The 56,217-nt window shown below is 69.8% G+C and carries 55 protein-coding genes and 2 tRNA genes (2 of these 57 only partly in view); 40 read left to right on the top strand and 17 right to left on the bottom strand.

Annotation, left to right across the window (positions count from 1 at the left end):
- On the top strand, positions 1–498 hold the 3' portion of the coding sequence (locus J2X55_RS09725) for a cation-transporting ATPase (protein ID WP_115918031.1). 330 nt of this gene lie to the left of the window's left edge; only the last 498 of its 828 coding nucleotides appear in the window; its start codon lies beyond the left edge, outside the window; its stop codon occupies positions 496–498.
- On the opposite strand, the gene J2X55_RS09720 is transcribed toward J2X55_RS09725, so the two are convergent.
- The 5 genes from J2X55_RS09720 to pepN all read right to left on the bottom strand — a co-directional run bounded on the left by J2X55_RS09720 (position 499) and on the right by pepN (position 6,644).
- Positions 499–948: a globin gene (locus J2X55_RS09720; protein WP_309823131.1), complete on the bottom strand. Its 450-nt coding sequence runs from the start codon at positions 946–948 to the stop codon at positions 499–501. It abuts the gene before it with no gap.
- Complete coding sequence (locus J2X55_RS09715) at positions 945–2,189, bottom strand: mechanosensitive ion channel domain-containing protein (protein WP_309823130.1); 1,245 nt, start codon at positions 2,187–2,189, stop codon at positions 945–947. The genes J2X55_RS09720 and J2X55_RS09715 overlap by 4 nt, the downstream gene beginning before the upstream one ends.
- 66 nt (positions 2,190–2,255) lie before the next feature.
- The gene (locus J2X55_RS09710) at positions 2,256–3,056 is read right to left on the bottom strand and encodes an ABC transporter permease subunit (RefSeq protein WP_309823129.1); all 801 of its coding nucleotides are present in this window, start codon (positions 3,054–3,056) and stop codon (positions 2,256–2,258) included.
- On the bottom strand, positions 3,053–3,964 hold the full coding sequence (locus J2X55_RS09705; RefSeq protein ID WP_309823128.1) for an ATP-binding cassette domain-containing protein: 912 nt from the start codon (positions 3,962–3,964) through the stop codon (positions 3,053–3,055). The genes J2X55_RS09710 and J2X55_RS09705 overlap by 4 nt, the downstream gene beginning before the upstream one ends.
- A gap of 130 nt (positions 3,965–4,094) precedes the next feature.
- On the bottom strand, positions 4,095–6,644 hold the full coding sequence (gene pepN / locus J2X55_RS09700) for an aminopeptidase N (RefSeq protein WP_115918041.1): 2,550 nt from the start codon (positions 6,642–6,644) through the stop codon (positions 4,095–4,097).
- Positions 6,645–6,771: 127 nt separating this feature from the next.
- Here pepN and J2X55_RS09695 point away from each other — a divergent pair, with 127 nt between their 5' ends.
- From J2X55_RS09695 to J2X55_RS09675, 5 genes are all read left to right on the top strand, one after another.
- Positions 6,772–7,959, top strand: a complete 1,188-nt coding sequence (locus J2X55_RS09695) for a ferrochelatase (RefSeq protein ID WP_115918909.1) — start codon at positions 6,772–6,774, stop codon at positions 7,957–7,959.
- A gap of 88 nt (positions 7,960–8,047) precedes the next feature.
- Positions 8,048–8,590, top strand: a complete 543-nt coding sequence (locus J2X55_RS09690; RefSeq protein WP_115918042.1) for a ribose-5-phosphate isomerase — start codon at positions 8,048–8,050, stop codon at positions 8,588–8,590.
- A complete protein-coding gene (locus tag J2X55_RS09685; protein WP_115918044.1) occupies positions 8,590–9,582 on the top strand; it encodes an Fpg/Nei family DNA glycosylase in 993 nt (330 codons plus the stop codon). The genes J2X55_RS09690 and J2X55_RS09685 overlap by 1 nt, the downstream gene beginning before the upstream one ends.
- Positions 9,583–9,632: 50 nt before the next feature.
- Positions 9,633–10,259: an FMN-binding negative transcriptional regulator gene (locus tag J2X55_RS09680; RefSeq protein WP_181906454.1), complete on the top strand. Its 627-nt coding sequence runs from the start codon at positions 9,633–9,635 to the stop codon at positions 10,257–10,259.
- Positions 10,256–11,749: an amidohydrolase gene (locus tag J2X55_RS09675; RefSeq protein WP_396653259.1), complete on the top strand. Its 1,494-nt coding sequence runs from the start codon at positions 10,256–10,258 to the stop codon at positions 11,747–11,749. The genes J2X55_RS09680 and J2X55_RS09675 overlap by 4 nt, the downstream gene beginning before the upstream one ends.
- 139 nt (positions 11,750–11,888) lie before the next feature.
- Here J2X55_RS09675 and J2X55_RS09670 read toward each other — a convergent pair whose 3' ends face one another.
- The 5 genes from J2X55_RS09670 to J2X55_RS09650 form a co-directional block, all read right to left on the bottom strand.
- Positions 11,889–12,374: a Dps family protein gene (locus tag J2X55_RS09670; RefSeq protein WP_076675873.1), complete on the bottom strand. Its 486-nt coding sequence runs from the start codon at positions 12,372–12,374 to the stop codon at positions 11,889–11,891.
- Between the two features lie 111 nt (positions 12,375–12,485).
- Positions 12,486–13,673, bottom strand: coding sequence for a signal peptidase I (locus J2X55_RS09665; RefSeq protein ID WP_309823125.1), 1,188 nt, complete (start codon positions 13,671–13,673; stop codon positions 12,486–12,488).
- Positions 13,674–13,729: 56 nt separating this feature from the next.
- Complete coding sequence (locus tag J2X55_RS09660) at positions 13,730–14,212, bottom strand: hypothetical protein (protein ID WP_115918050.1); 483 nt, start codon at positions 14,210–14,212, stop codon at positions 13,730–13,732.
- Positions 14,209–14,751 (bottom strand): hypothetical protein, encoded by a 543-nt coding sequence (locus J2X55_RS09655; RefSeq protein WP_309823122.1) that lies wholly within the window; start codon positions 14,749–14,751, stop codon positions 14,209–14,211. Before J2X55_RS09655 ends, J2X55_RS09660 begins: the two co-directional genes overlap by 4 nt.
- A 12-nt stretch (positions 14,752–14,763) precedes the next feature.
- Complete coding sequence (locus tag J2X55_RS09650) at positions 14,764–15,360, bottom strand: alternate-type signal peptide domain-containing protein (protein ID WP_309823120.1); 597 nt, start codon at positions 15,358–15,360, stop codon at positions 14,764–14,766.
- Positions 15,361–15,529: 169 nt separating this feature from the next.
- Here J2X55_RS09650 and J2X55_RS09645 point away from each other — a divergent pair, with 169 nt between their 5' ends.
- The 3 genes from J2X55_RS09645 to J2X55_RS09635 are packed head-to-tail and all read left to right on the top strand — an operon-like array spanning position 15,530 to position 16,978.
- Positions 15,530–16,099 (top strand): gamma carbonic anhydrase family protein, encoded by a 570-nt coding sequence (locus J2X55_RS09645; RefSeq protein WP_309823119.1) that lies wholly within the window; start codon positions 15,530–15,532, stop codon positions 16,097–16,099.
- Positions 16,100–16,136: 37 nt separating this feature from the next.
- Positions 16,137–16,496: a hypothetical protein gene (locus tag J2X55_RS09640; RefSeq protein WP_309823117.1), complete on the top strand. Its 360-nt coding sequence runs from the start codon at positions 16,137–16,139 to the stop codon at positions 16,494–16,496.
- Positions 16,493–16,978: a GNAT family N-acetyltransferase gene (locus J2X55_RS09635; RefSeq protein ID WP_309823115.1), complete on the top strand. Its 486-nt coding sequence runs from the start codon at positions 16,493–16,495 to the stop codon at positions 16,976–16,978. The genes J2X55_RS09640 and J2X55_RS09635 overlap by 4 nt, the downstream gene beginning before the upstream one ends.
- A gap of 40 nt (positions 16,979–17,018) precedes the next feature.
- On the opposite strand, the gene J2X55_RS09630 is transcribed toward J2X55_RS09635, so the two are convergent.
- Positions 17,019–17,092, bottom strand: a tRNA-Gly gene (locus J2X55_RS09630).
- A gap of 194 nt (positions 17,093–17,286) precedes the next feature.
- On the opposite strand from J2X55_RS09630, the gene J2X55_RS09625 reads away from it, so the two are divergent.
- From J2X55_RS09625 to J2X55_RS09585, 9 genes are all read left to right on the top strand, one after another.
- Positions 17,287–17,360 (top strand) — tRNA-Pro (locus J2X55_RS09625).
- Positions 17,361–17,433: 73 nt separating this feature from the next.
- Positions 17,434–18,963, top strand: coding sequence for a trigger factor (tig, locus tag J2X55_RS09620; protein ID WP_309823113.1), 1,530 nt, complete (start codon positions 17,434–17,436; stop codon positions 18,961–18,963).
- Between the two features lie 156 nt (positions 18,964–19,119).
- The gene (locus J2X55_RS09615) at positions 19,120–19,608 is read left to right on the top strand and encodes a tetratricopeptide repeat protein (protein ID WP_115918064.1); all 489 of its coding nucleotides are present in this window, start codon (positions 19,120–19,122) and stop codon (positions 19,606–19,608) included.
- 77 nt (positions 19,609–19,685) lie between these two features.
- Complete coding sequence (locus J2X55_RS09610; protein ID WP_058231493.1) at positions 19,686–20,270, top strand: ATP-dependent Clp protease proteolytic subunit; 585 nt, start codon at positions 19,686–19,688, stop codon at positions 20,268–20,270.
- 23 nt (positions 20,271–20,293) lie between these two features.
- Positions 20,294–20,956, top strand: coding sequence for an ATP-dependent Clp protease proteolytic subunit (locus J2X55_RS09605; protein WP_115918066.1), 663 nt, complete (start codon positions 20,294–20,296; stop codon positions 20,954–20,956).
- A gap of 271 nt (positions 20,957–21,227) precedes the next feature.
- Positions 21,228–22,496: an ATP-dependent Clp protease ATP-binding subunit ClpX gene (clpX, locus tag J2X55_RS09600; protein WP_115918068.1), complete on the top strand. Its 1,269-nt coding sequence runs from the start codon at positions 21,228–21,230 to the stop codon at positions 22,494–22,496.
- A gap of 40 nt (positions 22,497–22,536) precedes the next feature.
- Positions 22,537–22,707 (top strand): hypothetical protein, encoded by a 171-nt coding sequence (locus J2X55_RS09595; RefSeq protein WP_181906456.1) that lies wholly within the window; start codon positions 22,537–22,539, stop codon positions 22,705–22,707.
- Entirely contained in the window at positions 22,695–23,273 is a 579-nt protein-coding gene (locus J2X55_RS09590; protein ID WP_115918070.1) for a hypothetical protein, read from the top strand. The genes J2X55_RS09595 and J2X55_RS09590 overlap by 13 nt, the downstream gene beginning before the upstream one ends.
- Before the next feature lie 22 nt (positions 23,274–23,295).
- Complete coding sequence (locus J2X55_RS09585; RefSeq protein ID WP_309823560.1) at positions 23,296–23,811, top strand: GNAT family N-acetyltransferase; 516 nt, start codon at positions 23,296–23,298, stop codon at positions 23,809–23,811.
- A 6-nt stretch (positions 23,812–23,817) separates the two neighbouring features.
- On the opposite strand, the gene J2X55_RS09580 is transcribed toward J2X55_RS09585, so the two are convergent.
- Complete coding sequence (locus tag J2X55_RS09580) at positions 23,818–25,869, bottom strand: M3 family metallopeptidase (RefSeq protein ID WP_309823108.1); 2,052 nt, start codon at positions 25,867–25,869, stop codon at positions 23,818–23,820.
- 80 nt (positions 25,870–25,949) lie between these two features.
- Between J2X55_RS09580 and J2X55_RS09575 the strand changes: the two genes are divergently transcribed.
- Positions 25,950–26,546, top strand: coding sequence for a helix-turn-helix domain-containing protein (locus J2X55_RS09575; protein WP_115918074.1), 597 nt, complete (start codon positions 25,950–25,952; stop codon positions 26,544–26,546).
- Positions 26,543–26,755: a hypothetical protein gene (locus tag J2X55_RS09570; protein ID WP_115918076.1), complete on the top strand. Its 213-nt coding sequence runs from the start codon at positions 26,543–26,545 to the stop codon at positions 26,753–26,755. Before J2X55_RS09575 ends, J2X55_RS09570 begins: the two co-directional genes overlap by 4 nt.
- A gap of 215 nt (positions 26,756–26,970) precedes the next feature.
- On the opposite strand, the gene J2X55_RS09565 is transcribed toward J2X55_RS09570, so the two are convergent.
- Both J2X55_RS09565 and valS read right to left on the bottom strand, forming a co-directional pair.
- Positions 26,971–27,219, bottom strand: a complete 249-nt coding sequence (locus J2X55_RS09565; protein ID WP_115918078.1) for a hypothetical protein — start codon at positions 27,217–27,219, stop codon at positions 26,971–26,973.
- Positions 27,219–29,786, bottom strand: a complete 2,568-nt coding sequence (gene valS / locus J2X55_RS09560; RefSeq protein WP_309823106.1) for a valine--tRNA ligase — start codon at positions 29,784–29,786, stop codon at positions 27,219–27,221. The genes J2X55_RS09565 and valS overlap by 1 nt, the downstream gene beginning before the upstream one ends.
- A gap of 876 nt (positions 29,787–30,662) precedes the next feature.
- Here valS and J2X55_RS09555 point away from each other — a divergent pair.
- The 9 genes from J2X55_RS09555 to ndk all read left to right on the top strand — a co-directional run bounded on the left by J2X55_RS09555 (position 30,663) and on the right by ndk (position 43,152).
- Complete coding sequence (locus J2X55_RS09555) at positions 30,663–31,319, top strand: endonuclease domain-containing protein (protein ID WP_307460749.1); 657 nt, start codon at positions 30,663–30,665, stop codon at positions 31,317–31,319.
- 825 nt (positions 31,320–32,144) lie between these two features.
- Positions 32,145–33,758 (top strand): ABC transporter substrate-binding protein, encoded by a 1,614-nt coding sequence (locus J2X55_RS09550; RefSeq protein WP_309823104.1) that lies wholly within the window; start codon positions 32,145–32,147, stop codon positions 33,756–33,758.
- Between the two features lie 28 nt (positions 33,759–33,786).
- Complete coding sequence (locus tag J2X55_RS09545; RefSeq protein ID WP_309823102.1) at positions 33,787–34,764, top strand: ABC transporter permease; 978 nt, start codon at positions 33,787–33,789, stop codon at positions 34,762–34,764.
- Positions 34,761–35,597 (top strand): ABC transporter permease, encoded by an 837-nt coding sequence (locus J2X55_RS09540; RefSeq protein WP_309823101.1) that lies wholly within the window; start codon positions 34,761–34,763, stop codon positions 35,595–35,597. The genes J2X55_RS09545 and J2X55_RS09540 overlap by 4 nt, the downstream gene beginning before the upstream one ends.
- Positions 35,594–37,141, top strand: a complete 1,548-nt coding sequence (locus J2X55_RS09535) for an ABC transporter ATP-binding protein (RefSeq protein WP_309823099.1) — start codon at positions 35,594–35,596, stop codon at positions 37,139–37,141. The genes J2X55_RS09540 and J2X55_RS09535 overlap by 4 nt, the downstream gene beginning before the upstream one ends.
- A 397-nt stretch (positions 37,142–37,538) precedes the next feature.
- Complete coding sequence (gene ileS / locus J2X55_RS09530) at positions 37,539–40,973, top strand: isoleucine--tRNA ligase (RefSeq protein WP_309823097.1); 3,435 nt, start codon at positions 37,539–37,541, stop codon at positions 40,971–40,973.
- Positions 40,970–42,322 (top strand): folylpolyglutamate synthase/dihydrofolate synthase family protein, encoded by a 1,353-nt coding sequence (locus J2X55_RS09525; RefSeq protein ID WP_115918092.1) that lies wholly within the window; start codon positions 40,970–40,972, stop codon positions 42,320–42,322. The genes ileS and J2X55_RS09525 overlap by 4 nt, the downstream gene beginning before the upstream one ends.
- Positions 42,310–42,732, top strand: a complete 423-nt coding sequence (locus J2X55_RS09520; protein ID WP_115918094.1) for a DUF4233 domain-containing protein — start codon at positions 42,310–42,312, stop codon at positions 42,730–42,732. The genes J2X55_RS09525 and J2X55_RS09520 overlap by 13 nt, the downstream gene beginning before the upstream one ends.
- A gap of 3 nt (positions 42,733–42,735) precedes the next feature.
- On the top strand, positions 42,736–43,152 hold the full coding sequence (ndk, locus tag J2X55_RS09515; RefSeq protein WP_055954335.1) for a nucleoside-diphosphate kinase: 417 nt from the start codon (positions 42,736–42,738) through the stop codon (positions 43,150–43,152).
- A gap of 159 nt (positions 43,153–43,311) precedes the next feature.
- Here the strand turns inward: ndk and J2X55_RS09510 are convergent, their stop codons facing one another.
- Entirely contained in the window at positions 43,312–43,908 is a 597-nt protein-coding gene (locus J2X55_RS09510; RefSeq protein ID WP_309823094.1) for a vitamin K epoxide reductase family protein, read from the bottom strand.
- A gap of 330 nt (positions 43,909–44,238) precedes the next feature.
- On the opposite strand from J2X55_RS09510, the gene J2X55_RS09505 reads away from it, so the two are divergent.
- On the top strand, positions 44,239–46,866 hold the full coding sequence (locus tag J2X55_RS09505) for an Rne/Rng family ribonuclease (RefSeq protein ID WP_309823093.1): 2,628 nt from the start codon (positions 44,239–44,241) through the stop codon (positions 46,864–46,866).
- Positions 46,867–46,936: 70 nt separating this feature from the next.
- Here the strand turns inward: J2X55_RS09505 and J2X55_RS09500 are convergent, their stop codons facing one another.
- Complete coding sequence (locus J2X55_RS09500) at positions 46,937–47,212, bottom strand: DUF4031 domain-containing protein (RefSeq protein WP_309823090.1); 276 nt, start codon at positions 47,210–47,212, stop codon at positions 46,937–46,939.
- A gap of 214 nt (positions 47,213–47,426) precedes the next feature.
- Here J2X55_RS09500 and rplU point away from each other — a divergent pair, with 214 nt between their 5' ends.
- The 10 genes from rplU (at position 47,427) to J2X55_RS09450 (ending at position 55,405) form a co-directional block, all read left to right on the top strand.
- Positions 47,427–47,735 (top strand): 50S ribosomal protein L21, encoded by a 309-nt coding sequence (gene rplU / locus J2X55_RS09495; protein WP_055836929.1) that lies wholly within the window; start codon positions 47,427–47,429, stop codon positions 47,733–47,735.
- Between the two features lie 18 nt (positions 47,736–47,753).
- The gene (gene rpmA, locus J2X55_RS09490) at positions 47,754–48,014 is read left to right on the top strand and encodes a 50S ribosomal protein L27 (RefSeq protein ID WP_055836932.1); all 261 of its coding nucleotides are present in this window, start codon (positions 47,754–47,756) and stop codon (positions 48,012–48,014) included.
- A 93-nt stretch (positions 48,015–48,107) separates the two neighbouring features.
- Positions 48,108–49,652, top strand: a complete 1,545-nt coding sequence (gene obgE / locus J2X55_RS09485) for a GTPase ObgE (protein WP_309823088.1) — start codon at positions 48,108–48,110, stop codon at positions 49,650–49,652.
- Positions 49,649–50,494: a glutamate 5-kinase gene (gene proB, locus J2X55_RS09480; protein ID WP_309823086.1), complete on the top strand. Its 846-nt coding sequence runs from the start codon at positions 49,649–49,651 to the stop codon at positions 50,492–50,494. The genes obgE and proB overlap by 4 nt, the downstream gene beginning before the upstream one ends.
- Positions 50,491–51,750 (top strand): glutamate-5-semialdehyde dehydrogenase, encoded by a 1,260-nt coding sequence (locus J2X55_RS09475; protein WP_309823084.1) that lies wholly within the window; start codon positions 50,491–50,493, stop codon positions 51,748–51,750. The genes proB and J2X55_RS09475 overlap by 4 nt, the downstream gene beginning before the upstream one ends.
- A gap of 50 nt (positions 51,751–51,800) precedes the next feature.
- Complete coding sequence (locus tag J2X55_RS09470) at positions 51,801–52,025, top strand: hypothetical protein (protein ID WP_115918108.1); 225 nt, start codon at positions 51,801–51,803, stop codon at positions 52,023–52,025.
- A 10-nt stretch (positions 52,026–52,035) separates the two neighbouring features.
- Complete coding sequence (nadD, locus tag J2X55_RS09465; RefSeq protein ID WP_056231161.1) at positions 52,036–52,632, top strand: nicotinate-nucleotide adenylyltransferase; 597 nt, start codon at positions 52,036–52,038, stop codon at positions 52,630–52,632.
- Positions 52,629–53,690, top strand: a complete 1,062-nt coding sequence (locus J2X55_RS09460; protein WP_309823080.1) for a hypothetical protein — start codon at positions 52,629–52,631, stop codon at positions 53,688–53,690. Before nadD ends, J2X55_RS09460 begins: the two co-directional genes overlap by 4 nt.
- Entirely contained in the window at positions 53,687–54,067 is a 381-nt protein-coding gene (gene rsfS, locus J2X55_RS09455) for a ribosome silencing factor (RefSeq protein ID WP_056231168.1), read from the top strand. Before J2X55_RS09460 ends, rsfS begins: the two co-directional genes overlap by 4 nt.
- Positions 54,068–54,157: 90 nt before the next feature.
- Positions 54,158–55,405: an LCP family protein gene (locus tag J2X55_RS09450; RefSeq protein ID WP_309823079.1), complete on the top strand. Its 1,248-nt coding sequence runs from the start codon at positions 54,158–54,160 to the stop codon at positions 55,403–55,405.
- A gap of 6 nt (positions 55,406–55,411) precedes the next feature.
- Here the strand turns inward: J2X55_RS09450 and J2X55_RS09445 are convergent, their stop codons facing one another.
- Positions 55,412–56,217, bottom strand: the 3' portion of a protein-coding gene (locus J2X55_RS09445; protein ID WP_309823077.1) for a TAXI family TRAP transporter solute-binding subunit. 127 nt of this gene lie beyond the right edge of the window; the window shows 806 of its 933 coding nt (coding positions 128–933); its start codon lies beyond the right edge, outside the window; its stop codon occupies positions 55,412–55,414.

Genomic DNA, 56,217 nt, shown 5'->3' with positions numbered 1-56,217 from the left:
GCCCGACTCACGCCCGCGCAGCGCGCGCAGGTGAAGCAGCGGATGGAAGCCGACCTCGCCCCTCATGAGCGTCCGCGCACCGACACCGCGCACGACCTCGCGCGCACGGCTGCTCGCGCAGAGGCGGCACGCCCCGGACGCATGTCCGGGCTGTTGGCCAAGGCCGGACGCGGGGGCCTGGTCGGCGCCGGCGTCGTGGGCGCCGGGGGACTGCTGGCCGCGGTCGCGGGCGGTGCCGTCGTCAGCGCGGTCGCCGCTCCTCTGCTCGCGCAGGCCGGGCAGATGGGCGTCGACTTCGCGGGTCTCGCAGAGGGCGTCGACCTGGAGGCCATGGCATCCGGAGTCGATCTCGCGTCGCTCGCCGAGGGCACCGGCGTCGGCGAGTGGGCGGGTGGCGCTCAGGATGCCGTGACCGGGGCGGGCGAGCAGATCAGCGGATTCGGCGAGGGACTGTCGAACCTCGACATCCCCGGGTTCGGGGACTTCCTCGGTCGGTGATCAGTCGCCGGCGCGGACAGGGAGTCCGGTGTCGGGGCGCCCGCCCTGCTGCGGGCCGACTCCGCGCGCCTCGAACGTGTTGACCATCGCGTAGGCCGCCCGTTCGAGGTAGTCCCAGAGGGGTGCCTCGAACGCGGGCGGCAACGCGATCTCATCGACGGCGGCGCGCATGTGCCGAAGCCACCGGTCACGGGCGTCGGGATCGACATGGAACGGCATGTGGCGCATGCGAAGGCGCGGGTGACCTCGCGTCTCGCCGTAGGTGGTCGGGCCGCCCCAGTACTGCGCGAGGAACAGCGTCAGGCGCTCAGCGGCCGGGCCGAGATCGTCTTCGGGGTACATCGGCTTCAGCACCTCGTCGGAGGCGACCCCGCGGTAGAACGCATCGACCAGCCGGCGGAAGGTCTCCATGCCGCCGACCTGGTCGTAGAAGCTCACGGGCTCGGTCATGACTCGTCCTTGTCGTCGGCTCGCACGGCCGGGGGCGTCGGCTTCGGCTGATCGGCGCCGGGGGCCGTGGGCAGCTCGACGAGGGCGGTCGGTGTGTCGTCGCGCCGCGGCTTCTTCTTGATTTTGGGCGTCGGCGTATCGCCCGTGCGGTCGTCGCCCGTCTCGGAGGCGTCGAGCTTGCTGCGGCGGGGCCGCCAGACCGGGCGGCTGGCGCCGACGGCGATCTGCGTCTCTTTCGTCTTCGGCGGGTGCGCTCCGCGCACGCTCTGGGCGCCCTCGGCGCCGGTCAGCACGATCGAATTGAGCTGCGGCAGCGCGATGCCCATCGCGTCGATCGCCTTCTTGAGGCGGGCGCGCAGCTCGCGGGCCACGTCGTCCTTCGCGCTCGAACGCGTCTTCATGACGAGCCGGATGACGAGGGCGTCTCCGCTGATCGACTCGAGTCCCCAGATCTCGGGCTGCTCGATGATGCGCGAGCGCCACTTGGTCTCTTTCGCCATCGTCTTCGCCGCGGTGAGCATGGCCTTCTCGACGTCGTCGATGTCGGCATCCACGGGCACGGCGAGGTCGATGATGACGCGCGACCAGCCCTGCGACATGTTGCCGATGCGAGTGATCTCGCCGTTACGGACGTACCAGAGGGTGCCGTTGACGTCGCGGACGTGGGTGATGCGGACACTGACGAACTCGACGATGCCCGTGGCGAGGCCCAGGTCGACGACATCGCCGATGCCGATCTGGTCTTCGGCCACGATGAAGATCCCGTTGAGGACGTCCTTGACGATGTTCTGCGCGCCGAAGCCGAGACCGGCGCCGATCGCCGCGGTCAGCAGCGTGAGGGACGCCAGCGCATTCGGAGCGACGATGCCCGCGATCCAGACCAGCGCGACGATGACAAGCACCACGTTGACGATGTTCTGGAGGATCGTGCCGAGCGTTCGGGTGCGTTGGACGAGTCGAACGGCGCTCAGAGGGGAGCGGTCGAGGGCCTGGGTGTCATCAACGCGCGCCTTGACCTTGGCGCCGTTGACGATCCGGTCGACCACGCGACGGATGACGACGCGCAGAATCCAGGCGGCGACGGCGACCCCGACGATGATCCCGAGGATCTGCAGCAAGGTGCCGCCGAAGCTCAACAGCTGACCGCCGATCCAGCCCCATGTGTCGGGGTTGGCGAGATCGCTCGGAGACGTGATCGAGGGCGACGGGGAGGGCGAAGGATTTTCGGCGAGAACGAACATCGGATTCAGCCTAACGACGGATGCCTCGGCGCCGGCTGAGCGTCGAGGCATCCGTTCGAACGGAGGTCAGGCGTCGCGTGAGCGAAGGGCCACCCAGCCCAGCAGGAGCGGACCGACGACCCAGCCGGCCATCGTGAGGGCGGGCTCGAGAAGGTCGTCGGCGCCGGGGCGCGTGAGGGAGCCCGCTGCGCTCACCGGAAGGTACTTGCTCGACTCCGCGACCCACATCCAGTCCGGACCGGCGATCGTGAAGAGGCTGAGCATGATGGGCAGCACGAAGAGCACGCCCACCGTCACGGCGATCGCGCCGGCCCCGCTGCGCAGCAGGAAGCCGAACCCGACGCCCATGAGGGTGAAGCAGGCCATCGACATCACGCCCAGCGCCAGCGGCACGATCGAGTCGGCCGGCGTCGCCCAGTCGATGCTCGTGCCCAACAGGGGCGCGGTGGCGGCGATCGCGACGGCGTAGATGACGACCGTGGTCACCATCATGGTGAGCGCCACGACGATCGCCTTCGCCAGCAGGACGGCCCCGCGGCGCGGTTCGGCCGTGAGCGTCGAGCGGATCATTCCCGTCGAGTACTCACCGGTCACGACGATCGCCCCGAGGATGCCGGCCACGAGCATCGTGAACTGGGTCGGAGCCAGGATGACGGTCGTCGGCTCCATACCGACGCTCTGCTCGCCGGTTGCCAGAGCGATGAGCAGCGAGATCCCCACCGACAGTCCGGCCGTGATCCCGAGCGACCACCAGGTCGAGCGGAGGGTGAGGATCTTGATCGACTCGCTCTTCAGCAGGTGGGCAAAGCTCAGGCGGTGGGGGGTGGTGTGCGTCGCCCGACGGGGCGCGGCGGCGAGGGCGGTCATGCGATCTCCTTGGTCTTGTACTCGACGGAGTCGTCGGTCAGGGCGAGGTAGGCGTCTTCGAGCGAGCCGGCCCGCGGGCTGAGTTCGTAGAGCGGGATGCCGTGGGCCGCGGCAATGTCGCCGACGGTCTCGGGTGTGATCCCGGTGATCTGCGCCGCACCCGGCTCGACGGCCGAGATCGTGGCATCCGGGATCTCGAGGGCGGTGACGAGATCGCTCAGGCGCGGGGAGCGCACGAGCAGGGTCGTGGTCGTCCAGGTGCGCACGAGCTCCGCGAGAGGGGCGTCGGCGAGAACCCGGCCGCGGCCGAGGACGATCACGTGGTCGGCGGTCTGCGACATCTCGCTCATGAGGTGGCTCGACAGCAGGACGGTGCGGCCTTCGGCGGCCAGGTGCCGCACGAACTGGCGCACCCACCGCACCCCCTCGGGGTCGAGGCCGTTGACCGGCTCGTCGAGGATCAGCGTGTGCGGATCGCCGAGCAGGGCGGCCGCGATGCCGAGTCGCTGCCCCATGCCGAGCGAGAAGCCGCCGGCGCGCTTTCCCGCGACGGCGCCGATGCCCGTGAGCTCGATGACCTCGTCGACGCGTGCGCTGCCGATCCCGTGGGTGGCGGCCATCGCGCGGAGGTGATTGCGCGCCGACCGTCCGGTGTGGATGGCCTTGGCGTCCAGCAGCACGCCGACCTCGGTGAGGGGCGAGCGGAGCTGGCGATAATCCTGACCGCCCACGGTCACGCGTCCCGCAGTGGGGCGGTCGAGCCCCACGATCATGCGCATCGTCGTGGACTTGCCCGCGCCGTTCGGGCCGAGGAAGCCGGTCACCCGGCCCGGGGCCACCGTGAACGAGACGCCGTCGACGGCGGTCTTGTCGCCGTAACGCTTGGTGAGGTTCTCTGCAACGATCATGTCTTCACGCTACGGATCGCGCCCCGGGCGCCGCGTCCCTCGAAAGGATGACCGGGCCAGCCGCGAGGATGATCCCGAAACGACGCGTGCCCCCTCCCCGGAGGGAGAGGGCACGCGATCGAGCTGGGGCTCAGGCGGCGTCGCGCTCCTGCACGGCGAGCGCGCGCTCCACTCCGGCGAGGTTCTCGCCGACCAGGCGGCGGAGCGCGGGAGCGGCGTCGGCGTTCTGCGACAGCCACGCGCGCGTCGCGTCGCGCAGAGCCGTGTTCGCGAGCGCGGCCGGGTACAGGCCCACGATCAGGTAGTTCGCGATCTGATAGCTGCGCGATTCCCAGATGGGCAGCAGCATCGCGAAGTACGGCTCGACGAAGTCGGCGAGCACGTCGACCGTCGCCGGGTTCGTGAAGCCGGCGGCCGTGGACCGCACGATCGTGTTGGGGGCGTCGGCGCGCTCGATGAGCGAGTCCCACGCCTCCTGCTTCGCCTCGTGCGAGGGCAGTGACGCCTTGGCCATCGCCGCGAACTCGCCGCCCTTGGCGGTGTTGTCGGCGGCGCGGGCCTCGTCGATGTCGGCGGCGGTGACCGCTCCCGCGGAGGCGAGCGAGACCAGCAGCTGCCACGACAGGTCGGTGTCGATCTCGAGGCCGTCGAGCGCCTTCTCGCCGTCGCGCAGGGCCCGCACCGTCTCGGCGTGAGCCGGGGTCGTGGCGGCCGAGGCGAAGGCGGTGACGAACTGCAGCTGGCTGTCGCTGCCGGCCTCCGCCGCCTGGGCGAGCTCCCAGAGTCCGTCGGCGACCCGCTCGCGCGCGGACTGGCGCGTCGACGCAGCGACGTAGGAGTTCGCCGCGAGCTGCAGCTGACCAAGGGTGGTGCGCACCGTGGTCGACTCGGTCTCCGAGCCGATGTTGTGCAGGACGAGGTCGAGGTAGTCGGTCGCGGAGGACTCGGCATCCCGTGTCTGATCCCACGCCGCGCCCCAGACGAGCGAGCGCGCGAGCGGGTCGGAGATGTCCTTCAGGTGCGCGATGGCGGTGGCGAGCGACCGCTCGTCGAGGCGGATCTTCGCGTAGGCGAGATCGTCGTCGTTGAGCAGGACGAGGTCGGGACGACGGATGCCGCGGAGCTCGGCGACCTCGGTACGGTCACCGTCGACGTCGATCTCGACGCGGTGCACGCGCTCGAGGGCTCCCGCATCGGTGAGCGAGTAGAAGCCGACGCCGAGGCGGTGCGGGCGGATCGTCGGGTAGTCCGCCGGAGCGGTCTGCACGATGGCGAATCGCGTGATCGTGCCGTCGGCCCCCTCTTCGATGAGCGGGGTCAGGGTGTTCACGCCCGCCGTCTCGAGCCACTTCTTGGCCCAGTCGCCCAGGTCGCGCCCGCTGGTGGCCTCGAGCTCGACCAGCAGGTCGCCGACCTCGGTGTTCGACCACTGGTGCTTCTGGAAGTAGGCGGCGACGCCGGCGAAGAACTGCTCGATGCCCACCCACGCGGCGAGCTGCTTGAGCACCGAACCGCCCTTGGCGTAGGTGATGCCGTCGAAGTTGACCTGCACGTCTTCGAGGTCGTTGATCTCGGCGACGACCGGGTGGGTCGAGGGCAGCTGGTCCTGACGGTAGGCCCAGGTCTTCTCCATCGCGTTGAAGGTCGTCCAGGCGGCTTCCCACTCGGTGGCCTCGGCGGTCGCGATGGTCGACGCCCACTCGGCGAACGACTCGTTGAGCCAGAGATCGTTCCACCACTTCATGGTGACGAGGTCGCCGAACCACATGTGCGCGAGCTCGTGCAGGATCGTGACGACGCGGCGCTCCTTGACGGCGTCGGTCACCTTGCTGCGGAAGACGTAGGTCTCGGTGAAGGTCACCGCACCGGCGTTCTCCATGGCGCCCGCGTTGAACTCGGGGACGAAGAGCTGGTCGTACTTGGCGAAGGGGTACGGGAAGCCGAACTTCTCCTCGAAGTACGCGAAGCCCTGACGGGTCTTGTCGAAGACGTAGTCGGCATCCAGGTACTGCCAGAGGCTCTTGCGGGCGAACACGCCGAGCGGGATGACGCGTCCGTCGGCGCTGGTCAGCTCGCTGTAGGTGGCCTCGTAGGGTCCGGCGACGAGTGCGGTGATGTACGAGGAGATGCGCGGGGTCGTGGGGAACTCCCACCGCGCCGTGTCGTCGGACACGGGAACCGGCTCGGGGGTGGGGGAGTTCGAGACGACCTTCCAGCGCGAGGGCGCGGTGACCGAGAAGGTGAATTCGGCCTTGAGGTCGGGCTGCTCGAACACCGTGTACATGCGGCGCGAATCGGGCACCTCGAACTGCGAGTAGAGGTAGACCTCGCCGTCGACGGGGTCGACGAAGCGGTGCAGACCCTCACCGGTGTTGGTGTACTCGCAGTCCGCCTCGACGACGAGCTCGTTCTCGGCCTGCAGGCCGTCGAGCGCGATACGCGAATTGGCGAAGACCTCGGCGGGGTCGAGCGAGCGACCGTTGAGCGTTACCGTGTGCACCGTGCGCGCGATCAGGTCGATGAAGGTCGACGACCCCTCGGTGGCGGCGAACGACGCGACGGTGCGCGAGGAGAAGACCTCGTCTCCGCGCGTGAGGTCGAGCTGCACGTCGTAGGAGTGCGTGTCGACGATCGCGCGGCGCTCCTGCGCTTCGATGCGGGTGAGGTTCTCTCCTGGCACTGGCGTACTCCCGGGGATCTGGGTGGAATTGTCGCGGGTGACGCGGTTGACGTCGCTGACAACCGTATAAGCCTAGTAGCGAGATAACTCGCGTCCGGGCTCGCCACCCAGGTGCGAAGATGTGATCGTGAGCACGACCGACACGGACACCAGCCCTGAGACCGTCCTCTACGCGTCGCCCGCCGCGGCGTCCGGACCCAAGTGGGTCGAGACGCCGGTGGCGTACGACGGCATCCTCCTCGCCGGTTTCGGCGGACCGGAGGGTCAGGACGACGTCATCCCGTTCCTGCGCAACGTGACGCGCGGGCGCGGCATCCCCGACGAGCGCCTCGAAGAGGTCGCCCATCACTACCGCCACTTCGGCGGGGTCAGTCCCATCAACCAGCACAACCGCGAGTTGAAGGCGGCGTTGGAGGCGGAGATCGCCAAGCGCGGCCTGGGCCTGCCGGTGTACTGGGGCAACCGCAACTGGGAGCCGTATCTCGAAGAAGCGGTGACCGAGGCCGCCGAGGCGGGGGACACGACCCTGCTCGCCATCGCGACCAGCGCCTACAGCTCGTTCTCGAGCTGCCGTCAGTATCGAGAGGACTACGCCCGCGTCCTCGAGGCGACCGGCCTCGGCGAGACGGTCACGATCGACAAGGTCCGCCAGTTCTTCGACCACCCCGGTTTCGTGACGACGTTCGTACGCGGAGTGACGGATGCCGTGTCGGCGTACGTGGCCGAGGGGATCGCACCCGAGGCGATTCGCGTGCTGTTCTCGACGCACTCGATCCCTACCGCCGACGCGCAGCGTTCCGGCCCCCGCGACGTCGACTTCGGCGAGGGTGGCGCGTACGAGGCGCAGCACAAGGCCGTCGCGGCCTTCGTCATGGCCGAGGTCGCCGCTGCGGTCGCGGACGTCGAGTGGGAGCTCGTCTACCAGTCGCGCTCGGGCCCGCCCACGCAGCCCTGGCTCGAGCCCGACGTGAACGACGTCATCGCGGAACTGCCGGGGCGCGGCGCCGAGGCCGTCGTGATCGTTCCGCTCGGCTTCGTCAGCGACCACATGGAGGTGCTCTGGGACCTCGACACCGAGGCCATGGAGGCCGCGGAAGAGGCCGGCATCCGCGCCGTGCGCACGCCCACCCCGGGTATCGACCCCGCGTACGTCTCGGGCCTGATCGACCTGGTCGAGGAGCGCCTGAACGGCACGCCGAAGTCGGAGCGACCGCACCTGACCGACCTCGGCCCCTGGTACGACGTCTGCCGCCCCGGATGCTGCGAGAATATCCGCGCCGGCTTCAAGCCGGTCGCCGCGGGTCTGCGCCCCTGACGGTTCCCGACGCCGCCCGATCCCTGGTGGAACGGGCGGCGTCGTCATGTCCGCCCGGGATGTCGGACGGTCTCAATAGACTTGCCGCATGCGCATCCACATCGGCACCGATCACGCCGGTCTCGAGTTCTCCACCCAGATCCAGCACCACCTCGCCGAGCAGGGCCACGAGGTCGTCGACCACGGTCCGATCGAGTACGACGCCCTCGACGACTACCCCTCCTTCTGCATCCGCGCCGCTCAGGCGGTCGTCCGCGACCAGGCGGCGGGCGTCGAGGCGCTGGGCGTGGTGTTCGGCGGCTCGGGCAACGGTGAGCAGATCGCCGCGAACAAGGTCCTCGGGGTGCGCGCCGCTCTCGTGTGGAACATCTCGACGGCCGAGCTCGCCCGCGAGCACAACGACGCCAACGTCATCTCGATCGGTGCGCGTCAGCACACCTTCGACGAGGCCGCATCGTTCATCGACCGCTTCATCGCCACGCCGTTCTCGGGCGAAGAGCGCCACGCGCGCCGCATCGGCCAGCTCGCGGCATACGAGCAGGACGGCGTGCTGCTGCCCGACCCGCGCGCGGGGCACGCGCGCGACACCATGACCGACGCCAGCGACTCGTTCGACCCCGAGGCAGGCTGATGCCCGAAGGGCATTCCGTCCACCGCATCGCGCGTCAGTTCGAGCGCAACATCGTGGGCCGGACGGTGTCGGCATCCAGCCCTCAGGGGCGTTTCGTCGAGGGCGCTGCGGTGATCGACGGCCGCGAGGCCCTCGAGGTACGCGCCGTGGCGAAGCAGATGTTCCTGCGCTTCGACGGCGACGTGTGGCTGCGCGTACACCTGGGCATGTACGGCGCGTGGGACTTCTCGGGCGAGGTGGTCGTCGACGCCACGATCGCCTCGGCCAACGGACGGATGGGTCAGACCAACCAGCGCGGCACCGTGCTCGACGACGAGCCGATCCTCGATGCCGCGGGCGAGAACTCGCTGACCTCGATCGGTGCGCCGCGGCGCGCGCGGGTGCGCATGTCGGAGCAGACGACCGGGCTCGAGGAACAGACCGAGTGGCCCCCGCCCGTCGTCGGTGCGGTGCGACTGCGCCTGCTGACCGAGACGACGTGCGCCGATCTGCGTGGACCCACGGCCTGTGCGCTGCAGACACCCGACGAGGTGGCGGCGACGATCGCCAAACTCGGACCCGACCCGTTGGTCGACGATCTCGCCGAGGGCGAGGAGCAGTTCACGGCGACCGTGCGCAAGAAGCCCACAGCGATCGGCCTGCTGCTCATGGACCAGTCGGTCGTGAGCGGGATCGGCAACGTCTATCGCGCCGAACTGCTGTTCCGGGCGCGGCAGAACCCGCACACACCCGGGCGCGAGGTGCCGGAAGAGGTCGTGCGCGGCCTGTGGCGCGACTGGGCGCGACTGCTCCCGATCGGCGTCGAGACCGGCCAGATGATGACCATGGACGACCTCGATCCCGAGGCGTACCGTCGGGCGATGGCCCATCGAGACGACCGGCACTGGGTGTACCACCGCGCGGGCTTGCCCTGCCGGGTGTGCGGGACGACGGTGCTGATGGAAGAGGCCGCGGGGCGCAAGCTCTACTGGTGCCCGAACTGCCAGGCCTGACTCGGTTGGAGCTGTCGAAGCGCCGGCGCCTCGCGTTCTAGGCTGATCCGGTGCGTCAGAACCCGAGCTTCGCGATGACCGACGTCGGCGAGATCCGCCGTCTCATCGACCTCAACCCGTGGGTCACCCTCGTCAGTCAGGGCGAGGACGGCCTCGTCGCCTCGCATTACGCCGTCATGCTCGACCACGGGCGCGACGATCTGACGATCGTGGGTCACGTCGGTAAGCCCGACGACGCGATCCTGGGCCTCGGCGACGGCGAGTTGCTCGTCGTCGTCCAGGGCCCCCACGGCTACATCACCCCACGCTGGTACGGCGACGTACCGGCGGTGCCGACGTGGAACTTCGTGTCGGCGCACCTTCGCGGCATCCCGGAGCTGCTGTCTCCGGAAGAGAACCTTCGCGTGCTGGATCGACTGGTCGACCGTTTCGAGGGCCACGGCGATGAGGCGCGCGGGCTCTACACGCTGCCGAACGACGCGACCTTCGTCGAGCGTCTCGAGCGGGGCACGGTGGGCTTCCGGCTGACCCCCACGCACGTGACGGCGAAGCGCAAGCTCAGCCAGAACCGCTCCGCCGAGGTCGTCGAGACCATCGTCGACGGTCTGAGCTCCGAGGGGCGCCACGAGCTCGCCGCGGAGATGCGCCGTGCCGCCGACGCTCGGGTGCGCCCGTGATCGGCGAGACGGCCGCGTTCCTCCGGGCGGTGCGCGTCGCGGGCCCGGGGCGGGAGTTCCTGCCGACGACGGAGCCGGTCGACGTCGTGATCGTCGACGGGCTTATCGCCGACATCGCTCCCACCGGCAACCTCCGGCCCACCGGCTTCGTCATCGATGGCGAGGGCGGGTGGCTCCTCCCGGGGCTGTGGGACCACCACGTGCACGTGCTGCAGTGGGCTCTCGTCGCCGACCGCGTCCCGCTCGGCGAGGTCGCCACCGCGCACGATGCGGCCACGATCATGGGGCTCGCGCCCGTGTCGGACGGGCGTCGCGTCGGCTCCGGCTTCCGCGACGGGCTCTGGCCCGACGCACCGAGCCTCGAACTGTTGGATGCCACGACCGACGGCATCCCGACGTACCTCGTCAACGCCGATGTGCACAGCGTATGGATGAACACGGCCGCCTTCCGACGCGAGGGCTTCGAGCCGGTGGCATCCGGGATCCTCGTCGAAGAGGACGCGTTCGAGATCTCCCGTCGTCTCAATGCGGTCGCCCCCGACGTCGCGGACGCCGCGGTCGATCGGATGGCACGAGCGGCTGCGGCCCGGGGCGTGGTCGGCCTCGTGGATCTCGACATGACGTGGAACGACGAACCGTGGCAGCGTCGTTCCGCCCGTGGATTCGACGCGTTGCGCGTGTCGTACGGAACGTACCCGCAGGATCTCGACCGCGCCATCGCGGAGGGTCTGCGCACCGGAGATGCGGTGCGGGGATCGACCGACGGTCTTGTTCGCGTGGGGCCGCTGAAGGCCATCACCGACGGCTCGCTGGGCACCCGGACCGCCGCGTGCGCTCATCACTACCCGGGTGATGTCGGCAACCACGGACTGCTCACGGTGCCGCCGGACGAACTCGTCGAGATGATGACGCGCGCAACCGCCGCGGGGCTGGAGTGCGCGATCCACGCCATCGGCGATGTCGCGAACGCCCAAGCCCTCGACGCCTACGCCCGCACCGGCGCGGTCGGCACGATCGAGCACGCCCAGCTCGTCGCGCACGCCGACATCCCGCGCTTCGCCCGCCTGGGGGTGGCCGCCAGCGTGCAGCCGGAGCACGCGCTCGACGACAGGGACATGACGGATGCCATCTGGGCCGAGCAATCCGCCCAGCCCTACCCGTTGCGCGCCCTCGCCGACAGCGGCGTCAATCTGCGCTTCGGCTCCGACGCGCCGGTCGCGCCCCTCGATCCCTGGGCTGCGATGGCGTCGGCGGTCTTCCGCACCCGCGACGGCCGGGACGCGTGGCAGCCGCATCAGCGCGTCGACATCGGCACGGCGATCGCGGCATCCACCGCCGGGGGCTCCACGAACCCCGCCGAGATCTCTCCCGGATCCGTGGCGGATCTCGTCATCGTGGGTGCAGATCCCCTCACCGCCGACGAGCGCGGCTTACGGTCGATGCCGGTGCGAACGACTCTGCTCGCCGGGCGCGTGACGCACGGCGCCTGACTCTTCTTCGCGTGAGTGGCCGCGTTTCGTCGCCGGGCCGTGCGCTCGGCAACGATCCTCGGCCCCTCACGCGGCTCGGCCGCGCCGGGGAACGACGAGGGGGGCGATGCCGAAGCACCGCCCCCCTCGTGGAAACGTCTTACGCGGCGAGGTGCGCGAACAGGAACCAGCGGTCCTTGTCGAGACCGCGCTTGATCTCGATCGCGACGTCCTGGCTCGACATGTCGATCTCGTCGAGGCCTTCGATAGCGGCCTCGATGTCGACGAGCACGGCGTCGATGTCGGCGATCACGGCGCGGATGACGACGTCCGACTGCGCGAAGCCGGCGGGAACCTCGGTGGCCTTGGCCTTGGCGGCGACGGTCGACAGACGCGAGTCGATGGGAAGGCCCAGGGCGACGATGCGCTCGGCGGCGAGGTCGGCCCAGTCCTGCGCGTGAGCGACGACCGTGTCGAGCAGCTCGTGCACACCGATGAAGTTCGAGCCGCGGACGTGCCAGTGGGCCTGCTTACCGTTGACGACGAGGGCCTCGAGGCCGATCACGACGGGGGAGAGGAACTGGGCGGTGCCGGCGGCCATGGTGGGGTCGACGGTGGTGGCGGCGGGGGTCTGAACGGTGCTCATTGTGTTCTCCTTAGGCGACGTTCGAAGTCTCGATGGATGCAACGCTACTCACGTGGGAGCATTCCGCAAGCAAGATGAGGCTCGGCTAAATACCTGGTGAATAGGCAATCCTCACCTTCTTTTGGTCGCCCTCACCCGCAGGGCAAGGCCCAGCGTCGCCAGGATCGCGGCCGTCACGACGACACCGGCGAAGGGGGTGGATCTCAGCCCGGTCCAGGGCAGCGTGCCGTCGCTCGGCGTGGACGGGTATCCGGGCGCAGCCGCCGTCGCTCCGGGGAGCGCTTCGCTCAGAAGGACGACGGGAGTCACGACCGCCTCGGCGAGGCGTGCGTCGTTGCCGGCTGTCTGGTCCATGTGCAGGGCCACCTCGACGCGAACGGTCTCTCCCGGGGCGATGACCTCGCTGACCCACTGCCCACCGGTCGGCAGTACCGCGTCGCCGACACGCAGGTGGAGCGACTGGGCGAAGGCGCGATCGGCGGCGCGGATGGACACGGCGTCGAGCCGGAGCGCCGCGCGCGCAGGCTCACCGCTGGCGTTGCGTACCCAGAGGGTCGACGCGGTCGAGTCGCCGGGGACGAAGCGGCCCGTGCGCGAGAACAGGGCAACAGACCCGTCCGCGACGAACCGTGCACCGTCGTCACTGACGAGCAGACGCTCGAGCGGGGCCGGCCCCGTCGCCGCCACCGCCGGAGCGGGAAGAGCGGCCGACGCCACCGCGGTCGCTGCGAGGATCACCAGCGCGCTGAACACCGTCGGCATCCGTCCTGCCCGCGAACGACGTCGGCGGGCGCGGAGAGCGTCGAGGACGAGCACGCCGGTCCCGTAGGCGATGACGACGATGCCCACGGCCGCCACCGCGGCGCCGCGCTCCTGGCCGCCGAAGAGCATCGCGGGGTAGCCGAGGTTCGGGATCGCGAGCACGACCACCCCGCGCAGTTGCTCGTCCTGGACCGGGGGGTCGTCGACGTCGTTCGCGTCGCCGCGTGTGAGCAGCAACCGCTCGCCGCCCGTGCTGCTGGTCGTCCCGACGACGCGGTGGGTGGCGACCGCCGGCTCTCCCGAACGCATCTGAAACGTGACCACGTCGCCGATGCGGACGTCGTCCATCGAGGTGGGGCGGACGGCGATCAGGGTGCCGGGGGGCATACCGGGCTGCATGCTCCCGGTGAGCACCGTGTAGGTGTGGGCCCCCAGCATTATCGGGAGCACGACCGTGAGGAAGGCGAACATCGACACCGCGACGAGGAGCGAGGTGCCCGCGACGGCGCGGGCGAGCGGCCACGGAGAACGGCGCAAAGGTACCGCGGGGCGGCGATCACGTCGGAGATCCACAGCGGGCGGGAGCGGGTTGTTCACCGGCATCGGATCCCCCCGGACAGCCCGTCGAGGAGGGTGCCCGCGAGTCCGATGCGCTGGGGCGTGCTCGTCGCGGTCCAGCTCTCGGAGGTGGCGGTGACCGTGACGAAAACCGTGCCGCCGGCCAGAAGCGAATTCAGCAGGAAGGACACGAGGGTCGTCAGAAGCGCCCCGCCGACGTCGATCCCCGTCGTGGTCTGCGTTGCGAGTTCACGTCTCGGCCCGTTGACGGTGTTGCTGAGCTCGACGCGATACGAGGTCGCGCCGGGGACGGGATCCCACGTGATTCGAGCAGCGGGCGGATTCGACGTGAGCGTCTCGCAGCGAAGGGAGGGAGCGGCGAGGGTCCCGATCGATGCGGTGATCGAGGGGGCAGATACCCTCACCTGCCAGGCGGCCGAAGCCGAAGACGGTCCGGAGAGAGAGCCGACCACGATCAGGGCCAGCGCCGCGACGAAGGTGGGCCGCGGCGTCTTCATATCCCCACCTGCTCGGCGACGACGCTGACGGACGGCGTGAGCGAAGTGCCCTGCTGGGCAGACGGCGCCTCAGCCGACAGCGTGGTGCGCACGCACAGGTCGACACTCTGCCCGGGAAGAAGTCCGCCGGCGGGTTCGTAGGCGCTGCCGGCAGCCAGAGGCGCCGGCCCGCCGCAGGCGCCGACGAAGACCTCCGTGCGCACGTACTCGGATCCCGCGCCCGTCACGCTCACCTCGACCCGTAACCGCCAACGGAGGGTCGTGCCGGATGCCGCGGTCTCCGTCACCCGGAGCGTTGCGGTGTCGCTGGACTGATTCGGGTACAGGGCCGGTAACGCCGTGGCCCCGCCGACCCACTGCGTGGACAGGGCGAGTGAGCCCGAGGAAACACCTTGCGTGGGCAGGGCTGCAGTGCTCTCCCACACCGCGTGCGCGGCGGCGGTTCCGGTTCCGAATGCCAGAACCGCCGCGGTTCCCGCGGCCCACTGCATCCGTCGCCCGGCGCTCCCGTCGCGCATCGACAACACGTGGTGCCTCACGAAGATCCCTGGTCAGTTGCTCGCCTGTGTGAGGGAGAACGAGATGTCGGCGAGGTCGATCGTCTGGTTGACGGCCGTCACGCCCGAGGTGGCGGGGTCGAAGGTGATCGTGACGGTCGCCGTGGTGGACCCGCTGTCGGCATCCGTGAGGCGGTACTCGTTCGGCCCTGTCGCGGTGCCGTAGTCCGTCGGCAGGTCGAGTTCGACATCGAGCTGCGCACCGAGAGCGCTCGCGCTCAGGTCGGCGCCGACGTTCGCCCGCAGGTCGGCCACGAGGGTGTCCCCGACGATGTCGACGGTGAGGGGCTGCGTCAGCGTGAGCACGTCCCCGGGGACGATCCGCACCGCCGACAGGTCGGCGATGTTCGTCACGCCGCCGAGCACGCCTTGAAGGGTCCAGGCGCCACCACCCAGGGTGAGTCCGAGGTTGCCCGATTGCACGGTGGTCGCCTCCAGCGCTGTCGACGTCGACCAGTACGCATACGTGCCCGCCCCGCCGAGCATGAGGGCGGTCCCGGCCGCGATGGCGAGGATGGCGGGGCCACGGCGATGCTGCCGGGCGGAGCGGGGTCGAGCATCGGGCATGGCGGGATCGGTCGTCGACGACATGGTTCCTCCTGTGCGGGTCGGGTGGGCTGAGACCGAACCTAGGAGTCTCCCGTGAGCCGATCGCTACCTATTCGCCGCCCTCGCCTACCGAGTTCGCGCGGAGTCAATAGTCCCCGGTAGGCCAGCTCGTTACTACGGTTGCGGAGCCGTGAGGCGTTAGCCTCGCCCCATGCCGATCGCCCCCGACGCCTCTGTTCTCGCCCTTCCCGACGCGGCCCCTCATCTCCACGGCACCGCGTTCGTGGCATCCGGAGCGCGCGTCATCGGAGCGGTGACCCTCGGGGAGGGGGCGAGCGTCTGGTACAACGCCGTCGTTCGCGGCGACAGCGCGGCGATCTCGGTCGGACCACGCAGCAATCTGCAGGACAACGTCTCGGTCCACGTCGATCGCGGCCGCCCGGTCGTCATCGGTGCGGACGTCTCGGTCGGACACAACGCGGTCGTGCACGGGTGCACGATCGGCGACGGCACGCTGATCGGGATGGGAAGCGTCGTCCTGTCGGGCGCCGAGATCGGGCCCGGATGCCTCGTCGCCGGGGGAGCGGTCGTGCTGGAGGGCACTGTCGTGCCCGAAGGGTCACTGGTCGCCGGCGTCCCCGCCAAGGTGCGTCGCGCCCTGACCGACGAAGAGCGCGCCGGCATCCTGCGCAACGCGCAGACGTATCTCGCCCACACCGCCCGCCACGTCTCGGCGACACCGATTCCGGATGCCGGCACCCCCGCGCTCTCGGCCGACTGAGCCGTCTCGCGGCACGGGGTGGGCGTAGTCTCGCCGGATGCAGATCACGTCTCTGGAACCGAACGAGATCTTCGTCTTCGGCTCGAACGCTGCGGGCGCACACGGCGGCGGCGCGGCGCGTTTCGCCCTGGACCGCTTCGGCGCGGTCTGGGGGCAGAGTGAGGGGCTGCAGGGCCGGTCGTACGGCATCGACACGATGTCAGGGCTCGGTGTGCTCGCAGAACAGGCCGAGCGGTTCGTGGCGTTTGCGCAGGCGCATCCCGAGCTGCGATTCCTCGTGACCGAAGTCGGCTGCGGTATCGCGGGCTATCGGCCCGCGCAGGTCGCGGGATTCTTCGCCGGTGCGGGATCCAACGTCGTGCTGCCGGATTCGTTTCGAGCGGAGCTCGACGCGTGAGCGCGGCGCTCGCAGACGGGGACGTGCTGCTCACCCCGATCACGCCCTCCCTCGCTCGGCGCATCCTCGACCGCGACGAGCGCACCGGCGACCTCTGGCATCCGGACTACCCGTTCGACGACGAACGGGGTCCTCTCGCTGCCCTCGCCCGATCGGTTCCATCTGATTCGCCGTTCACGATGTACGCGATCCGGATGCCGTCGACCCGGGTGGCCGTCGGCGGTCTCGGATTCTTCGGACCGCCGGACGAGACGGGAACAGTCGAGTTCGGCTACGGCCTCGTCGGGTCGGCGCGGGGTCGCGGTCTGGCCACCGCGGCCGTGAGGCTCGCACTTCGGCACGCTCAGCAGTGGGGCGCGCACCGGGCTGTCGCCGACACCGAGGCAGACAACCTCGCTTCTCGGCGGGTCCTCGAGAAGGCAGGCCTGTACGAAACAGGACGCAGGGGGACGCTCGTGGTGTTCGGGCGGATGCTCACCTGAACCGGTCGGCCGCGGCGTACCGCGCAGCCTCGCAAGAATGTGGAGGGGCTGACGAGAATCGAACTCGCATCATCTGTTTGGAAGACAGAGGCTTTACCACTAAGCTACAGCCCCGGATTTCCGCGGTTCTGTGACGAACCGCGAAGTCGGACGACCCCTACTCTACGACACCTCGAAGCGCCTCGCGAACGTGGGGGAGTCGGCATCCGGTCGTCCTCGTCCGCAAGGGGGCCGGTCAAATCGGCGGAACCGAGGGGATCGACTAGACTTTCAGCGGTCGTTTCGTCGGCGCGTGCCGCGCGCCGCCCCGGGGCGTAGCTCAGCTTGGTAGAGCGCCCGCTTTGGGAGCGGGAGGCCGCAGGTTCAAATCCTGTCGCCCCGACGTCACGGCCCCACAGACCACAGGCCCAACCGGCCCCCGCGTGCGCGCGGGCCACACGAGGAGAACGAACCGCATGGTCAACAGCACCGTCGAGAAGCTCAGCCCCACCCGGGTCAAGCTGCACATCACGGTCTCGCCCGACGAGCTCAAGCCGAGCATCGCCCACGCCTACGAGCACATCGCTCGCGACGTGCAGATCCCCGGCTTCCGCAAGGGCAAGGTCCCCGCGCCCATCATCGACCAGCGCATGGGCCGTGGCGCCGTCATCGAGCACGCCGTCAACGAGGGCCTGGACGGGTTCTACCGCGAGGCCGTCGAGGCCAACGAGCTGCGCGTGATCGGCCGCCCCAACGCCGAGATCGTCGAGCTCCCCGAGCTCAAGGACTTCTCCGGCGACCTGGTCGTCGACGTCGAGGTCGACGTGCGTCCCGAGTTCGACCTGCCCGCCTACGACTCGATCACGGTGACGGTCGACGCCGCCGAGGTCGACGAGGCCGGCATCGACGCCGAGCTCGACCGTCTGCGCGCCCGCTTCGGCACGCTCATCACGGTCGACCGCCCCGCCACGACCGGCGACTTCGTCGAGCTCGACCTCGTCGCCACGATCGACGGCAACGAGATCGACCGCGCCGAGGGCGTGTCGTACGAGATCGGCTCGGGCGAACTGCTCGAGGGCATCGACGAGGCCATCGAGTCGCTCACGGCCGACGAGCAGACCACGTTCCGCTCGAAGCTGGTCGGCGGCGAGCACGCCGGCGAAGAGGCCGAGGTCTCGGTCACCATCACCGCCGTCAAGGAGCGCGAGCTTCCCGAGGCCGACGACGACTTCGCGCAGATGGCGTCCGAGTTCGACACCATCGCCGAGCTCCGCGAGTCGCTGAGCGAGCGCGTCTCGCAGCAGTCGGTGTTCACGCAGGGTTCCGCCGCGCGCGACAAGTTCATCGAGGCGCTTCTCGAGGCCGTCGAGATCCCCGTTCCCCCGCAGCTCATCGAAGACGAGGTGCACCAGCACCTCGAGGGCGAGAACCGCCTCGAAGACGACGAGCACCGCGCCGAGGTCACCGAGGCGAGCGAGAAGCAGTTCCGCACGCAGATGGTCCTCGACAAGATCGCCGAAGACGCCAACGTCCAGGTGTCGCAGGACGAGCTGACCCAGTACCTCATCCAGTCGGCTGCGCAGTACAACATGGCGCCGCAGGACTTCGTCAACGCGCTGCAGCAGGGCAACCAGCTGCCCGCGCTCGTCGGTGAGGTCGCCCGCAACAAGGCCCTGGCCATCGCGCTCGGCAAGGTGTCGGTCGTCGACACCAACGGCAAGCCCGTCGACCTGACCGGCTTCGTCGCTGTCGAGGGCGAAGAGCCCGTCGAGGGCGACGACGCCGACGAGGCCGTCGCCGAGGAGGCCCCGGCCGCCGAAGAAGCCCCCGCGAAGGCTCCCGCCAAGAAGCGCGCCCCCGCCAAGAAGAAGGCCGCGGAAGAGTCCGCCGCCGACGAGGCCCCCGCCGACGAGGCCCCCGCCGAGGAGGCTCCCGCGAAGGCCCCGGCCAAGAAGCGCGCGTCGGCCAAGAAGAAGGCCGACGACGAGGCCGCAGACAGCGAGTAAGTCGAGACGAGGGGGCGGATGCCGTGGCATCCGCCCCCTCTGTCGTTCCCGGAAGCCGCGCACGGCGTCCGGTCCCGTCGAGTGTCGAGAACACCCGGACGGTTTTTCGAACGGACCGGGTGTTTTGGACACTCAACACGAGAAAGAGCACGTGAGATGAATGACTGGCAGAGCCGAGTGGATGCCGTCTGGGCCGATGAGTCGCTCAGCCCCGAGGCCGTCATCGCCCACATCGACCGGCTCGCCGCAGAGCGCCCCGCGGACGATGCGATTGCTCTGTTTGAACGGGCCGGGGCCCGCGACTCGGCCGGCATCGAAGACGAGGCCGAGCATCTCTACCGCCGCGCCCTCGAGATCGGACTCGACGACGAGCGCCGGACACGCGCGACGATCCAGCTCGCGAGCACGATCCGCAATCTCGGCAAGACCCGGGAGTCGCTCGCGATGCTCGAGGCCGAGTACGAGCGCGAGCCCCGCGGGCCGCTGCACGACGCAGCGGCCGCGTTCTACGCCCTGGCGCTCGTATCGAACGGGAAGCCCGAGCGGGCGGCATCCGTCGCCCTGCAGGCCCTCGCCCCGCACCTGCCGCGCTATACCCGTTCCGTGACCGGATACGCGCGAGAAATCGCCGAAGAGCCGCGCTGATCCGCCCGCGGCGAACACGGCATCCCGCCCCGGAACGCGCCGGTAGATTCGTTTCAGATCACGGAAGAGGAGCACACATGCCCGAACCCCTTATGGCAACGAGCGTCTTCGACAGGCTGCTGAAGGACCGCATCATCTGGCTCGGTTCGGAGGTGCGCGACGAGAACGCCAACGAGATCTGCGCCAAGATCCTGCTGCTCGCCGCAGAAGACCCGCAGAAGGATATCTACCTCTACATCAACTCGCCCGGTGGCTCGATCACGGCCGGTATGGCGATCTACGACACGATGCAGTTCGTGCCGAACGACATCGTCACCGTCGGCATCGGCATGGCCGCCTCCATGGGGCAGCTCCTGCTCACCAGCGGCACCAAGGGCAAGCGCTACATCACGCCCAACGCGCGCGTGCTGCTGCACCAGCCCCACGGCGGCTTCGGCGGAACGTCGAGCGACATCCAGACGCAGGCGCAGCTGATCCTCGACATGAAGCGGCGGCTCGCGGAGATCACGGCGAACCAGACGGGCAAGAGCGTCGAGCAGATCAACGCCGACGGTGACCGCGACCGCTGGTTCACCGCCCAGGAAGCCCTCGAGTACGGCTTCGTCGACCACATGCGCGAGCACGCCACCGACGTCACCGGCGGCGGCGGAACCGCAGCCTGAGTCGAGAGGAAAAGGACACCGATATGAACATCCCCACCTTTGGCGGCGCGGCGGCGCACATGCCCTCGAGCCGCTACGTCCTTCCTCAGTTCGAGGAGCGCACGGCCTACGGCTACAAGCGTCAGGACCCCTACAACAAGCTGTTCGAAGACCGTGTGATCTTCCTCGGCGTGCAGGTCGACGATGCGTCCGCCGACGACGTCATGGCCCAGCTGCTCGTTCTCGAGTCGCAGGACCCCGACCGCGACATCATCATGTACATCAACTCGCCCGGTGGCTCGTTCACGGCCATGACGGCGATCTACGACACGATGCAGTACGTCTCGCCGCAGATCCAGACGGTCGTGCTCGGACAGGCCGCCTCCGCGGCATCCGTCCTGCTCGCCGCCGGTGCCCCCGGCAAGCGTCTCGCGCTGCCGAACGCCCGCATCCTCATCCACCAGCCCGCGATGGGCGAGGCCGGTCACGGACAGGCGTCCGACATCGAGATCCAGGCTCAGGAGATCCTCCGCATGCGCACCTGGCTCGAAGAGACCATGGCGCGCCACACCGGCCAGGACGTCGCGAAGGTCAACAAGGACATCGATCGCGACAAGATCCTCTCCGCCGCCGAGGCGATGGAGTACGGCATCGTCGACCAGGTCCTCACGACCCGCAAGCGCACCCCGGCGGCTCTCACCGCCTGACGCGCTGGCGCCACGATCAGCCCCGCAGACCCGTTTCGGTCTGCGGGGCTTCTTCGTGCGTGTCGCCTCGAGCGCAGGAGTCGTCGAGACGTGCCGCTTCCGGCTCCGGCACCGTGACCGCTCGGCCGACTCCGCGGGACCAAGAGAGGAATGCCGGGCTTCGCCCTGGGCGATCATGACGCGGTCGCGCGCGCAAATGCCCTCGTATGGCGCGACCTCGGGTTAGGCTCGGGTACACACCGGCGGGGGCCGGGTGATCGGAGGATCGAGCATGGCACGCATCGGTGAAAGCGCCGACCTGTTCAAATGCTCTTTCTGCGGCAAGAGTCAGAAGCAGGTGCAGCAGCTCATCGCCGGTCCCGGCGTGTACATCTGCGACGAGTGCGTCGAGCTCTGCAACGAGATCATCGAAGAGCGCATGGCCGAGTCGTCGGCGGGCGAGGTCGCCGAGTTCGACCTGCCGAAGCCGCGTGAAATCTTCTCGTTCCTCGAGGAGTACGTCGTCGGCCAGGAACCCGCCAAGCGCGCTCTCGCCGTCGCGGTCTACAACCACTACAAGCGCGTGCGCTCGCACGGCACCCTGCAGCCCGCCGAGGCCCGTGCCGAAGAGATCGACATCGCCAAGAGCAACATCCTGCTGCTCGGCCCGACCGGCTGCGGCAAGACGTACCTCGCTCAGACGCTCGCGAAGCGTTTGAACGTCCCCTTCGCGGTGGCGGATGCCACGGCCCTCACCGAGGCCGGATATGTCGGTGAAGATGTCGAGAACATCCTCCTGAAGCTCCTGCAGGCCGCCGATTTCGACGTGAAGCGCGCCGAGACCGGCATCATCTACATCGACGAGGTCGACAAGATCGCCCGCAAGGCCGAGAACCCCTCGATCACGCGCGATGTGTCGGGGGAGGGTGTGCAGCAGGCGCTGCTGAAGATCCTCGAGGGCACGGTCGCCTCGGTTCCGCCGCAGGGCGGCCGCAAGCACCCGCACCAGGAGTTCATCCAGATCGACACGACGAACGTCCTGTTCATCGTCGCCGGAGCCTTCGCCGGCCTCGAAGAGATCATCTCGGCGCGCGTCGGCAAGCACGGTGTGGGCTTCGGGGCCCCCCTGCAGCGCAAAGAAGACGCTCCCGACCTCTTCAGCGAGGCCCTGCCGGAAGACCTGCACAAGTTCGGCCTCATCCCCGAGTTCATCGGTCGCCTGCCCGTCGTGGCATCCGTCTCGCCGCTCGACCAGGACGCGCTGATGGAGATTCTCACTGCTCCGCGCAACGCGCTCGTGAAGCAGTACCAGCGCATGTTCGAGCTCGACGGTGTGCAGCTGGAGTTCGACGAAGACGCTCTGCGGGCCATCGCGGATCTCGCCGTGGCACGCAAAACCGGTGCGCGCGGTCTGCGCGCGATCCTGGAAGACGTGCTAGGGCCCATCATGTTCGACGTGCCCTCGGCCGATGACATCGCCAAGGTCATCATCACGCGAGCGGCCGTGGAAGACGGTGCGCAGCCGACCATCGTGCTCGCGCAGAAGCGTCGGAGCGCGTAGCGCACGCACCTTCACCTGACATACGGGCCGGGGGGACCGAATGGATGTCGATACCCACCAGCTTTCGCTCGCGCAGCAGGTGCTGGAGCGCCAGCGCGGCCACGGCCGGGCGATCGCGGAGCATCTCGAGACCTACGCGCGGCTGAACGCCGGCGAGCTGGGGGCCTACCGCTACGCGGACGACGCCGTGGGGAGGGCGTGGTCGCTGTGATCAAGCGAGGCTCCGGCGAGGACGCCCACGTCGGTCCCGTTCGGTGGAACGGACTCACGCGCGGCGGCGCAAGGCTCGTCGTCCGCGACGACCCGGAGTCCGTCGTGCGCCGTGCCCGCGACGCGCTGGTCGCCGCGGGTTTCACCGACGGGGGAGAGTCTTTCTCCACGGCGATCCGCGAGAGCGCCTCGGAATGGGTCGCGCAGGACGTGCGGCTCGGCGACGTGGCGAGATCGTGGAAGCGCGGTGTGGTCGAGTTCTTCGCGGAGGGCACCGGTTTGGAACTCTTCCCGAAGTTCTGGAGAGGCGCCACGCCGACGGTCGTCGTCGCGTGCGCGCGACGCACCCCGGAGGGTTCCGAACTCGTCATCTACCCGCACTACTCGATTCGCGGGGGCGCCGACCGGAACGACGCGGCACCCCTGGTGCGTCGCGCGGTCCAGGATGTATCCGATGCCTATGCGGCGTCGGGGGCGCTGCTCTCGAGCGCGAAGCTGCTCTCGATCAAGAACGACGGCTCGCCGGCATCCCAGGCCGTCGTGCGCGAGGTGCTCGGCTGGCGCTGAGGCTCGCGGCAGAATGGACGGCGTGCTCGCCGACCTCGATCTTCCCGTCACCCTGACCACGCGTGCCTCGGACGTCACCGTCCGTCGAGCGACACCCAGCGATCTTTCCGCGCTCATGGCGCTGCTGGCCGATGATCCCATCAGCGCCGCACGCGGCGACCGCGCCAACACGGCGGACGAGGCAACCTACGCGACGGCCCTGCGAAGTGTTCTGGAGGCGCCCGCCAACGACCTTCTCGTCGTCGACGATGCCGAGGGCGCCCTGGTCGGCACCCTGCAGCTGACCGTCATCCCCGGCATGGCCCGCCAGGGCGCCGCGCGGATGCTCGTGGAGGCGGTCCGGATCTCATCGAACCAGCGGTCCGGCGGCATAGGCAGCGCCCTCATGCGCTGGGTGATGCACGAGGCCGCCCCGGCGACCGGGGCGGCCCTCGTGCAACTGACCTCCGACGCGGCTCGAGTCGATGCCCACCGGTTCTACACGCGGCTGGGCTTCGCCGATTCCCACATCGGCTTCAAGTACTCCGTCGGAAGCTGAGCCGACTCAACCCGCGAGGCCGCGACGCTCCAGCAGCGGCTGGGTCTCGGCATCCCGGCCCCGGAAATCCCGGTAGGCGGCGAGAGGATCGCCGGACCCGCCGACGCCCAGAAGCCGTTGGCGGAAGCGGTCGCCATTCTCGCGCGTGAGCCCGCCGTTCTCGCGGAACCACTCCACGGTGTCGGCGTCGAGCACCTCGCTCCAGATGTAGGAGTAGTAGCCGGCGCTGTAGCCGCCCGAGAACACGTGCGCGAAGTACGTCGAGGCGTACCGGGTGGGGACGGCGGGGTTGTCGAGTCCGATGTCGGCGAGAGCGGCCGCTTCGAACGCCGCGACGTCGATTTCGGCCGAGGCCTCGTCGACTGAGAGACCGTGCCAGGCCTGATCGATCCAGGATGCCGCGAGGTACTCGCTCGTGGCGAAGCCCTGGTTGAAGGCCTCGGATGCGTGCAGCCGCTCGACGACGTCGGCCGGGAGGGGCTCATCGGTGTCGATGTGGCGCGCGTAGTGCGACAGGACCTCGGGCCAGAGGATCCACATCTCGTTGACCTGGCTGGGGAACTCGACGAAGTCGCGGTATACCGCGGTCCCGGCGAAGTGCGGGTAGGTGACGGTGGCGAAGAGACCGTGCAGGGCATGGCCGAATTCGTGGAAGAGGGTCGTGACCTCGTCGAGCGTGAGCAGCGTCGGCGTCCCCGGTGCGGGCTTGTTGACGTTGAGGTTGTTCACCACGACCGGGGCGGTGCCGCGTAGCGCCGACTGCGTGACGATCGAGTTCATCCAAGCACCGCCGCGCTTGGTGTCGCGCGTGTACAGGTCGAGCAGGAACAGGCCGAGCTCACTGCCGTCGGCGTTGTGCACCTCGAAGACACGGACGTCGGGGTGATAGCCCTGCAGGTCGTGGCGCTCGGTGACCCGGATGCCGTAAAGCATCTCGGCCGCGGAGAAGACGCCGTCGCGCAGAACGCGCTCCACCTCGAACCAGGGGCGCAGGGCCGCTCGGTCGAGGTCGTAGCGCTCCGCGCGCACCTTCTCGGTGTAGAAGGCCCAGTCGTGCGCTTCGATGCGGATGCCGTCGGCATCGGCGATCGCTTGGAGCGCCCCCTGCTCGGCGCGAGCGTTGGCAGCCGCGGGGGCAGCGAGTCGACGGAGGAGGTCGTGCACGGCATCCGGGGATCCCGCCGTCTGATCGGCGAGGATCGCGGCCGCGTGCGAAGGGTAGCCGAGAAGGGCGGCACGCTCGGCACGCAGGCGCACGATGTCGCGCAGCACGGGACGGTTGTCGTGGTCGTTGCCGCGAATGGCGCGCGAGCGCGAGGCTTCGAGCAGGCGGCGCCGGCTCTCGCGGTTCGTCAGCGACGCGAGCAGCGGGTGGCCCGTGTAGAGCGTCAGGGCAACGACGTACCGGCCGTCGAGCCCGCGCGTGGTGGCGGCCTGGGCGGCGGCGGAGAGCTCGCCGTCGCTGAGGCCGTCGAGTTCCGCAGCAGTGTCGAACACGACCGCGAGGTCGTTGGTGTCGGCGAGGAGGTTCTTCTCGAACGTGTTCGTCAGCACCGAAAGACGCTGGTTGAGGTCGGTGAGACGCTGCTTCTGTTCTTCGTCGAGTCCGGCGCCGGCGAGTGACATCTCACGGTGATGGCGCTGGACCAGGTACCGGCTCTCGTCGTCGAGGTCGAGGTCGTCGAGCCGGGCGTGCACCGCCGCGATGCGAGCGAAGAGCGCCGCGTCGAGCTGGATCGCGTCGCCGTGAGCCGCCATGAGCGGGGCGAGCTCCTCTTCGACGGCCTGGATCTCGGGAGTGCCGTCGGCGGATGCCACGGTGTAGAACGCGCGGGCGACGCGGTCGAGCAGCTCGCCGCTGCGCTCCAGGGCGACCAGCGTGTTCTCGAAGGTGGGCTCCGCGGTTTGAGCGGTGATCGCGTCGACCTCGGCGCGCTGCGCCGCGAAGGCGGCGCGGAACGCGGGGAGGTAGTGCTCGACGGCGATGCTGCCGTAGGGCGGCAGGTCGTAGGGGAGCGAGGGCGGCGCGAGGAGGGGATTGTTCACGGCATCCGTCATCGCTCCAGCCTAGGCGCACCCTCCGGGCGTATGCAGAGCGATAGTTGCAAAGAAACGCATGCAAAGGTATCTTTGCACTCATGAGCGAGCAGACTCCACCCCGCACCGAACGCGTCCTCGACGCCGGCGCCCTGCGCGCTCTCGCGCACCCGCTGCGGGTTCGTCTGTACGACATCCTCAGCCAGTACGGTCCCCAGACCGCCAGTACCCTCGCCGAGCTCACGGGGGAGTCGACCGGTTCGACCAGCTACCACCTGCGCGCCCTCGCCCAGCACGATCTCATCCGCGAGGTCGCGAACCGCGGCACCGCCCGCGAGCGGTGGTGGGAGCGCCCCGCGGGCATGGTGACGTTCACCAATCCCGAGATGCAGAACACCCCCGCCGGGCGCACGGTGCTCGAAGCCGTGCAGTCCGAGACCCTCACCCTGCGTCACCAGCAGCTCATGCACTTCGCGAACCACGGGTGGGACGAGGCCGAGGAGTGGCGCGATGCGGCCATCATCTCGACCGCAACCGCCCGTTTGACCGCGGAGCAGTCGCGCGACCTCGTGCGGCGCATCCAAGCGCTCGTCGACGAGACCGTCGCCCGCTACCGCGACCAGACCGGCGACGATGTGCGCCCCGTCACGATCCGCAACGACGTCTTCCCACTTCCGACCGAGAGGGGCTCCGCATGAGCGCCATCACGCAGACCATCAGCATCGCCACCCGGCCGACGCTCATCGAGAACGCGCTGCTGTCCGCGGCCCGCGCCATGTCGACCGCTGCCGAGCGCCGCATGGGCCGACGTGCGGACCGCCTCGAGGCCGAACCATCACGTCGTGCCGGGATCGCGGCATCCCGAGCGATGTCGCACGACGTTGCTCGGTATCTGCTGCCGCGATAGGTCGAGCGACAACAGCGCCAGCGCCGGGGATCCTGCGCGTGCGGGGAGGGAATTGTGCCGGCGGAGGGAAAGCTCGCGAATCGGTCCTCCGCTGCCCGAATCTCCTCCGGTCTGGGAGACCCGCCGTCCACCGGTGCCGTCCTCGGCGCGAACGACCGGAGGGCCCGTCGACGCAGCCAGGCGTCGACGGGCCCTCCGGTCCGAGGCGTTCCGGCTCAGGCGAATTCGGCGTCGTCGTCGTAGCGCACGACGACCTCGCCCGCGGCATCCTGGGTCACGATGACCCCGGTGTCGAGCTCGGCGACGGGGCGCCCCTCGAGGAACGTCAGCGTCCACCGCGGCGCGGGGGCACTGAGGCCGTCGGGGTTGAGCGCGGCCTCGACGGCGGCGATCTGCGCGTGCAGCGCCTCGGGCACAGCCTTCGGCGGCTGCTCGCGGGCGGTCCAGCGGGTTCCGAGTTGCATCAGGCCTCCTGGGGTGCGAACACGATGTCGGTCACGGTGGTGGTGTCGGCTTCGGCGAACGAGATCGTCTCGATCCGGCCCACGGCGCGCAGGTCGCCCTCGGCGAGGCGCAGCGCCTCGACGTGCGGACCCGACACGGTGAGCGAGGTCACCGGCGTCTTCTGCGAGGCCTTCGCCTCGGTCTTGGCGCGACGGATGCCGATCAGCGCGGCGCTCACGGCCGTCAGCACCGCGGGGTCGCCCTCGATGCCGAGCGGCTCGGGCCACGCGGCGGTGTGCACCGAGCCCTCCTCGAACCACGACCACACCTCCTCGGACGCGAACGACAGCACGGGCGCGAACAGGCGCACCAGCGTCGACAGGGCCGTGCGCAGCGCGAGCGCTGCCGAGGCCTGGCCCACGTCGGTCTGGTCGTACGCGCGCTCCTTGACGAGCTCGAGGTAGTCGTCGCAGAACGTCCAGAAGAACGACTCGGTGATCTCCAGCGCCCGTGCGTGGTCGTACGCCTCGAAGGCGGCCGTCGCGTCGGCGATCACGGCATCCAGGGTCGCGAGCATGGAGGCGTCGAGCGCGTGGGTGACCTCGGCGCCCTCGGGCACCGGGAACGAGAGCACGAACTTCGCCGCGTTGAGCAGCTTGATCGCCAGGCGCCGGCCGATCTTCACCTGCGTCGGGTTCTGCGGGTCGAACGCCGCGTCAGTCCCCAGGCGGCTCGACGCCGACCAGTACCGCACCGCGTCGGAGCCGTGCTGCTTGAGGATGTCGGCGGGCGTGACCACGTTGCCCTTCGACTTCGACATCTTCTTGCGGTCGGGGTCGACGATGAAGCCCGAGATCGCGGCATCCGACCAGGGGCTCCGGTCGTCTTCGAGGGCGCTGCGCAGCATGGTCGAGAACAACCAGGTGCGGATGATGTCTTGCCCCTGCGGGCGCAGGTCGAACGGTGACACGAGGTTCCAGAGGTCCTCGTCGCGCTGCCAGCCCCCGGCGAGCTGCGGGGTGAGCGACGAGGTCGCCCACGTGTCGAGGATGTCGCGCTCGGGGTCGAAGCCGCCGGCGACGCCGCGCTGGTCCTCGGTGTAGCCCGGGGGCACATCCGTGGTCGGGTCGACGGGGAGCGAGGCGAGGTCGGGGGTGAGGACGCGCGTGTAGTCCCGCTCGCCGTTCTCGTCGAGCGCGTACCAGACCGGGATCGGCACGCCGAAGAAGCGCTGGCGCGACACGAGCCAGTCGCCGGTGAGGCCGTTCGTCCAGTTCTCGAAACGCACGCGCATGAAGTCCGGATGCCACGACATCTCGCGACCGAGAGAGATCAGGCGCTCACGCAGTTCGGCGTCGCGCGCGCCGTTTCGGATGTACCACTGGCGCGTCGAGACGATCTCGAGCGGGCGGTCGCCCTTCTCGAAGAACTTCACGGGGTGCGTGAAGGGCTTGGGGGCGCCCTCCATGGCGCCGGACTCCTGCAGGAGCTCGACGATGCGCTTCTTCGCGCTGAACACGGTCTTGCCCGCGAGCTCGTCGTACGCGGCTTTCGCGGCATCTGTCACGATCACGTCGGGGGCCTCGGCGACGATCCGGCCGTCCTTGCCGATGATCGTGCGGTTGGGCAGGTCGAGCTCGCGCCACCAGATAATGTCGGTCACGTCGCCGAAGGTGCAGATCATGGCGATGCCCGAGCCCTTGTCCTTCTGCGCGAGGGGGTGCGCGAGCACGGGCACCTCGACATCGAACAGGGGGGTGCGCACGGTCGTACCGAACAGCGGCTGGTACCGCTCGTCTTCGGGGTTGGCGACCAGGGCCACGCACGCGGGCAGCAGCTCGGGGCGGGTGGTCTCGATGAACACGTCGCCCGAGCCGTCGGTCTTGGCGAAGCCCACGCGGTGGTAGGCGGCCGGCTGGTCGCGGTCTTCGAGCTCGGCCTGGGCGATCGCGGAGCGGAAGTCGACGTCCCACAGCGTCGGCGCGAGCGCCTGGTACGCCTCGCCGCGCTCGATGTTGCGCAGGAACGCCAGCTGGCTCGTACGGATCGAGTCGTCGGAGATCGTGCGGTAGGTCTGCGTCCAGTCGACGCTGAGGCCCAGCTCGCGGAAGAGCTCCTCGAACTGCTTCTCGTCTTCGATCGTCAGCTGCTCGCAGAGCTCGATGAAGTTGCGGCGGCTGATCGGCACCTGATCGGCGGCCTTGCTGCTCTTGTTGTCGCCGCCCGCGAACGGCGGGGTGAAGTCGGCGTCGTAGGGGAGCGAGGGGTCGCAGCGCACGCCGTAGTAGTTCTGCACGCGGCGCTCGGTGGGCAGGCCGTTGTCGTCCCAGCCCATGGGATAGAACACCGTCTTGCCGCGCATGCGCTCGAAGCGCACCTTCACGTCGGTGTGCGTGAACGAGAACACGTGCCCGATGTGGAGGCTTCCGGATGCCGTCGGCGGCGGGGTGTCCACGGAGTAGACGCCCTGGCGCCCGGCCTCGGCGGCGCGGATGCGGTCGAACACGTACGTGCCGCGCTCGTTCCACGCGGCATCCCATTTCTGCTCGAGGCCTTCCAGGGCGGGCTTGTCAGGGATCGTGGCCATGGGGGTACTCCTCGAGCGATATGGGCGGCACTGTGTGAGCGTGCCTGATGGGTGTGGCGTTCCACGATACCGGGGCGATGCGAGCCGCGCGGCCTACCGCGGGCCCGTGTTCGGCGCTCGTTCGGTGCGTCACGCAGATTCAGTCCATCGGGGCGGATGCCGACGGAGGTTGTGCGGATCGCTGAGGGTGCGTGGGGGTGGTTGTACAAGCTCGGTGATTCGCGCATGTTCAGTGGCGGCAGGCCGAAGCCCGTGAGGCTGTGCGGATCGCTGAGGGTGCGTGGGGATGGTGTGCGGGCGGTTGCACGAGCTCGGCGATTCGCGCATGTTCAGTGGCGGCAGGTGGGCGCGGGCGGAGGTTGTGCGGATCGCTGAGGGTGCGTGGGGGTGGTTGTACAAGCTCGGTGATTCGCGCATGTTCAGTGGCGGCAGGCCGAAGCCCGTGAGGCTGTGCAGATCACTGCCGTTGCGCGATGCGCCGAGATCGTGCGCCCTTTCGCCGCGCCTGTCGCGTGACCTCAGCGATTCGCGCAAGCTCAGCCCGCACTGGCGCATCTCGACGGATTTTGCGCGAGTCATGGAGGCTGCGCGGACGCGCGCGATCCACGTCGCCATTCCTCCCCAGGGTGTTTTTCATCCACAGGTTCGTCCGCGAAGCGTTTTCACCTCGCCGCGCGGGCGACCATGTCGCCTATGCACAACGACCCCGCTCACGCCGTCGCGACACGAACCGCTGAACTAGGGGGAGTCGTTCGCCCATCCCGTCTCGTCCGTGAGGGGCACAGCCGGCACCGCATCTCCCAAGCGCTCGAGCGAGGACTCGTTCTGCGGGTCCGGCGAGACTGGATCGCCCTCCCTTCCGCCGATGCGCACCTGGTGTCCGCGGCGCGAACGGGCGTCGTACTGTCGTGCGTCACGGCCGCCGAGAGGCGTGGTCTGTGGATCGCCGCACGTCCGGACAAGCCTCACGTCGCATATCCCGGTCGGGGGCGAGTCGTCGGTCCTGCCGCCGTCGTGCACTGGCAGCGGGCCATCGTTCCACGTCACCCGGATCTGCTCGAAGACGACATCGAGAACATCCTGCTCACTGTCGCCTCATGTCAGCCGTACGAGTCCGCACGCGCGATCTGGGACTCCGCGCTGAACAAGAAGGCGGTGGATATCTCCCACCTGCGCCGTCTGCCCTGGACCGGCTCCGCCAAGCACCTGGTTCGGGAGGCGTCCCCGTGGGCAGACTCCGGTCTCGAGACCTTCGTCATCGTCCGGTTGCGGTGGCTGGGCCTGCCGATCCGCCCTCAGACCTGGATCTCCGGCCATCGCGTCGACTTCCTCATCGGAGATCGACTCGTCCTCCAAGTCGACGGCGGGCACCACGTCGGGGCGCAGCGCGCCGAGGACATCCGACACGACACCGAGCTGATGCTGCTCGGCTATCACGTCATTCGGGTGGGATACGACCAGGTGATGAACCGTTGGCCCGAGGTGCAGGAGAAGATCATGCACGCCGTGGCGCAGGGGCTGCACAAGGCGTGAGCGGGCGGTCCGAGCTCACGCTGGCTCAGCGAATCGCGCACCCTCAGCCGGGAGATCCTCAACGCGCTGCGGAAGGCCCGTGAGATGACGGGCGCGGCGGCCGTGCCGATTACCGACGGGCGCAGGCGATGGCCGACGGTGGTCGTGCGGATCGTCGAGGTTGCGCGGGGACGGGAGCGGGAGGCCTGACACCGGGAGTCGCCGAATCGCGCATGCTCATGCCGCAGAGAGGGATACCGACGGAGGTCGTGCAGGTCACTGAGATCGTGCGGACCGGTGAGATTGGGCCAGGACGAGCGCGAGATGCCCGACCCTCCAAGTCGCTGAATCGCGCAATCTCAGACAGCAGAGACGGATGCCGACGGAGGTCGTGCGGATCGCTGAGCTTGTGCGGGGCGGGAGCGAGATGCCTGACGCCGAAAGTCGCTGAATCGCGCAATCTCAGACAGCAGAGACGGGTTCCGACGGAGGTCGTGCGGATCGCTGAGGTTGTGCGGGGGCGGGAGCGAGATGCCTGATGCCGAAACTCGCTGAATCGCGCAATGTCAGACAGCAGCGACGGATGCCGACGGAGGGCGTGCGGATCGCTGAGGTTGTGCGGGGACGGGAGTGAGGTGCCGACGTGCGAAGTCAGCGAACCGCGCAACCTCAGACCGCAGAGACGGGTTCCGACGGAAATCGTGCGGATCGCTGAGGTTGTGCGACGCCGGAATCCCATCGGTCCGCATGAGGCCGCTGCCGACGCACGCCCCGGCGACTTTCCGCACTCGGTTCAGGAACGCGGGTAGGCTGGAGCTTCCCCACCAAAGACTTCGAGGTTTCGTCATGCCTTCACAGCTTTCCCGTCGCGTGCTCTCGGCGGTCGCGGTCGCCGCCGTCGCCGCCCTCTCGCTCTCGGCGTGCGCCGGCAGCGATCCCGCCGCCCAGGGCGACGGCGAGATCGTCTGGGCGATCGAGGGAGCGAACCTCTCGGCCGGCCACATGGACCCGCAGACCAGCCAGCTCGACGTCTCGGCCATGGTGCAGCGCGCCGTGCTCGACTCGCTCGTGTACCAGGAGGCCGACGGCACCTTCTCGCCGTGGCTCGCCGAGTCGTGGGACGTCGAGGACGGGGGCGCGAGCTACCTCTTCCGCCTGCGCACCGATGTCACCTTCCACGACGGCACCGCCTTCGACGCGGCCGCCGTCAAGGCGAACTTCGACCGCATCGCCGACCCCGACACCGCATCCGCCCAGGCCGCGAGCATGCTGGGCGGCGAGCTGTACGCCGGCACGGACGTGGTCGACGAGCACACCGTGCGCGTGCGCTTCGCCCAGCCCTACGCACCCTTCCTGCAGGCCGCGAGCACAGCCCTGCTCGGCTTCTACTCGCCCGCGGTGCTGTCGACGAAGGCCGACCAGCTCAAGGCCGGCGGACCCGACGTGAACGTCGGCACGGGCCCCTTCGAGCTCACCGAATACACCCCCGACCAGGACATCGTGTACACCCGCAACGACGACTACACGTGGGGGCCCGACGGCGGCGGCAAGCCGGCGTTCAAGACGCTCCGCGTCGACATCCTGCCCGAGGCATCGGTCCGCCTCGGCGCGCTCTCGAGCGGCCAGGCCGATGTCGTCACGAACCTCCCCCCGAACCTCGTCGGGCAGGTACCCGGCGATGACGAGGTGAAGTCGATCGCCTACCCCGGTCTGCCGTACTCGCTCTTCCTGAACGAGAAGTACGGCGTCTTCGCCGACCAGAAGGTGCGCCAGGCGTTCTCGAAGGCCATCGACGTCGACACCGCCGTTCAGGAGATCTTCTACGGCCAGTACCCCCGTGCCTGGAGCATCCTCGGTGCGACCACCCCCGGGTACGACGCGAGCCTCGAACAGACGTGGCCGTTCGACCAGGCAGCCGCCAACGCCCTTCTCGACGAGGCCGGCTGGACGGGTCGGGATGCCGACGGCATCCGGACCAAGAACGGCCAGCGCCTCACGGCGCGCTGGATCGCGTGGACCCCGGTGCCCGACGACCGCGCTGCGCTGGCCAACGCCGTGCAGAGCGATCTCAAGGCCGTCGGCTTCGATCTGCAGCGCGAGGTGCTCGAACCCGGCGCCTACAACGAGCAGTACGGGCCCAAGACCTACGACGTCACCGACTGGGGCTTCTCGGGCGTCGACGCGGACCTGTTGCGCAGCCACCTGGCGACCGACGGTTTCCAGAACGCTTCGCAGGTGAGCGATCCGGCGATGGACGCTCTGCTCGAGCAGGGCGCGTCGACGACGGACCCCGCTGCTCGTGACGCGATCTACGCGCAGGTGCAGCAGTGGAACGCGCAGCAGGTCGCCATCGTGCCGCTGTACAGCCCCGCGCTGATCAGCGCCGTCACCCCGAAGCTGTCGGGGCTCGCGTTCGACCTCTACGGCCGTCCGCTGTTCGCGACCGCGTCGGTCGGCTGAACCACCGCACGTCGGACACACTAGGCGGATGCCACGTTCTCGCTCGCGCGCCCTTCTGAGGCGCCTCGGCGGGCTCGTGGCATCCGTCGTCCTCGTTCTCTGGGGAGCGGCGACGCTGGCCTTCGTGGCGTTCCGGATCATCCCGGGCGACCCCGTCGACGTCATGCTCGGCCCGCAGGCCCAGGTGAGCGAGGCCGTGAAGGCGGGGATCCGCAGCGATCTCGGTCTGGATCGTCCCGTGCTCGAACAGTACGCGGCCTTCCTCGCGCGCCTGGCACGGGGTGACCTGGGGGAGTCGTATCAACTGCGTCTGCCCGTGACCGAGGTCATCGGCCGTCAACTCGGACCCACCCTGCAGCTCTCGGCGCTCGCGCTGATGATCGCCGTGGTGCTGGCTCTGGCGACGGCCGTTCTCGTGCGCGGGCGCCGCGGGCGAGCCGTGGCATCCGGGATCGAACTCGTCGTGCTGTCGTCGCCGGTGTTCTGGACGGGGCTCGTGCTGCTGAGCGTCTTCTCGTTCCAGCTCGGGTGGTTCCCGGCGTCCGGTGGGCGCGATGCCGCATCGCTGGTGCTGCCGGCCGTGACCCTGGCCCTGCCCGTCGCCGCCCTTCTGTCGCAGGTGCTGCGTGACGGCATCGAGGCCGCCGAACGGGAACCGTTCCTTCTGACCGTTCGCGCCCGCGGAGCCGCCCCGGGCCGAGAGACCCTCCATCACACCTTGCGTCACGCGGGGGTCGGGGGCGTCACCCTGGCGGCCTACCTCGTCGGCTCGCTGCTCGGCGGCGCCGTGCTGGTCGAGACGGTGTTCGCGCGACCCGGTATCGGCCGCGTGACACTCGCGGCCATCACCGATCGCGACCTGCCGGTGATCACGGGCGTCATCGTGCTGAGCGCGCTCGTCTTCGTCGTGGTCAACACGGTCGTCGACCTGGTCGCGCCCGTTCTCGACCCGCGCTTGCGGGGGAGCGACACGGCGCTGCGCGTGCGGACGGGGGTACCCGCGTGACCGCCGTCGCCGTCACGCGCACGCGACCCGGCCGGGTGGTCGCCCTGTCGCTCGCGGGAGCGGTGCTCGCCGTCATCGCCGTCGCCGCCGTCGCGCCGGGGCTCTTGGCGACGCACGACCCCCTGTTGACCGACGTCCGTTCGGCCCTTCAGCCGCCGAGCGCCGCGCACTGGTTCGGCACCGATCAGAGCGGGCGCGACGTGTACTCGCGCGTCATGTTCGGCGCGGGGCGTTCGGTGGGGATCGGCCTGCTCGCGACGGGTCTCGCCCTGATCGTCGGCGTGATCGCGGGCTCGCTCTCGGCTGTCGCCCCGCGCTGGGCCGACGCCGCCGCGATGCGCGTGGTCGACGTCCTGCTGGCCTTCCCCGAGTTCCTCGTCGCTCTGCTCGTGGTCGCGGTCCTGGGGCCGGGGGCGACGAACATCGCCGTGGCCGTCACGATCGCGGCCGTGCCGGTGTACATCCGGCTGGCGCGTGCGCAGACCCGTTCGCTCTCGGCGGCGGAACACGTCGAGGCCGCGCGCATCATCGGTGTTGCGGCGTTCGTCGTGCACGTGCGCCACGTGCTGCCCGGTGTCCTTGGGGCTGTCAGCGTCCTCGCCACGATCGGTATCGGCACGAGCATCCTCGCGGCGGCGGGCCTGAGTTTCCTCGGCCTGGGTCCCACCGAGCCCACGCCGGAGTGGGGGCTCATGCTCTCGGCGGGCCGCAATCTGCTTCTACAGGCTCCGTGGGTGGCGGTGTTCCCGGGACTCGCCATCACCGCGACCGTCGTGAGCGTGAGCGTCGTGGGCCGCATCCTGCGCGCGCGAGCCGAGGAGCGGGGCGCGTGAGCGGCGTCCGCCTGCGCGGTTTGCGCATCGACGGGCCCGGCGGCTCGATCGTGCGCGGCCTCGACCTCGAGGTGGCGCCGGGGGAGTGCGTCGCGATCGTGGGCGAGTCGGGCGCGGGTAAATCGCTGAGCGCGCTCGCGCTGGTGGGACTGGTCCCCGCGGGTCTGTCGTGGTCGGCGGACACCCTCGAGATCGACGGCACCCCGGTCCCGTCGCTGACCGAGCGGCAGTGGCGGACTCTGCGCGGACGACGCATCGCGCTCGTATCGCAGGACGCCCTCGTCTCGCTCGACCCCCTGCGCCGCGTCGGCGCCGAGGTGGCCGAGCCGGTGCGCATCCACGAGCCCGCGGTGCGCGGGAGCGCTCTGGCCGACCGCGTGCACGGGTGCCTCGAGCGCGTGTCGATGCCCGAGGCCGCCGACCGCGCCCGTCAGTATCCCCACGAACTCTCGGGCGGGCTGCGCCAGCGCGCCCTGATCGCCTCGGCCCTGGCGGCGAACCCCGCCGTCCTGGTGGCCGACGAGCCGACGACGGCCCTGGATGCCACGGTGCAGGTGCGCGTGCTCGACCTCCTGCGCTCGATCGCCGACGACGGGGTCGCCGTGGTGTTCATCAGCCACGATCTCGGAGCCGTCGCGCGGGTGGCCGACCGAGTGGTGGTGATGCACGAGGGACGGGTCGTCGAGACGGGCGTCACGGCCGAGGTGCTGGCATCCCCTCGCGATCCGGTGACGCGCGAGCTCGTCGCGGCGGTCTCGCACGATCCGCTCGGTCGCGCGCCCCGCACCGACGCTCCACTGTTCACCGCCCGGGGCGTCACGAAACGCTTCGGTGAGCGGCTCGCGGTCGACGACGTCACCTTCGACGTGCGCCGCGGTCGCACGCTCGCGGTCGTGGGAGAGTCCGGATCGGGCAAGACGACCCTGGCGCGCCTGGCCATCGGCGTGACCGCCGCCGACTCCGGGACGCTGACGTTCGACGACCGCCCCTGGAGCCCCGACGTCGCTCGGGGATCGGACCGGCGCCGGGTGCAGCTCGTGCAGCAGAACCCCTGGGGTGCCCTCGACCCCCGCTGGACCATCGGCCGCACCCTGACCGAGGCCGTCGCCGCGGGCGGTGTACCGCGCCCCGAGCGCCGTCGGGCGGTCACCGCCCTCCTGGAGGAGGTCGGGTTGTCGCCGGCCTTCACCCGCCGTCGGCCCGCCCAGCTGTCGGGCGGCCAACGCCAGCGGGTCTCCATCGCTCGTGCCCTGGCGGTGTCGCCCGATCTGCTCGTGCTCGACGAACCGGTGTCGGCACTGGACGCCTCGGTGCGCGCCAAGATCCTCGACCGCCTGCTCGCCCTCCAGCGTGAGCGCGACCTCGCGATGATCTTCATCACCCACGATCTCGACGTCGTGGCCGCGATCGCCGACGACGTGATCGTCATGAAAGACGGACGCGTCGTGGACTCGGGCACCGTGTCGTGCGTCTTCGCCGAGCCGCGGCATCCGTTCACCCGGGAGCTACTCGCCGCCGCCGGCTTCGGCGCGACCGGCGCCTGAGTTCGCGCGGCCGCCGGCGTCGAGCGTCCACGACACGCCGGACCCCCGGGACGACGAGCGGCGTGTTCTGGACACTCGAGGGGGAATGCCCCGGCGATACCTCGGCGGTGCAGAGCACGCAGAGCAGGGCCCCTCTCGGTCCGGGTTTCTCGGACACTCGAGGGCCGCAGCGCGGGCCGCCCGGCTCGCGTAGACTGGACGGACACGCATCGATCCGGCCATCACCGGGGAGCTCGCGGAAGAAACGGGTCCAGGCCCGGAGTAGAACCGCGCGGGGCAGGCCCGTCACAGCCGCAGTGAGAGAGGCACCGGTCCCGAACGGGGGCGGCGCAACGCGGGGTGGTACCGCGGTCCCCACGGATCGTCCCCGCAGGTGGATCCCAACCTGCGGAGAGTCATGACCTACCCACGCCCCTCATCCTTCGGCCCCGCCGCCGAAACGTCGAACGCGACCCCGGATGCCACGACCCCGGCGCCCGGCCAGAGCGCCGCGACCGCGGCATCCGTCGTCCCGAGCCCCCGCTTCCCGGCGATCGAGAACGACACCCTGGCGTTCTGGAAGAGCGACGACACCTTCCGCGCCTCGATCGCGAACCGGGAGGGCGCCGAGGAGTGGGTGTTCTACGACGGCCCGCCGTTCGCGAACGGCCTGCCGCACTATGGCCACCTGCTGACGGGCTACGCGAAGGACGTCTTCCCGCGCTTCCAGACCATGCGCGGCAAGAAGGTCGACCGCGTCTTCGGGTGGGACACCCACGGACTCCCGGCCGAGCTCGAGGCGATGAAGCAACTCGGCATCACCGAGAAGGACGAGATCGAGGCCATGGGCGTGGCGACCTTCAACGCCAAGGCCCGCGAGTCGGTGCTGGAATACACGCGCGAGTGGCAGGACTACGTCACGCGCCAGGCCCGCTGGGTCGACTTCGAGCGCGGCTACAAGACGCTCGACACCACCTACATGGAGAGCGTCCTGTGGGCGTTCAAGACCCTGCACGACAAGGGCCTCGCCTACGAGGGATACCGCGTGCTGCCGTACTGCTGGCGCGATGAGACCCCTCTGTCCACCCACGAGCTGCGCATGGACGACGACGTCTACAAGATGCGGCAGGACCCCTCGGTCACCGTGACCTTCCCCCTCGTCGGGGCGAAGGCCGAGGCCCTCGGCCTCACCGGGGTCCGCGCTCTCGCGTGGACGACGACGCCGTGGACGCTCCCGACGAACCTGGCTCTGGCGGTGGGTCCCGGCATCCGTTATGCCGTGATCGAGGGCGGCCCGAACGGCGCCGCCGACGTCCACCGCGCTCCCGACGGCACGCCCGACGAGGCCTTCGAGGCCGTCGCGCACCGCTACCTGCTGGCGGAAGACCTGCTGCCGAATTACGCCAAGGACCTCGGTTACGAGAGTGCGGATGCCGCCCGCGAGGCCGTGCAGACCACGATCCTGGGCGCGGAGCTCGAGGGCGTGTCGTACGACCGCCTCTTCGACTACTACGCCGACGCGTCGGTGTGGGGGACGCAGGACGCGTGGAAGATCCTCGTCGACGACTACGTCACGGTGTCGGACGGCACGGGCATCGTGCACCAGGCACCCGCCTACGGTGAGGACGACAAGCGCCTCGCGGACGCCGCGGGCCTGCCCACGATCATCTCGCTCGACGACGGCGGCCGGTTCCTCTCGGCCGTGACCGACGTGGCGGGGGAGCTGTGGCTCGACGCGAACCGTCCGCTGATCCGTCTGCTCAAGCAGGGCGGACGCCTCTTGCGCGAAGCGTCGTACGAGCACTCGTACCCGCACTGCTGGCGCTGCCGGAACCCCCTCATCTACAAGGCCGTGTCGAGTTGGTTCGTGCGCGTGACCGACATCAAGGACGATCTGCTGGCGAACAACCAGCAGATCACCTGGGTGCCCGAGAACGTCAAGGAGGGCCAGTTCGGCAAGTGGCTCGAGGGTGCGCGCGACTGGTCGATCAGCCGCAATCGCTACTGGGGCTCGCCGATCCCGGTGTGGAAGAGCGACAACCCCGACTACCCGCGCGTCGACGTATACGGCTCGTTGGCCGACATGGAAGCCGACTTCGGCCGCCTGCCGGTGAACGCCGACGGCGAGGTCGACCTGCACCGCCCCTACATCGACGACCTCACGCGCCCCAACCCCGACGACCCGACGGGGCAGTCGACGATGCGCCGCATCGAGGACGTGCTCGACGTCTGGTTCGACTCGGGCTCGATGCCGTTCGCCCAGGTGCACTACCCGTTCGAGAATCACGAGTGGTTCGACGAGCACGCCCCCGCCGACTTCATCGTCGAGTACATCGGGCAGACCCGCGGCTGGTTCTACGTGATGCACGTGCTCTCGACCGCCCTGTTCGACCGTCCGGCCTACACCGGGGTCTCGTGCCACGGCATCGTGCTCGGCAACGACGGGCAGAAGATGTCGAAGTCGCTGCGCAACTACCCCGACGTGCGCGAGGTCTTCGACCGCGACGGGTCGGACGCCATGCGCTGGTTCCTCATGTCGTCGAGCGTGCTGCGGGGTGGCAACCTCGTCGTGACCGAGGAGGGCATCCGTTCGGGCGTGCGCGAGTTCCTGCTGCCGCTGTGGAACGCGTGGTACTTCTTCGCGACCTACGCCAACGCGTCCGGCCAGGGCTACACCGCCGAGTGGCGCACCGACTCCACCGACGTGCTCGACCGGTACATCCTCGCGCTCACCGGCGACCTCGTCCGCGACGTCGCCGCCGACCTCGAGGGTCTCGACTCGACAACCGCGGCCGAACGCCTGCGCGACTTCGCTGAGGTGCTGACCAACTGGTACATCCGGCGTTCGCGCGACCGCTTCTGGGTGGGGGTGACCGACGACCCGACCAGCCGCGAGGCCTTCGACACCCTCTACACGGTGCTCGAGACGCTGACCCGCGTCGCCGCCCCGCTCATCCCGCTCGTGTCCGAGCGCGTGTGGCAGGGCCTGACCGGCGGCCGCAGCGTGCACCTGACCGATTGGCCCGACGCCTCGGTGTTCCCCGCGGCCGAAGACATCCGCACCGCGATGGACACCGTGCGCGAGGTCTCGAGCGTCGCCAACGCGCTCCGCAAGCGCGAGGGCAAGCGCGTGCGCCTGCCGCTGCCGCGTCTGACGGTGGTGACGCCGGATGCCGCGGGCCTGGCGCAGTTCGACGACATCCTGCGCGAGGAGCTCAACGTCAAGACCGTCGAGCAGGTCGCCCTGCAGCAGGGAACGGCGGGGGAGTACGGCATCACCCACCGCCTCTCGGTGAACGCCCGCGCCGCGGGCCCGCGCCTGGGCAAACAGGTGCAGCAGGCGATCAAGGCCGCTCGGGAGGGCGACTGGAGCGAGGTCGACGGACAGGTCGTCGCCGGCGGTATCACCCTCGAACCCGCCGAGTACGAGCTCGTCGTCGAGACGGCGGGTCGTCCGGAGGGCGAGGCGCTGGCCGTGCTCGGCGGCGGTGGTTTCGTCCTGCTCGACACCGTCACCACCCCCGAGCTCGAGGCCGAGGGCCTGGCCCGCGACATGATCCGCGGCATCCAGGACACGCGCAAGGCCGCCGGCTTCGACGTGAGCGACCGCATCTTCCTGTCGCTGACCTTCGTCGAAGACGCCGACGCGCGGGCCGTCGCCCAGGCGTTCGACGTCGCGGGCGTGGCATCCGAGACCCTCGCCGAAGCCGTCGTGCTGGCGGGCCCCGAGGGTCGCCTGATCGAGCGCGGCGACATCGCGCCGGCGGAGTACGAGACCGTCATCGCCGCCCAGACCTACGCGAACGTCGGTGCCGTCACGGTGGCCGTCGCACGGATCGGAGTCCCCGCATGAGCGACCGCACCAGGGCAGACGCCGTCTACAGCGCTCTGCTCGAACGGCAGGGCGAGCAGTGGGTGCAGCCGCGCGTCGAGCGCACGCGACGCGTGCTCGAACTGCTCGCCGACCCGCAGCGCACGTACCGCGTGATCCATGTCACGGGCACGAACGGCAAGACCTCGACCAGTCGCATGATCGAGAGCCTGCTGCGTGCGATGGGGCTACGTACCGGTCTGTTCACAAGTCCTCACCTGGAGCGCTTCACCGAGCGCATCCTGATCGACGGCGAGCCCGTTTCGGATGCCGCGATCGCCGACGCGTGGGACGAGATCCAGCCGTTCGTGCAGATGGTGGACGCCGAACTGGCGTCGGCCGGCGACGCGGCGCTGACGTTCTTCGAGCTCCTCACGGTCCTGGCGTTCGTCGCCTTCGCCGACGCCCCCATCGACGTGCTCGTGCTCGAGGTCGGCATGGGCGGGGAGTGGGACTCGACGAACACCGCCGACGGCGACGTCGCGGTCTTCGCGCCGATCGACATCGACCACACCGACCGTCTCGGCTCGACGATCACCGAGATCGCGACCGTGAAGGCCGGGATCATCAAGCCCGGTGCCGCGGTGGTGTCGGCTCGCCAGCCCGAGGAAGCCCTCCGGGTGATCCGGGCCCGCGCCGAGAAGGAGGGCGCGACCGTCGCCGTCGCCGGCGACGGCTTCGCGCTCGAGGCGCAGACTCTCGCGGTCGGCGGCCAGCAGCTCGACATCCGCGGTGTGGCCGGAACGTACCCCGAGCTCTACCTGCCGCTGTACGGCGCGCACCAGGGCGCCAACGCCGCTCTGGCGGTCGCCGCGGTCGAGTCGCTCATCGGTGGCGGCACCCAGCCGCTCGCGGCCGACGTGGTCGCCGACGGCCTGGGCACGGCCACCTCGCCCGGTCGCCTGCAGCTCATCGGCACCGCGCCGACCGTGTTCGTCGACGCCGCCCACAACCCGCACGGGGCACGCGCCCTCGTCGCCGCGCTCGACGAGTCGTTCGACATCGACGAGTGGGGCGCCGTGGTCGGCATCCTCGAGGGGAAGGACGCCGCCGGCATCATGGCGGCGCTCGTGCCCGGCGTCGCGCGCGTGTTCGCCACCGCTCCCACCAGCGACCGCGCGACCGATCCCGACGCGATCGCCGACCTCGCGGAGGCCGCCGACCTGCCGGTGACCGTGCACCCGACCCTGGAAGATGCCGCCGACGCCGCCCGTTCGTGGGCCGCGGAGTCGGATCGCCGGGCGGTCGTCATCGCCGGCTCGGTCGTGCTGGCCGGGGAAGCCCTGCGCCTGGCCGATCTCGAGGACTGGAAGGCCGGGTGGCAGGAGTGACCACCCGCGAACCGCGCGCTCCGCGCCCGCGTCGCCAGCGAGGTGCCCAGGAGTCGCTCGGTGCCGTCGTCCTCGGCTTCGAGTCGATCATCGTGTTCCTCGGCGGCCTCGTGGTCTACGGGCTGAAGGTGCTGCCGTTCGGTATCGAGCCGTGGTGGGGGATCGTCGGGGGCGTCGTGATGGCGATCGCGATGGTCGCCGTCTCGGGGTCGCTCCGCCACCGCTGGGCGCTGTTCGCCGGGTGGGGACTCCAGGTCGTCCTGCTGCTCGGGGGGTTCCTGGTTCCGGCCCTCGCGGTCGTCGCCGTCATTTTCGGTGGCATGTGGGCGTATGCGACGATCAAGGGAGCAGCGCTCGACAGGCAGAACGCCCGACGCGCCGCATCCCCCGATCTCTCGAACGGAGAATGACCCATGGCTACCGAAGAGACCCTCGTTCTGGTCAAGCCCGACGGCGTCGCCCGCGGCCTGACCGGCGCGATCCTCGCCCGCATCGAGGCGAAGGGCTACGCCCTCGTCGACATCCGCCTCGTCGAGCCCGACCGTGAGACGCTGGCGCAGCACTACGCCGAGCACGAGGGAAAGCCGTTCTACGAGCCGCTCCTCGAGTTCATGCTGTCGGGCCCCTCGGTCGCCATCCGCCTGGCGGGCAACCGCGTCATCGAGGGCTTCCGCTCCCTCGCAGGTACGACCGACCCGACCACCGCCGCGCCCGGCACGATCCGCGGCGACTTCGGCCGTGACTGGGGCCTCAAGGTGCAGCAGAACCTCGTCCACGGTTCCGACAGCGTCGAGTCCGCCGAGCGCGAGCTCGCGATCTGGTTCGCCTGATCCGGGATGCCGTGAAGGCCGCTACCCCGAGGGGTGGCGGCCTTCGTCGTTTCGCGCCGGCGGTCGACGGTACACAGCCGCAGTGATGCGCACGACCTCCACGGCATCCGGAGTTCTCGTCCGGAGGATCCGCGAACGCCGGAGTGACCGCGTCGAGGGTCAGAGCTGCGACAGCACGTCTAGGCGCACCTGCGCGAGCACGGCGACGACGGCGAACGACACGATGGTCATCAGCGGCACCCACGCCATCAGGCGATCGGCGACCTCCTGCACCCGCGGGCGGGGGATGACCCCTTCACGCAGTACGTGCAGCGTGACGACGAAGAACGACGGGATGACGACCGACCAGGTCACCATGCACCAGGGGCAGAGCGTCGCCAGGACGAACAGGCTCTGCCCGATCAGCCAGATGACGAAGCCCAGGGCGAAGACGAAGCCGAGCCAGAACAGGACCCAGAACCACCGTGCGAACCGGGCGCCGGCCAGCAGCGCCATACCGACCACGATGGGCGCGATCCAGGCCGCCAGCCCGATGATCGGGTTCGGGAAGCCGAAGACACTGCCCTGGCTGGACTGGAGGTTCGTCGAACACTGGACCAGCACGCTGAAGTCACAGGATGCCGCTGACCCCGGGTTCATGAGCTGGTGGAAGCGCTCCATGGTCAGCGAGAACGCCGCCCACCACCCCACGACCCCCGCGAAGACCAGCCAGATCGCGACGACGACCGGACGACGGGGGGTGACGGTTTCGCTCATGCCGCGATTCTCTCATCGCCGCGCTATGCGGCCGCTTCGAACGCTCCGGCGGGCTCACGGTGGGGTCGCCGAGCGCGCTCACGGGGCGGTGGACAGGCCGGACCTCGACAGCTTCGCGGGCTTTCCGGCACTTCGTGCGATAATGAAGGCTGATGTGACCGCGGCCGCGCCGCAGGAACATCACCAGAAGACTTCGGGCGATGACCGCCCTTCGCAGCCCGAGCCGCAGGCCGGCTGCAGACCGAGTGAGTTCGCGGCCCCGCCGGGTGCGGCGCCGCATGAGATTTCGTCGGACGACGCGCGGTGTCGTCCGCCAGGGAGTACCCCGACATGGCCGATGTGACAGACGAACAGAACCCCGCCGAAGAGGCGCCGATCTCTCCCGACACCGCAGCTTCCTCCGACGTCGCCCCCGCGGTCGACGAGGAAGAGGCGGCGGTGCAGGATGCCGAGGAGGCCGCCGCCGACGACACCGAGGCGCCCGCGGTGCTCGACGTCGAGGACATCCCCGCGGCGGAGGCCGCGTCGGACTCGGCCTCCGAGGAGCCCGGGGTCGACGCGATCCCGGCCGACGAGGTCGCCGAGCCTTCCGCCGACGCCGAGGACGCGGCATCCGGATCCGTCTCCGCCGACGCCGCGACCGCTGGAACCGAGGTCGACGAAACCGACAAGGCGGAGCCCGAGACTCGGGCCGAGCCTGCAAAGTCCGAGCCCGAGACCCCGGCCGAACCCGAGAAGTCCGAGCCTGAAACTCCCGCCGAGCCCGAGAAGCCCGGCCGTCCGACCGCCGTGTCTCTGGGCCTGCTGCCCGAGAACTTCGTCTCGGCCGTCTCGACCGCGCTGCACTTCTACGCCCCCGCGCTTCCTCCCGTCGTGATCCGCGACGAGGTCGACGACCGCGAAGACGAGGGTCCCTCCGAGCGTGTGTCGGCGAATGCCCGCCGTCGCAACCGCCGTCGAGGGGGACCGAGCGACAACCGCGACGAGGCCCCCGAGGCTCCGTCCGCCCCTCCCGTGCGCCAGCGCGCGGTCGAGGTCATCACCGAGCCGCAGCGCATCAAGGGTTCGACCCGACTTGAAGCCAAGAAACAGCGTCGTCGCGACGGCCGCGAAGCCGGCCGCCGTCGCCCGGTCGTCACCGAGGCCGAGTTCCTCGCCCGCCGCGAGGCCGTCGACCGCGTCATGGTCGTGCGGTCCAAGGCCGGTCGTATCCAGATCGCCGTGCTCGAAGACAACGTGCTGGTCGAGCACTACGTCGCGCGCAATCAGGACGCCTCGCTCATCGGCAACGTCTACCTCGGCCGCGTGCAGAACGTTTTGCCCAGCATGGAGGCGGCGTTCGTCGACATCGGTCGCGGCCGCAACGCGGTGCTGTACTCCGGCGAGGTCGACTGGGACGGCGTCGAGACCAACAACCAGCCCCGACGCATCGAGCTCGCGCTCAAGTCGGGCGACCGCGTGCTCGTGCAGGTCACCAAGGACCCCGTGGGTCACAAGGGTGCGCGACTGACGAGCCAGATCTCGCTGCCGGGCCGGTACCTCGTCTACGTGCCCAACGGCACGATGAACGGCATCTCGCGCAAGCTCCCCGACACCGAGCGCGCGCGCCTGAAGAAGATCCTCAAAGAGGTGCTTCCGGAGTCGTCCGGCGTGATCGTGCGCACGGCGGCCGAGGGTGCCACCGAGGAGCAGTTGACCCTCGACGTGCAGCGCCTGACCTCGCAGTGGGAGCATGTGTCGAGCCAGGTCAAGACCATCCAGGCGCCCGCCCTGCTGCACTCCGAGCCCGACCTCCTGGTCAAGATCGTGCGCGACGTCTTCAACGAGGACTTCACGCGCATGCTCATCCAGGGCGACGAGGCCCTGCAGACCATCTCGTCCTACCTCCAGGGCGTCGCACCCGACCTGCTCGAGCGCGTCGAGAAGTACGAGGGCGAGCAGGACCCCTTCGACGCCTTCCGCGTCACCGAGCAGATCGAGAAGGCGCTCGACCGCAAGGTCTGGCTGCCTTCCGGCGGCTCCCTCGTGATCGACCGCACCGAGGCGATGACGGTCGTCGACGTCAACACCGGCAAGTTCGTCGGCTCGGGCGGCAATCTCGAAGAGACCGTCACGAAGAACAACCTCGAGGCGGCCGAAGAGATCGTCCGCCAGCTGCGGCTGCGCGACATCGGCGGCATCATCGTCGTCGACTTCATCGACATGGTGCTCGAGTCCAACCGCGACCTCGTGCTGCGCCGCCTCATCGAATGCCTCAGCCGTGACCGGACGAAGCACCAGGTCGCCGAGGTCACCTCGCTCGGTCTCGTGCAGATGACGCGCAAGAAGCTGGGCCTGGGCCTGCTCGAGACGTTCAGCGAGGCGTGCGAGGTGTGCGCCGGTCGCGGCGTCATCGTCCACCACGACCCCGTGGCCAAGCACCGTCCCGCGGGATCGTCCAACGGCGGCAGCAACAACGGCAACGGCTCGTCGAACCGTCGCGGTCGTGGCGGCAACAACGGCTCGAACGGCAACGCGTCCAACGGTGCCGGCAACGGCGGCGGCGCGACGCAGAGCGGCGCCGGCGGGAACGGTGGGGGAGCGGCGGCTGCGGCCGGCGGCACCCACGTGATCACCGAGGGGGTCAAGTCGGCTCTCGCGCAGATCGCCGCCTCCACCGTCAAGCCCACCATCGATGATCCCGCCGTCGTCGAGGCGGCGGTCGTGGCATCCGTCGAGGCCGTCCTCGAGTCGAAGAGCGAGTCCGCTCCCGACGCGCCCGCGCCGGCGCGCGAGAAGCGCCCGCGCAAGAAGCGCGAGCCCAAAGCTCCGCGCACCGAGAAGGACGCCCTGCTCGAGTCGGTGCTGGAGGCCCTGCCCGAGCCCAAGGCTCCGGGACAGGGGCGTTCGCGCCGTCGCGTGACCACCGCTGCCCTGACGGGTACTCCGGTCAACGCACAGCCGTCGAGCGAGTCCTGAGGCGGCGCTCGCCCGTGTGAGGGGTCGTCTTCGGTCGCCGAGTTTGCTCGCCGCGACCGAGGACGGCCCCTTACGGCTGACGGCGGCGTTCTCGCGCGGTGATCCGCAAGCCCGAGGCGCGCAGACGCCGCACCAGTTCCTTGCCGCCGACGTGCTCCGCGCCGGCGCGGACGAGGTCGGCATGTCGCTCATCGGGCACGTCATAATGGTCGAGGTCGAACGCGCGGCTCGGGATTCCGGCCGCCGCGGCGAAGGCGTGGAGCTCCTCGAGATCGCTGTCGCTGACCAGATGGGCCCACAGCCGTCCGTGCGCGGGCCACTGCGGGTCGTCGATCAGGATCACCATCTGGAAATCCTACGGTCGACACGCGGGTCGAATGCTTTTGCCGGATGCCGTGAGGTGAGCTAAACTTGACCCTTGGTGCGTCGCGTCCACTCCTGTGAGGAGCGTGACCCCGCGGGTTCTGCCCGCCGGATCGCACCGAGACTTGGGCCGTCAGGCCCTCCCGACGTCATCAGACAACCGGAGCTCCGCGCTCCCGAACGAAAACAGGTGTGAAGTGGTTTACGCAGTTGTGCGCGCCGGCGGCCGCCAGGAGAAGGTCCAGGTCGGCACGGTCGTCGTGCTCGACCGCCAGAAGGCGAAGATCGGCGAGAGCATCCAGCTGCCCGCCGTCCTGTTCGTCGACGGCGACGCGGTCACGACCGACGCCGACAAGCTCGCGAAGGTCTCGGTCACGGCCGAGGTGCTCGGCGAGGAGCGCGGTCCGAAGATCGTGATCCAGAAGTTCAAGAACAAGACCGGCTACAAGAAGCGCCAGGGCCACCGTCAGGACCTCACGCGCGTCAAGATCACCGGCATCAAGTAAGAGCCAGGAGACGCAGAGATGGCACACAAAAAGGGCGCAAGCTCCACCCGTAACGGTCGTGATTCCAACGCACAGCGCCTCGGCGTGAAGCGCTTCGGCGGCCAGGTCGTCCTCGCCGGCGAGATCATCGTCCGCCAGCGCGGCACGCACTTCCACCCCGGCGCCAACGTCGGCCGTGGCGGCGACGACACGCTGTTCGCCCTGGCACCCGGTGCGGTCCAGTTCGGCGCGAAGGGCGGCCGCAAGGTCGTCAACATCGTCACCGCAGCAGCGGAGTAATTCCCGCGCTTCGGCGCACGAGGGGGTGGGCGCTGCCCACCCCCTCTTCTTTTTTCGAGTCGGCTTCGCCGTCCACACCCGGAAGGACCCGCCATGGTCACCTTCGTCGACCGCGTGACCCTGCACTTGCGTGCGGGAAAGGGCGGCAACGGCTGCGTCTCGGTGCGCCGTGAGAAGTTCAAGCCGCTGGCCGGTCCCGACGGCGGCAACGGGGGAAGCGGCGGCGACGTCGTCCTCGTCGCCGACCCGCAGACCACGACCCTGTTGTCGTACCACCACTCGCCGCACCGCTCCGCGGGCAACGGCGGCTTCGGGATGGGCGACCACCGCTCCGGCGCTCTGGGCGAGGATCAGGAGCTCCCGGTCCCGCTCGGCACCGTCGTCAAGGACACCGACGGCAACGTGCTCGTCGACATGCTCACCCCCGGCATGCGCTTCGTCGCAGCTCCGGGCGGCCTCGGCGGCCTCGGCAACGCCGCTCTCGCCTCGCCGAAGCGCAAGGCACCCGGTTTCGCCCTGCTGGGTACCCCCGGGTACGAGGGCGACGTCGTCCTCGAGCTCAAGACCGTCGCCGACGTCGCCCTGGTGGGCTTCCCGTCGGCGGGCAAGTCGAGCCTGATCGCGGCGGTGTCGGCCGCGCGCCCCAAGATCGCCGACTACCCGTTCACCACGCTCCACCCGAACCTCGGCGTCGTGCAGGCGGGCGACGCGCGCTTCACCATCGCCGACGTCCCGGGCCTCATCGAGGGCGCGAGCGAGGGAAAGGGGCTGGGTCTGGAGTTCCTCCGCCACGTCGAGCGCTGCACGGCGCTCGTGCACGTCCTGGACTGCGCCACGCTCGACCCGGGCCGCGACCCGCTGAGCGACCTCGACATCATCCTCGCCGAGCTCGCCGCCTACCCGGTGCCCGAGGGGCAGGTCCCCCTGCTCGACCGCCCCCAGATCATCGCCCTGAACAAGGTCGACGTCCCCGAGGCGCACGAGCTCGCCGACTTCGTGCGTCCCGACCTCGAGGCCCGCGGTTTCCGCGTCTTCGAGATCTCGACCGTCAGCCGGTCGGGCCTGCGCGAACTCACCTTCGCACTGGGAGAGATCGTCGAGCAGCACCGCCTCGCCACGATCGACCAGACGCCTGCCGAGCGGGTCGTCATCCGCCCGCGCGGCGCCGAGAAGGACTTCACGATCAAGGTCGAGGGCGGCACCTACGGTCCCGTGTACCGCATCCTCGGCGACAAGCCGGTCAAGTGGGTCCAGCAGACCGACTTCCAGAACGAAGAGGCCGTGGGCTACCTCGCCGACCGCCTCGCTCGCCTGGGCGTCGAGGACGGCCTGTTCCGGGCCGGAGCGGTCGCCGGTGCGACAGTCGTCATCGGCCCCGGCGACGGCATCGTCTTCGACTGGGAGCCCACCCTCACCTCGGCCGCCGAACTCATGACGGCCCCTCGCGGGACCGACCCTCGCCTGGTTCAGAACTCCCGCCGGACCTCGTCGGAGCGCCGGGCCGAGTATCACGAGCGCATGGATGCCAAGGCCGACGCCCGCGCCGAGCTCGAGGCCGAACGCCGTGCGGCGCGTGCGGCGGGCATCTCGCCCGACGGCGAGTCCTCCGGGCTCGAGTTCGAGGACGAAGAGCGGTGACCGCGTCGACGCGCGCCGACATCCCCGGCGCCGCCCGCGTCGTGGTCAAGGTCGGTTCGTCGTCGATCAGCGGCGACGGTGCGCACCGCATCGACACCATCGTCGAGGCCCTGTCCCGTGCACGGGGTGCGGGCACCGAGGTGGTGCTCGTGTCGTCGGGAGCGATCGCGACCGCGCTGCCCCTGCTGGATCTCGAGGGTCGTCCCAACGATCTGGCCACGCAGCAGGCCGCGGCCGCGGTCGGCCAGAACGTGCTCATGTGGCGGTACCAGACTTCTCTCGACCGCTTCGGCCTGCTCGCGGGGCAGGTGCTGCTCACGGCCGGTGACCTCGAGAACGCCACGCACCGCTCGAACGCCCGCCGCGCCATGGAGCGGCTGCTGGGGCTCGGCATCCTGCCCATCGTGAACGAGAACGACACCGTGGCCACACACGAGATCCGCTTCGGCGACAACGATCGGCTCGCCGCCCTCGTGGCACAGCTGATCGGCGCCGACGTGCTCGTGCTGCTCAGCGACATCGAGACGCTCTTCACCCGGCCGCCGAGTGAGCCCGGTGCGCGCCCGATCACCGACGTCGCCTGGGGCGACGACCTCTCGGACTTCGAGTTCGGCGCGGGCGTCGTCAACGGCGTCGGCACCGGGGGAGCAGCCACCAAGGCCTCGGCCGCGAAGCTCGCCTCGACCGCCGGAGTGGGCGTTCTCGTCACGAGCGCCGACCTGGTGGCATCCGCTCTGTCGGGCCAGGCGGTGGGCACCTGGTTCGCGCCGAATCCCGACCCCGTGACCCTGTCCACCGGCCCCGTGGGCGCCGTGACGCGCGCCGGTACACTGAGCGCATGACCGTGATCGCCGCCTCCGTCGACGAGCGCCTGCGTCTGGCGAAGGACGCTGCGCGCGAGATCGGTCTGCTCGACTCCGCTCGTAAGAGCGCGCTCCTGCACGCGGTCGCCGACGCCCTCGAGGCCTCGTCGACGGAGATCATCGCGGCGAATGCCGACGACCTCGACCGGGGCCGTCGCGACGCCATCGGCGAGGCGCTCCTGGACCGTCTGCGTCTCGATGAGAAGCGCGTGGCAGCCCTCGCGTCCGCCGTCCGCGACGTCGCCGAACTTCCCGACCCGGTCGGTCGCGTGCTCGACCGCCGGACGCTGCCCAACGGTCTCGCTCTCGAGAAGGTCGCCGTGCCCTTCGGCGTGGTCGGCTCGATCTACGAAGCGCGTCCCAACGTCACGGTCGACATCGCCTCGCTCGCCTTGCGCTCCGGCAACGCCGTGGTGCTGCGCGGAGGATCGGCCGCGCAGAGCAGCAACGCGACGCTCGTGCGGGTGATGCGCGACGCGCTGACGAGCCAGGGTGTCAGTCCCGAGGCGATCCAGAGCGTCGACGACTTCGGCCGCGACGGGGCGAAGGCTCTCATGAACGCGCGCGGGCTCGTCGATGTCCTCGTCCCGCGCGGAAGCGCAGGACTCATCGAGACCGTCGTCACCGAATCCACGGTTCCCGTCATCGAGACCGGTGCGGGTGTCGTGCACGTCTACCTCGACGCGACGGCCCGCGACGACTGGGCGCGCGACATCGTCCTCAACGCCAAGACGCAGCGCCCGAGCGTCTGCAACGCCGTCGAGACCGTGCTCGTGCACCGCGCGGCGGCCGGCCGGCTCCTGCCCGAGCTCCTGTCTTCTCTCGACGATGCCGGCGTGACCGTGCACGGCGACGACGAGACGCGCGCGCATCACCCGCGCGTCGTGGCGGCGACCGACGACGATTGGTCCCGCGAGTACGGGACCCTCGATCTCGCCGTCCGTGTGGTCGACGACCTCGACGAGGCGCTGGCGCACATCCGCCGGTACTCCACCCACCACACCGAGTCGATCGTCACCGCCGATTCCGGAGCGGCCGACCGCTTCCTCGCCGAGGTCGACTCCGCGGTGGTGCTGGTGAACGCCTCGACGCGTTTCACCGACGGGGGCGAGTTCGGCTTCGGCGCCGAGGTCGGCATCTCCACCCAGAAACTTCACGCCCGCGGACCCATGGGCCTCGCCGAGCTGACGAGCACCAAGTGGCTCGGGCGCGGCGACGGCCAGGTACGCGTCTGACCGCCTAAAATGGGACGCGCGCCTCGCGCAGACCTCTGATCGGAGCACTGATGACTTTCGTCGCACTTCTGGCCCACGCCGCAGAAGAAGGCGCCCACCACGGCGGCAACGTGCAGCTGCAGACCTTCTGGTACGGCGCTGTCGCGTTCATCGTGTTCGTGTCGCTGAGCCTGGTGACGCTGTCGTACCGCAACGTGTCGAACCGTCACGCGCACAAGGCGGCTGCCTACACCCAGAAGCACGGGACGCCCACCCCCGAGGCGCACGGCCACTGAGGCCTGCCGTATGTCGGTGACGCGCGCCCCTCGCATCGGGGTCATGGGTGGGACGTTCGATCCCATCCATCACGGTCACCTGGTCGCGGCGAGCGAGGTCGCCCAGTCGTTCGACCTCGACGAGGTCGTCTTCGTGCCGACGGGTCGCCCGTGGCAGAAAGACGACGTCACCGAGAGCGAGCACCGGTACCTCATGACGGTGATCGCCACGGCATCCAATCCGCAGTTCACCGTGAGCCGCGTCGACATCGATCGCGCGGGGCCCACGTACACGATCGACACCCTGCGCGACCTGCAAGAGCAGCGCCCCGGTGCGGAGTTGTTCTTCATCACCGGCGCCGATGCGGTCGCACAGATCCTCAGTTGGCGTAACCATCAGGAGCTGTGGGACCTCGCGCATTTCGTCGCGGTCTCGCGCCCGGGGCATGTCCTCACGACCGAGGGCCTCCCGTCCCAGAACGTGAGTCAGCTGGAGATCCCCGCCCTGTCGATCTCGTCCACAGACTGCCGCGCCCGTGTGCGCCGAGGACACCCCGTGTGGTACCTCGTGCCCGACGGCGTCGTGCAGTACATCGCGAAGCACCACCTCTACCGGAGCACAGCATGAGCACTCCCGAGAACCCCGAGACTCCCGCGCTGACCCGTCGTCAGCTGCGCGAGCTCCGCCAGACCGGCGCGACGCCCATCATCGTTCCGCAGCCCGAGGGCGAGACCCCGGACACCGCGGCCGCGACCGCCGAGGCGCCCGTCGTCGATCGCGTGCCCGAGGCAGCGGAGCCCACGGTCGATGAACCCTCCGCCGAAGAAGCACCGTCCGAGCCCGCGCCGGAGCACGAGCCCGCCGTGACCGCGGAGCCCGCGCCGGTCGCCGTGCGCAACGAGCCCTTCGCTCCCGCGCTTCGTCCCGACTCGCTCGACGGCCCGTTCGGCGATGGCGACTTCGGTGTCACCGGCCTCACTCGCCGCCAGGTCCGCGCGCAAGAGAAGATCCGCACGGCTGCGGTGCCGGTGATCAGCTCCGACCTCGAGTCGCCGATGCCCCGCCAGAACGCGGCCCCTGCCCCGCAAGCCGAGGCCGAGGCCGCTCAACCCGCCATCTTCCGTCCCGCGGCGCCCGACACCGCGGAGAGCCCGGTCGCCGCCGAAGCTGCTCCCGGCGCCTCGGTCGTCAATCCCGCGCTCGGGTCCGAGCTGCTCGACGGCGCGACGCCCGAGGTCACCCTTCCCGACTCGTTCGACCAGCTGCTCTCCCGCAACGCGGCCGCCAGCGGCGCGGTATCGACCCCCAACGCGCTGATCCTGTCGCAGACCTCCGCGGGCGTGCCGCTGGTCGGCCCCGTCACCGCGACCGGCGAGGTCATGATCACGGGGACCTTCGAACTTCCCCAGGGCCTGGGCTCGGTCGGTCACGCACCCGGCACCACCGACGGCCGCGACGCCGACGCGGTGCTTCTCGACGGCGAGCTGCCGCCCGCCTCGTCCCCCACCCCGATCGCGGCCAGCGCCGCGATCAGCACGGTCAAGCAGCCCGGCGAGATCATCCGCCCCCCGGCGCCCGAGAAGGGGAGCAAGCTCCTCATCGGGCTCATCATCACGACCGGTGCTCTCTTCCTGGCGGTGGCCGTCACCCTCGGCCTCGCCTTCACGACAGGAGTCTTCCGATGACAGCCACCGACAACGGTCGCGAGATGGCGCAGATCGCCGCCCTCGCCGCCGACGCGAAGGGCGGCGACGACATCGTCGCCCTCGACGTCTCCGAGCCCCTTCCGCTCGTCGACATCTTCCTCCTCGTCACCGGTCGCAACGAGCGCAACGTCGCCGCGATCGCCGACGAGGTCGAAGAGAAGCTGCTCGAGCACGGTCACAAGCGCGTTCGTCGCGAGGGGCGTCAGGAGTCCCGTTGGGTCCTGCTCGACTTCGGCGACCTGGTCGTGCACGTCTTCCACGAGGAAGAGCGCGTGTACTACGGCCTCGAGCGACTGTGGAAGGACTGCCCGGTCGTTCCGATCGAGCTGCCCACGCCGGCCAACGCCACCGACTGACGCGCCTCGCGTCGACGCCCTCTGCTTCTCGGCAGGGGGCGTTCTCGTTCGTACGCCGGATTCATAGCCGAGGTGGCTCATGCTGGGGCGGTGTCACCGACCTCGCACCGTGTCCGCCGCAACCGTCGCCGGCTTCTCCTCATCGTCGCCGCTGCAGTCACCACGGCCGTGGTGGGCACCGTGGCCTTCGTCGCCGTCAATCTCGCCGGGGCAGCCAACGGCATCCATCATTCCGATGCCGTCCTGCCCACGGCCGCCCCCGGCGTGGCCCAGGACGAGGGGGAGCAGAACATCCTCATCATGGGACTGGACAGTCGCGTGGACGAGGACGGCAAGCCGTACCCGCAGGAGATCTACGACGCGATCCACGCGGAGGACGCCTCCGTGGGCGGGTACAACACGAACGTGCTGATGTACGTGCACATCCCCGCCGGCGGTGGGCAGGCGGTCGCCGTGTCGATCCCGCGCGACGACTACGTCGACTACGCCGGCGCTCCGGGGGGAACCAAGAAGGGCAAGATCAAAGAGGCGTACGGCCGGGCTTTCGCCGCGAAGAACGACGAGCTCCGTGCGGCGGGCGTCTCTGAGGACGAGGCGTATCAGCAGGCCCGCGACGCCGCCCGCACCGAGGAGATGCAGACCGTGTCGCAGTTCCTCGGCGGTGTACCGATCGACCACTTCGTCGAGGTGACGATGGCGGCGTTCTACCGCGTCGCCCAGGCCGTGCAGCCGATCTCGGTCTGCCTCAATCACGCGACGGCCGACACGTACTCCGGTGCGGACTTCGCGGAGGGGCCGCAGCAGATCGACGCGTCGCAGGCGATGGCTTTCGTGCGTCAGCGACGCGACACCGAGTACCGCAACGTCTTCCTCACCGACCTCGACCGCACGCGCCGCCAGCAGGCGTTCCTGGTGTCGCTCGCGTTGAAGCTCCGCGACGCGCAGACGTTCACCGATTTCGGACGCATGCAGGACCTCCTCGACACGGCGAAGCAGTACGTGGCCGTCGACAAGGGCTTCGACCTGCTCAGCCTCGCGTCGACCGCACAGCGCCTCGCCGGGGGAGACGCGACGTTCCAGACCCTGCCGGTCGAGCGCTTCGGCACGATCGATGGCGAGAGCGTGAACATCGTCGATCAGAAGGCCATCGCCTCCCAGGTCAGCGCGCTGCTGCACCCGGCCCCCGCCTCGACCCCGGATGCCGGGTCGGATGCCACCCCGTCACCGGCCGATGACTCCGCGACGCCGGCGCCGTCGGCGTCACCCAGCCCGACCTCGTCGGTCTACACCGACTCCCAGCAGCCGATGCGCGCGGGTTCGGTGCCCTGCGTGAACTGAGGCCGCTCAGCCGTACCGCTCGCGATACCGGAGCTCGGCGGCCGGGTGCAGGGAGATGGGCGAGGTGTCGATGAGACTCGCCGGCGTCAGATATTGGATGCCGAGGGCATCGGGCGCAACGAGGTCCGGGGCGTCGTCGATGAGGGCGTCGACGAGAGCGCGGGCGAGGGAATCGGCGAGGTCGGCGCGCGCGAGCAGGAGGTTCGCAACGCCGATCGTGGAGACGGCCCTGGAGGCGCCGTAGACGCCGGAAGGAATCGTCGTGGCGGCGTACACGTCGGGGAACCGTGCGCTGAGCGGCGCGAGAGCGGGGGTCGTGTCGATCACCGAGACCGGGACCTGCTCGGCGAGGGTGGCGATCTGCGGGGTCGGCACACCGCCGGACCAGAAGAACGCGTCGATCCGTCCCGCGGCGAGATCGTCGACGGCACCGCGGAACGTGCGTTCCACCGTCCAGGGCCCCGCGTCGCTCGACGGGTCGAGTCCGCAGGCGTCGAGCACTCGTCTCGCGGTGGCCGCAGCGCCGGATCCGGGGGCGCCGAGCGACACGGTGCGACCCGCCAGATCGGCGAGCTGCGAGATCCCCGCGTCCGCGCGCACGATGCACTGCAGGTAATTCTGGTAGACGCGTCCGATCGCGACGATGCCGTCGGCGGCACCCGCTGCCGAATCCACCAGCGAGAGCCCGAGGTCCACGCGGCGCTCTCGCAGAAGGCGGAGGTTATCGATGCTGCCCTCGCTCTGCAGCGGCGAGACCGAGACCGCGGTCGACGACGCGGTCGCGGCCGCGAGCAGTTGACCGAACTCGAGGT

It is taken from the genome of Microbacterium sp. 1154, from assembly GCF_031455375.1.
Classification (GTDB): domain Bacteria; phylum Actinomycetota; class Actinomycetes; order Actinomycetales; family Microbacteriaceae; genus Microbacterium.
Note: the sequence above shows the minus strand (reverse complement) of the source record. Positions and strands in the feature narration are given on the sequence as shown.

What these genes read in the sequence shown, in the direction of transcription:
- J2X55_RS09570 (WP_115918076.1), top strand. Translation starts at nt 26,543, where the DNA reads ATGAGCGCCATCACGCAGACCATCAGCATCGCCACCCGGCCGACGCTC.
- J2X55_RS09720 (WP_309823131.1), bottom strand. Translation starts at nt 948, where the DNA reads ATGACCGAGCCCGTGAGCTTCTACGACCAGGTCGGCGGCATGGAGACC.
- J2X55_RS09460 (WP_309823080.1), top strand. Translation starts at nt 52,629, where the DNA reads ATGAGCACTCCCGAGAACCCCGAGACTCCCGCGCTGACCCGTCGTCAG.
- J2X55_RS09705 (WP_309823128.1), bottom strand. Translation starts at nt 3,964, where the DNA reads ATGATCGTTGCAGAGAACCTCACCAAGCGTTACGGCGACAAGACCGCC.
- J2X55_RS09640 (WP_309823117.1), top strand. Translation starts at nt 16,137, where the DNA reads ATGCAGATCACGTCTCTGGAACCGAACGAGATCTTCGTCTTCGGCTCG.
- J2X55_RS09605 (WP_115918066.1), top strand. Translation starts at nt 20,294, where the DNA reads ATGAACATCCCCACCTTTGGCGGCGCGGCGGCGCACATGCCCTCGAGC.
- tig (WP_309823113.1), top strand. Translation starts at nt 17,434, where the DNA reads ATGGTCAACAGCACCGTCGAGAAGCTCAGCCCCACCCGGGTCAAGCTG.
- clpX (WP_115918068.1), top strand. Translation starts at nt 21,228, where the DNA reads ATGGCACGCATCGGTGAAAGCGCCGACCTGTTCAAATGCTCTTTCTGC.
- ndk (WP_055954335.1), top strand. Translation starts at nt 42,736, where the DNA reads ATGGCTACCGAAGAGACCCTCGTTCTGGTCAAGCCCGACGGCGTCGCC.
- J2X55_RS09575 (WP_115918074.1), top strand. Translation starts at nt 25,950, where the DNA reads ATGAGCGAGCAGACTCCACCCCGCACCGAACGCGTCCTCGACGCCGGC.
- rsfS (WP_056231168.1), top strand. Translation starts at nt 53,687, where the DNA reads ATGACAGCCACCGACAACGGTCGCGAGATGGCGCAGATCGCCGCCCTC.
- J2X55_RS09650 (WP_309823120.1), bottom strand. Translation starts at nt 15,360, where the DNA reads ATGTCGTCGACGACCGATCCCGCCATGCCCGATGCTCGACCCCGCTCC.
- J2X55_RS09615 (WP_115918064.1), top strand. Translation starts at nt 19,120, where the DNA reads ATGAATGACTGGCAGAGCCGAGTGGATGCCGTCTGGGCCGATGAGTCG.
- J2X55_RS09660 (WP_115918050.1), bottom strand. Translation starts at nt 14,212, where the DNA reads ATGAAGACGCCGCGGCCCACCTTCGTCGCGGCGCTGGCCCTGATCGTG.
- nadD (WP_056231161.1), top strand. Translation starts at nt 52,036, where the DNA reads ATGTCGGTGACGCGCGCCCCTCGCATCGGGGTCATGGGTGGGACGTTC.
- J2X55_RS09470 (WP_115918108.1), top strand. Translation starts at nt 51,801, where the DNA reads ATGACTTTCGTCGCACTTCTGGCCCACGCCGCAGAAGAAGGCGCCCAC.
- J2X55_RS09670 (WP_076675873.1), bottom strand. Translation starts at nt 12,374, where the DNA reads ATGAGCACCGTTCAGACCCCCGCCGCCACCACCGTCGACCCCACCATG.
- J2X55_RS09595 (WP_181906456.1), top strand. Translation starts at nt 22,537, where the DNA reads ATGGATGTCGATACCCACCAGCTTTCGCTCGCGCAGCAGGTGCTGGAG.
- J2X55_RS09500 (WP_309823090.1), bottom strand. Translation starts at nt 47,212, where the DNA reads ATGGTGATCCTGATCGACGACCCGCAGTGGCCCGCGCACGGACGGCTG.
- J2X55_RS09510 (WP_309823094.1), bottom strand. Translation starts at nt 43,908, where the DNA reads ATGAGCGAAACCGTCACCCCCCGTCGTCCGGTCGTCGTCGCGATCTGG.
- J2X55_RS09580 (WP_309823108.1), bottom strand. Translation starts at nt 25,869, where the DNA reads ATGACGGATGCCGTGAACAATCCCCTCCTCGCGCCGCCCTCGCTCCCC.
- J2X55_RS09545 (WP_309823102.1), top strand. Translation starts at nt 33,787, where the DNA reads ATGCCACGTTCTCGCTCGCGCGCCCTTCTGAGGCGCCTCGGCGGGCTC.
- rpmA (WP_055836932.1), top strand. Translation starts at nt 47,754, where the DNA reads ATGGCACACAAAAAGGGCGCAAGCTCCACCCGTAACGGTCGTGATTCC.
- J2X55_RS09610 (WP_058231493.1), top strand. Translation starts at nt 19,686, where the DNA reads ATGCCCGAACCCCTTATGGCAACGAGCGTCTTCGACAGGCTGCTGAAG.
- J2X55_RS09715 (WP_309823130.1), bottom strand. Translation starts at nt 2,189, where the DNA reads ATGTTCGTTCTCGCCGAAAATCCTTCGCCCTCCCCGTCGCCCTCGATC.
- J2X55_RS09550 (WP_309823104.1), top strand. Translation starts at nt 32,145, where the DNA reads ATGCCTTCACAGCTTTCCCGTCGCGTGCTCTCGGCGGTCGCGGTCGCC.
- J2X55_RS09505 (WP_309823093.1), top strand. Translation starts at nt 44,239, where the DNA reads ATGGCCGATGTGACAGACGAACAGAACCCCGCCGAAGAGGCGCCGATC.
- valS (WP_309823106.1), bottom strand. Translation starts at nt 29,786, where the DNA reads ATGGCCACGATCCCTGACAAGCCCGCCCTGGAAGGCCTCGAGCAGAAA.
- J2X55_RS09525 (WP_115918092.1), top strand. Translation starts at nt 40,970, where the DNA reads ATGAGCGACCGCACCAGGGCAGACGCCGTCTACAGCGCTCTGCTCGAA.
- J2X55_RS09645 (WP_309823119.1), top strand. Translation starts at nt 15,530, where the DNA reads ATGCCGATCGCCCCCGACGCCTCTGTTCTCGCCCTTCCCGACGCGGCC.
- J2X55_RS09475 (WP_309823084.1), top strand. Translation starts at nt 50,491, where the DNA reads ATGACCGTGATCGCCGCCTCCGTCGACGAGCGCCTGCGTCTGGCGAAG.
- J2X55_RS09685 (WP_115918044.1), top strand. Translation starts at nt 8,590, where the DNA reads ATGCCCGAAGGGCATTCCGTCCACCGCATCGCGCGTCAGTTCGAGCGC.
- J2X55_RS09710 (WP_309823129.1), bottom strand. Translation starts at nt 3,056, where the DNA reads ATGACCGCCCTCGCCGCCGCGCCCCGTCGGGCGACGCACACCACCCCC.
- ileS (WP_309823097.1), top strand. Translation starts at nt 37,539, where the DNA reads ATGACCTACCCACGCCCCTCATCCTTCGGCCCCGCCGCCGAAACGTCG.
- J2X55_RS09690 (WP_115918042.1), top strand. Translation starts at nt 8,048, where the DNA reads ATGCGCATCCACATCGGCACCGATCACGCCGGTCTCGAGTTCTCCACC.
- obgE (WP_309823088.1), top strand. Translation starts at nt 48,108, where the DNA reads ATGGTCACCTTCGTCGACCGCGTGACCCTGCACTTGCGTGCGGGAAAG.
- J2X55_RS09565 (WP_115918078.1), bottom strand. Translation starts at nt 27,219, where the DNA reads ATGCAACTCGGAACCCGCTGGACCGCCCGCGAGCAGCCGCCGAAGGCT.